This is a genomic window from Prevotella sp. Sow4_E9_plate, from assembly GCF_052116205.1.
In the GTDB taxonomy this organism is placed as follows: domain Bacteria; phylum Bacteroidota; class Bacteroidia; order Bacteroidales; family Bacteroidaceae; genus Prevotella.
On sequence record NZ_JBQKLN010000010.1, the window covers coordinates 1 to 57,671 of the forward strand.

Below are 57,671 nucleotides of genomic sequence, written 5' to 3' on the forward strand. Positions count from 1 at the left end.
ATAATTTTGCGTTTGTCGTGATTTGCAAAGTTACTGAAAATCAGCGACTTGACCAACTTTTTATAGTTAAGTTTTCATAAGCATTTCTTAATATAAGTTATTGATTTACAGCCGATTAAATATTAATTTAACGCAGTATTGAACAAAATCATCACTATTTAATAAAGTCTCTGCGTTTTGTCTACTATTCATACAAAATAATCTATATTGTTCATCATTCAAAGCCAAAGCTTTAGAGAGTGATATAGCAATAGACTCTGGATGATGGGGATCGAAAAGGAAGCCATTAATGCCATCCTTCACATATATAGAATTGTCACATACATCACTACAGATAATTGGAAGGCCAGTAGAAATTGCTTCACAAATTACATTAGGTGTACCTTCAAAAAAAGAAGGAAGACAGAAATAATCAGCTTCAGCATACTTTTTCTCTATTTCTTTGGTTTTGGGACATAATTCTATAAAATCCTGTAACCCATATTCAATAATTTTATTTCTACATTGCTCGAGGTAGTCTGAATATCTATCAGCTATACCATACCAGCAAACTCTAAAGTGATGACCTGCGTCTTTTAGCAATTTCACACCTTCTATGAAGCCTAAAGTATTCTTAGATTTCCAAATCGTAGCTGCAACCACGATTAAAGGACATTCCCTTCTTGGGTGCTTGACATAAGAGAACTTTTCTAAATCGACAAAATTGGTAATTGTTTTCATTTTCACCCTCATCCACGGATAATGCTTCATGAGAAATTTCTCTTGAGCATAACTATTTGGCACAACGGCATCTGCGGTATGATATAAGCAAAAACGTATTCGCTCATTTAGACCCATATTCTGAGTTGTATTCCTTTCGCTTACAATAAGGTGGAACTTACAACCCATTATCTTGGTCAAACACGCTACCAAGGAAGGGGTTTCCTGATATGCTATCACCCAATTAGGCTTCTCTATTTGAAAATACCTGCGGACAGCAAATATTCGTTTTTTTGTATTGCCCGCATTTGGGATTATTTCATTTTCCACTCTATTCTCATCGAGATATTGCTTATAAAAATCAATATCGTAATAGGTACAAACTTTTACTTCAAACCTTTTTTTTTTCAGAAGGACGGCAAGCCCTACTAGTTGGCGCTGGGCACCACCCGCCCCCAACGAATCAGTAAATAGTAATATTTTCATAACCAAAAGAGACCTGCTTTAATAATCCATATCATTTTCTGTAGCAAACATTGAATACGTCATTATCGCAGACATAGGAATTGTTATTGTTGACATAGAAAAAAAAGTTTGAACAAATGTTATAAACAAACAGACACCAATAATATTATAACAAACTTTGTAATTTTTAGCATAAACTAACTGTTTCAAAAAACAACACCAATAATTCACGAACAAAGAGAATCCCATCAACCCGCCACAAACAAGAATTTCGAGCCAATCATTATGTGCCTCTATACCATTTATCCTAACTGTATAATAAGCACCACCACCAAATATCTTATAATATATATCGGTATCATTAATAAGATAATTTAACATCTTAGAATATATTATATCTCTATCAGAGGAATCATTATTTTGTGTAGCTAATACCCTTCTTTGCATATAAGGATTTGACTCATATAAATCCAAGGTGTAATATATACCTAATATTATAACTATAAATGTAAAGCATAGTAAATACAGCCTTTCTTTTCGCTCTGCAGATTTCAAATTATGAAACATCAACCAAAATATAACTAAGATACCTATAATTATTGCTCCTCTTTTCATAGATAGCAATATAAAGATAAACAAAAATGCTAATAGGCTATACTGAACTATTTTATTTTTCCACAAAAAAAGATAAGGCAATAAACCTAGAAAATCGTAACCGGCATTATTTGTTATATCTCCAAAGCTTTTTGAGGACATACCATATTGTATATTATAATTCTTCTGATATCCTATAAATGAAAGTAAAGCCATACCAACAAATATAAAAGTATACTTTTTAAGTCTCTCCTCATTTAAACTACCATTTAACGAAAAACGATAAAATGTAAACAATGATAACCATTGCATTCCCCAATCTTTAAGATAAAACCAATTTGGTAGGATTACACCATTTTTGTACCCATCATGATACTTAATTACATCATCCTTAACTATTAAAATCACACCCAGAATAAAGAGATAAAAGACATATATTTTTAATCCTTTAAAATATCGATTTTGATAAACGGGAATCATTAACATAAAATCACAAAATGACCATAAGAAAATGCACCCTAATAATAATTGAGAAAACAGAGTTCCCGTAAAATTTAAGAGGCCTTGAGCATTATAGAGGAACCATAATATGACATATAAATCACATTTAGTTATTTTGAATCCAAAGACATCAAACATACTATAAATCAATAAATAGTTACATACAATTAAAAAATGGTCAATTCAGCTGACCATTTAATATCTTCCCTCTAAAAAGGGAATATATTTTGAGATAAAATAAGAAGAACATATCGAGAGACCTATTGTCAATAGAAATATCAGTATGTCCTTATCTATCTCATAAGAGACAATATATTTTTATGTAAGGATGAACCATAAGCAAAAGCAAACTATGCTTTCCACAGAATATCAATAAACTTGATATTGGCCATACCCTATATAAAATGATACTAACCATCAAAATTGAATGACATGACAATATAGCAAATCCTATAGTTATCAAATATGACTGTCTATATAATAAATTACTAGCATAAGCACACCAATGATATTCCATCAATTGCCCCCACAGACCTTGGGTACAAATCGTGTCTTATACTTATGCGCAGTACGTGTCCACCTCACGCCTTCAGGAAAATTAGAACACTTATCATCAAACATAAAATTATCCGGTACCGAAGCTTCGTTTCTCAGTACTTCTACCTTACGACATCCATCCATTTCGCCCCTTTTTTAGTTTGAAATTCACTTCATTATAATCAGAGTTAAAATATGGATGTGGCAGTTTATCTCCAACCAATTTTCCATCTTCATATTGAGCCCTTGCGCGTACCTCCCAAAAGATATCATAATTAGGTTGTGATTCTAGTTGTTTCCAATAGTAATCAAAAACCTCGAGCATATTATCTGTAATTGGATCATCATCACAAGTGACCACATAACTACCTTCAAAAACTTTTGTAGCCACACGCTATGCTGTGTGCTTGCCTCCATTCAGTTAATCAATAAACTTTATTGGAATTTTGCTTTTATCAATAATATTGTTCACTACCTCCACCGTGTTATCAGTAGAGCCATCATTTACTATGACCCATTCAAACGATCCCTTGAATGTTTGGTGATTAATCATTTCTGCAAGAGAATCAAGCATTAAAGCCCGATTATAAGTTGCAGTGAAAATAGAAAATCTGTATTTATACATAATCTATTTAGTTTTTATAACATCACTATATTTACGAGCCAATAAAAACGAACCTATACCAAGCATTCCCCTACATATTAGAACTGTGATTGCAGCACCTATATAAGAGTAATAAAAAATAAGTGGAAACGAAATACACATTCCAATAATAGAGGATGCGAAAGTTAGATTTCTTAATGGTTTTTCCTTGTGAATTATGATTAAATAACTTGTACCATAAGTAAAACTCATAGCTAAAAAAACAATTGACGCTGATAGAATCTGCATAACAATGATTGAATTATTAAACTCCTTTCCAAGAATTAGGCGTATAACCCATGGTGATACAAGAATTATCAAAACTGCTCCTATAATAGCAATGCTCATATTAAGTTTTGCATAAAAGCCATGTTTATCTAACCTTCTTGCTAAGAAAGGATAAAATGCTCGAGAAAGCACTGCTTGAAACTGATATAATATTGTTGGAAATTTATTGCCCCCGTCAAACAGACCATTCGCGGTGGAACCGCCGAAAAATCCTAGAAGCAGGACAGAAAAGCTATTATAGAAATTGGGCATAATGTTGTTAATGAAGACATCAGTACTACCTTTAATAGTTTTTGATATTTCTTTCCATTTAGGTCTATACAAAGTATATCCCCATTTATGCAAAATCAAATAGAGGGCTCCTATTCCACATATAAGATAACCGATTGTGGAAAGTAAAGGTTGAATTATATAATCTTCTTTTTTATGAATGAAAATGAATACAGCAACAGTAAATAAAAGTTTCATCAGAAGATTGAAAATAGTTGTATATTTCATTTTCTCTATAGCCTGAAACATCCAGTCAGGAAATAGAATATACCCCGGAATCATTAGGAATGTGATTAATATTACCACTGCATTCTCCCGAAAATATGGTACAATAGCTACAAGAAGCAATAAAATAAAACCAGAAATTAACATCAGAAGGCATCTTGACCAAAGCACATTGCTAAATATCTGTGACACTTTTTCCTTATCATCCCTATGTTGCGCAACATCACGTGTGGCTGTAAGGTTAAATCCCCAATCAGTCACAGTTTGAAACCAGACGACTACTGCCGAAGCAAAAGCTATTTTCCCGAAGCCCTCAGTTCCTATTACCCTAGCAAAATAAGGCATCGAAATCAAAGGAAACACATAGCCTGCTATTTGTAATAGGGTCAAATAGCCAAAATTCGCAAATACAGTTTTACCATCATTACTACTATTTAATTGCTTTTTAATTTCTATTATCTTAGTCATTTATTCTTTTGCTATCTGTAAGCAGTCACTTTAGGCACGTTAAGCCATAAAATGAATGCTTTTTTATTATCTTTTAAGAAAAATCATTTGAATTTATGCCCAAACAGTAACAGTAGCCAGCTGCCATCTATGAGCGAGTAAGTCTACCAATTTGTCCTTTGCCGTTTTCTTGATCCTGCGGAACACATCACAAAGATACTCAACAGAATCCAAATTGTGCTTTCGGATATTGCAAAGTGGGACATCAGGCAAACAAAGCGCACACCTGATTCCGGACTACCAACAAAATAACTATTATTGCGATATTTCGCTAATCTTCTAATCTGGCACTCCCATACATTGTTCGAGATATCAAATAAGTTTACCCCGACTCGACTGCAAGTATCTACTGTAGGCTTAACACAAATTTTAGTATATCCTTCCATCACCTGCGATATGGTCTCTTAACTCAGAGTAGCGCAATCATGTCTTTTGGGAAAATCATTTTGCTTTGCTTCTTCTCCTCATCGTAAGTAAGTATTGTGCCACCACATACACTACACATCAATGTCTTTGGCATGACATTAGGTATGGAGAAATACATCGAATATATACATGCGAGCTATAAATGTCATACAAAAAAGATTTTAGCTTATCTTTCATCTTTATAATTTCAAACTATTTTCTTATCATATACAATGCCGCCGCTATCGGCAACAAACATAATACGGCTAATCTATCTCTGAAACGATGGAGAGGAGACAAGACCATTTTTTTCAATCTGACATTTTGGTAGCCAATATTCAACCAATTCAGCAAAAGCGACTTTTTATTATATCGCATCATCAAGTCTTCTTGTTCATTGACCATATATATAGAACTAACAAGTGCTGTATAAAACTTCTTTCTATTTGGTTTTTGCTTGCTCAAAGAGAAAGGAGTATTTACATAAATTCTAACTATATCTGGAATATAACGGGTTTTATATTTTCTAGCAGCCTTTGACCACCTTAAACATTCACTATAGTTTGTTATTTCATGTCCAAACAGAATATCAGCAGGAACTGCTGCCTCGTTTTGTAATACGGAAACCTTTCTACAGCCATCACATTCAAGGGTACCATATCCCATTTTATAACAAAATTCATTGTAGTCAGAATCAAAGAAAGAATCGAACTTAGGACCTACCAATTTTCCTTTTTCATCCTGGACTCTTGCTCTTATCTCCCAAAAGGAATCATATAACTTTGCCCCCCCACTTTCCAACACTTTCCATTGCCGGTCAAATATCTCAAGCATATCATGCGTAAGACGATCATCATCATCTGCTCCAACCTCATATAGTCCTTGGAAGAGCGGAGTAGCAACACGCCAAGCAGAATGCTTACCTCCATTTTCCTTTTTAATATATAGTATCGGAAGTTTCTTCTCCTCAATAAACTCGCGTACCACTTCATCAGTATTATCTGACGAGCCATCATTAACGATTACCCATTCAAAATCCTGATAAGTTTGGTTCAGCAAGTCATCGTATACATTTTTCAGCACATTACCTCGATTATATGTAGCGGTAAATACAGAAAAACGATATTCTTTTCTGTCTCTTGTATCAGTTATTTCCATAAATATACTTTCTATATATTGATTAAACTTCCTAACTTAGAATCCCACACTTCTGGTGTAAATTTTGCAAAACCACTTGAATCAAAGAAGGTTAATTCTCCAAAATAAACTTTATCATTAATCTCATAAAAATCAGCACGGACATGAGGAATACCTTTTGAAACCTTTGCTGCCAATTCTTTCATTTCATCGAAATGCTGAGGAAGTTTCACTTCTCCCTTATAATTATCTCCACCCTGCTTTAAATCGAGATGATGCAGCTGCATATCATAGTAATCGAAACAAACCTTGTTCGCTCTATCACTCGCCACAAACAAGACCTTAGGTTCACCATTGAAACAGAAAATCTTATAATCGTTAAGTTCCTCAAGTTGCGCCTTGGATATGGATTGAGCTTGTCCCCCCATATCCTGCATAAACTTCTCTGCCAGAATCTTTCTTGGAACATTCTTATAAGGCCACTCACGCCAGCGCATATAGTAATTTTCCTTTAAACCTTTGCGCAGTTCTGCCTTCACCTTTTCTATGTCCAATTTGCTTTTATCACGACAAATGCACATACCTGTACCACTATTATGATTGCACTTCAGTACAAACTGATTAGGCAGTGCATCGAAGTCTATGTCATCAGGATCATCCCATACACCCAGGGTAGGGATGATATGTTCCTCACCTATCAACTTGGCAACATACTCCTTAGCCTTTACCTTATCCACCATCACGGTATATGCAGGGTTATGGTTATAGAGTTTCAGCCACTGCAACTTCTCATTGAAGGTTACAGGATGCTTTAAATTCAGTTTTTTGCCTAGATTCAGCCAATACATCATCTCTAGGTATGGCTTATCTGAGACTAGACAAGAGATCTTCTGCAATCCAATTATGCCCAACACACGTGGGTTATGAAAAATCAAATTAAAAATTTTTTTAACCGTTCCCATTAGTATTTATTTTTTTATATACATACCTTTCAAAATAACTTTTCATGATAGGAAACATTAAGGCAAAAACATTCATAGGCATCCAACCCTATGACAAAACACCTCCATTCCCTAGTGTCTACTGGGGAAACAGTGTAAATAAATAAAACGGACAATTCTGAATATAAAATAGGTTTTATCTACATCGCAAGGGAAAGTTTATATTATCCCTTGCAATGCTAGGTTGAATGCTTACTTTTTATTTAGTAAAAGCTCTATCTTCTTTTTGACTTTAGCAGGAACACGAAAATCATCCTGTTCCTCTTTGATGTGAAAACCGTGATAGACTTTTCCTCCCTCACACTTGAACTCGATAAACTTATCATTATTCTCGTCATAATAATAAAGAGACTTGCACTCCTCATCTTCACCAATAGCCTTCATCAGCAACTCTCTTGCTTCATCTTTAGAGCAAAGTAACAGAGAGACTTCGTCACCTTTATTTTCAGGATAGGCACCCTTTCCGTTCTCTCCATGCTTTGGATTTAAATGGAAAACACGTTCTGGCTTACGATTATGCGAAAACCATTTCGCCAAGTCCGTTTCTTTCATCTCACAAGTACTGACAATCAAAGTTTTCCCATTAAACTCGATTTCCCGCTTATCTGATTTATGAGAAAAAGCATTACAATCCATAAGCAAAAAGCTACTGTCTGTATCTTTAACTTGACGCTTTGCCATCTCACATAAAGTATCTCCCTTAATCGCCTCGTGGAAATATCTCACTTCGTCAGATTCTGTTATGATCTTCTTTTTATGCCAATCACTTCCCCAGTTCACCATAGCCATCCTTAGCAATACCGATATACGAGGATAACAATCCTGCAATGTATCTATTGGAATCATAAAGGCCTTAACATTCTGCGAGTCATAATAACCACAGAAGCTCTCATAACAGAAAAAAGACTTAATTCTATTGATTGCATCAATATACTCATGATACTCCTTATTACCCAAAAGCTCTATCCTATTCAAGTATCCGGGTTGGTCTTCTGCCTCCACATATACAGGAAGCAACAAGAATATTTCCACATGTTCCATATCAGAATCCTGCTAAAGTTCTCAAATCAATTTCTATCTGGTCAAAGAAGTTCATAGGGGGAGCTGGATGAATATGCCCGTCTTCCTCTACATGCAGCTGATGAGCTTTAGCTACATGCTTATGCTCATCACGGTCGAAGAAATAAAGAGATAATTCTTCTTTATTTATCAAGTCTTGATTCACGGCAACCAAACTTCCATTAACAATATGATCACTATGAGTCTCTATCACCACTTGAATACCCGCATGCACAGCCTTGGCTATAAGTTTCATCAATACAGCTTGTCCTTTGGGATGAATGTGAGCTTCAGGATTTTCTATCAATATCAAGGCATCTTTCTTTGCACTCAACACTGCCACCAAAATAGGTAAAACATAGGTAATTCCAAAGCCTGTATTCATTGCACTCATTGACTCTGTTATCAAGTTGTCCTGCCTATCAAACTTATAGTTCAACTTAAAATCTTCACCTTCTTGCTTTACATCTATTTTGATAAATGGAGAAATCTCCCTCAACCATCGTCCAACTTGCTCACCCAATCTTAAGTCTGGAGTGATGTCAGATTCGTCAAGGATAGCTAACTCTTTGGTTTGAATGGGTTGATTTTTATATTGCTCCAAGAAATGAATGGTATATTCACATTGCCCCATCATCTTGGATATTTGCTTTTTGGAAACAACCAAGGATGTATCTCGATTATAGCTTTTCTTCGGTCCAAAACGAAAAGCGCTGATATACTGAAAGTTCTCATTAAACAAAGAATAGCCTGCCAATTTTTCTCTGCAGGAAACATTCTTTTCACTTGCAGGGAGAAGCGTATCCATAATGTTATCTGGGTATAAAAAGCTATAACTCAAAGGTGCTTGATTAGAAAAATCCATATCAATTTTTAAATCATGCTTATCAGAACTTTGGCAAGCCAACTCACCCGAAATACCCAAATCGCAAAAATCTCCTCGAAGATTCAATCCATTTTCCAAATCATTTGAGAAATAGGACTGTCGCAACAAGAGCAATGCTTGTATGATGGAAGACTTACCCATACCATTCATGCCTGTGAGAACAGTTAGACCTCCCATATTTATTTCTGTATCATCATGCAATTTAAAATTGCTCAAGGAAATTTTCTTTATCATTGTTTATTAATTATATCAAACAACATTTCTTTCACTGTGGTAAAACGAGCCACCACACTGTATTTCTTACCTGTGCCTGTCGTAACAGCTTTCATAAACTTATCTTCATGACAAAGTTTTATAAACTCTGCTTTGACTTGAGAAGCTGACTTCAATAACTCATTTCGTTCATCATCAGTCAACCATGCTATATTCACACTCAACGAGTCGAAAACAGATTTGGAAATTGGCTTTCTACGATCATGTATATCCAAACGCTTACGGAAAGCATCTTCTTGGAAAATTTGATAGCAACATTTCATTGACTTGTCAAAAGCCATATAAATTTTGTTTCTCTCATCTGCCGTCATTTGGTTTAGCCTACCCATCTGAGTATTCATGAAATTATCAAGCTCGCCAGAATAGCATTTATATCCTATATAGAATGCCACAAAGCGATTGGCAAAATCACGATCTTCCATACGCAGACTTTGGATGCTATAATTGGTTGCCTTCCTGAAATATTCGTTTTCTGCCAACTTCTTGATAAACAATGCAGCTGGTCCTTGATTCAAGGCATGTCTCATTTCTTGGGGTTTAAGCGGTTCACCTGCTGTATTTACCCTTTGGAATATAATAAATTTGACTTCATTAGGTGTTGTCTTTCGAAGTGTATTCATCGTAATTTTAAGGGCATTGATCCTTCGTATCTCAGGACGTCCCAAATCATCATACCCCTTTCCCTCAAAAGTATGCAAGAACTGAAGGTTTTCCAACTTTAATGTCTTAAATATCACAAAGTCCTTGATAGCACACAATCTTTGCAAACCATCTATAACAGAAAGTTTCTGACTATATCTATCCTCGCTAAAATAAAAAGAAGGAAGGGGAAGCCCTAACAACACAGACTCGATCAAACGGCTTTTCTTTGTCGGGCTCCATATATCGCTAGCTCGTTGGAAATCAGGAGTTAAGTCTATTTCATCATTTTTCAACTGATCTATCAACAATCCTAAATTTACGGTAGCGATATCTACATCGATACTATTGGGATCAAAAGGCTTGGTGATAGTTTCTTCTATAGAACCATCACCCAACAAGTTCTCCTGTTCAACTACATCATTGTCAGAAGCAACATCCTTTGCCTCAATCGGCATTGCCTTATTTTGGTATTCCATAACCTTCACATTTTTGTGCAAAAATATGAAAATATCTTGAAAACACCAAATTTTGTCTACGTTTTAACATTTAGAAAGATTCCTTCAATCAAGGATAGAAACATATCCCTTATACCATTCTGCAAACTTTCTCAGCCCGACCCTCAGCGAGGTATCTGGCTTATACCCAAAGTCACGCTCCAATGGTGTAGTGTCAGCATAGGTAACTGGAACATCGCCTGGCTGCATTGGTACCAACTCCTTATGCGCCTCGAAGTCGTAGTCTTCGGGGAGGACACTGGAACGGATTAGCTCCTCTTGCAGGATAGTAACGAAATCTAAAAGATTTTCGGGATGACTGTTGCCAATATTATATACTTTATATGGTGGAATAGGCAAGCCGTCCTCGCCTACTCGCTTCTCCGGAGCATGCTGCATCACTCTTACGATACCCTCTACAATATCATCTATGTAAGTGAAATCACGCTTACAATTACCATAATTGAAAATCTTGATGGTTTCACCTTTTACCAGTTTATTGGTAAAACCGAAATATGCCATATCTGGACGACCAGCAGGACCATAAACGGTGAAGAAACGCAAACCTGTGCTAGGAATATTATAAAGCTTAGAGTATGCATGAGCCATCAGCTCATTGCTCTTCTTGGTAGCGGCATACAGACTTACAGGATTATCCACCTTATCATCAGTAGAATAAGGAACTTTTTTGTTACTACCATAAACAGATGAAGAAGAAGCATAAACCAAATGCTCTACCTCATGATGACGGCAAGCCTCCAAGATGTTATAGAATCCGATGAGATTGCTCTGGATATAAGCATCTGGATTGGTGATGCTATAGCGCACACCAGCCTGAGCTGCAAGATTCACCACTACTGAAATCTTATTTTCAGAGAAAATCTTTTCTACAGCTTCCTTGTTGGCAATGGAGTCATGAACGAATGTCCAATCCTTACCTAAAGCTTCTATCTCCTTCAATCGCTCATACTTGATATTCACATCATAATAATCCGTAATGCTATCAATACCGATTACCTTGATGTTCTTAGCATCATTAAAAAGGCGCTTTACAAGATTGCTGCCGATGAATCCGGCAGCACCTGTCACCAAGATGGTATTACCATCTAGACTAATATTATAATCTACCATAACTAGTCTCTTCTAAATATATCTCTTGTATATACCTTATCTTTTACATCATCCAAACAAGCATCATAACGGTTAGCAATGATGGCTTGGCTCTGTGCCTTGAAGACATCCATATCATTCACCACCTTGCTACCGAAGAAGGTGCTGCCATCTTCCAATGTTGGCTCGTAGATTATTACCTCAGCACCCTTTGCCTTGATTCGCTTCATAATGCCTTGGATGGCAGACTGGCGGAAGTTATCGCTGTTACTCTTCATCGTCAGGCGATAAACTCCTATCACACAGTTGTGCTCCTTGCTTGCATCATAGCAACTATTCTCATTATAATAACCAGCCTTTCTGAGCACGGCATCTGCAATATAGTCTTTTCTTGTACGGTTACTCTCAACAATTGCCTCTATCAGATTCTCCGGAACATCAGCATAGTTTGCCAGAAGCTGCTTGGTATCCTTTGGGAGACAGTAACCACCATAGCCGAAACTTGGATTGTTGTAATGGGTTCCGATACGTGGGTCAAGACCTATGCCATCAATGATTGCCTTGGTATCCAAGCCCTTGACTTCTGCGTATGTATCCAATTCATTGAAATAGCTTACTCTTAGGGCAAGATAGGTATTGGCGAAGAGCTTGACGGCTTCTGCTTCCTTCATGCCCATAAAGAGTGTATCGATATTTTCCTTAATGGCTCCTTCCTGGAGCAAAGCGGCAAAAGTCTTGGCTGCTTCTTTCAACTTTTCTACATCAGTAACCTTCAAGATTGCCTCGTTCTCATCTCTAAACTCAGGGCGTTCGATAATCTTTGGATAGCCTACGATGATGCGGCTTGGATAGAGATTATCATAGAGTGCCTTGCTCTCTCGGAGGAACTCCGGGGAGAAAAGAAGATTGAATTGCTTCACTCCTTTCTGGGCATACTTCTGATATAGGCTTCGAGTGTAACCTACTGGGATGGTACTCTTGATTACCATCACTGCATCAGGATTCACCTCCAGGACCAAGTCGATAACTTCTTCTACATGAGTGGTGTCGAAGAAGTTCTTCACTGGGTCGTAGTTCGTTGGTGCTGCAATGACTACGAAGTCGGCATCTTTGTAAGCTGACTTGCCGTCCAAGGTTGCTGTGAGATGCAGAGGTTTCTCTGCCAGATATTTTTCGATATACTCATCCTGTATCGGTGATATATGATGATTCAGTTTATCTACTTTCTCGGGAATTACATCTACTGCTGTTACCTCATGGTGTTGGGATAAAAGCGTAGCAATACTGAGTCCTACGTAACCGGTTCCGGCTACGGCAATTTTTAATTGATTAAAATCACGCATTGTTTTAAGTTCTTACATTAATGCATCCTGAGCCTCTGCCGAAACTAACTTCCCGGCAGAGAACTGCAGGATGCGATGTGGGTGATTATGTAGCGCCCACACTACTAAGCTACTTCTCGTTTTATATATTTTTTCGTTATTTCTAAATATATAATTGGTTCGTATCGGAAATTTAGGAAATAGAGTCCCTGCCAGATAAGAATCGCTTTGAGGGGATTCTTACCTGGATATTGATTGAGTAAAAATAGTATGAATTTGATATTATAAGAGATTTTTCGAATCCCTCCGTCTCCCTTTAGCCAAAGGGAGCTCCACCTTTCTCACCAAGCCTCTCTTTCCTCAGGAACGAGAGGATGTAGCTGGCGACGCTATAGCTCTGCCAGAGTTTTGGTCAGCCAGCGGAGCCTGTGCCCTAAAGGGCTGGCTGAGATTTTTTACGCAATAAAATTGCGATTGTTTGTCGCCTAGCGGAAGACTTTATAGCTATACTTTTTTATCGAAATTGCTGATTGCTACCGAAACTTATGGATTCCATCACAAAGCATTGATAATTCTTTCTGAAAATAATCTATATCAGGAGATATGTGCCTCCTCTAATAAATTCAAAACATCCTGTTCATTAAGATGGTCGTAATTGTATTTGGATAAATGACCATCACGCTTGATAAAAGCTGCAATTTGATGAGGAGCTATCGTAATACCAGCCAGGTTCTTTCCCTCTGTATAATCTAAATATAAATAGCCTCGGGCATCAGGGAACAATACCCAATTTACCAACTCCTTATCTGAGGATAGCATTATGACTCTGCGAATGAAATCTTGTATTCCTGAATCGATAGAAACACTGTTTTCTCCATCCCAGCCCTCTTTCAGCAAAGCTAATTCTTCCAAACGCTTGAGCATCTTACCCTTGATTGGGGTCGCTGATTGATTGGTGAGATTAGACAGAAATACCAAACAGTTATATAATGCACTCTGGTCATTCGTGGTATATACTGCATCCATTACATGATGGCGCAATGTCTGTATATCCGTATTTGGAGAAATACAGACTCCCACAGGATCCGCTACCAAACTTGGCGCTGCCTCTGGAACTTGATATGATTTTGATTTACTCATAGCTTTACCATCAAATTAAAACATGGTGCAAATATAAGGGAAATATATGATATAGCCAAGGGATTTCTGGTTTTTAACACATCGGGAAGTCCCACAGATTTGGCTTTCCCTTCGGCCGCCGATTTTCAATTCACTGATGAACACAGATTTCTTTGCGGCCTGGGCGGCCTGGAATTTGAAAGGGTCACGCAGATTTCGCAGATGACGCAGATTTTTTTTGACCTATTCGGTCAGATTCACACAGATTATTTGCGAACGTATGCGGTTCCCCTTGTAGAGGACAGAAATCTAAGGGACTGGCTGAGAGTGCTTACGCAACAGAGTTGCGATTGTCTGTCGCCTAGCGGAAGACTTTATTCTGGTTGTTCTTGCAGATATTTCTCTATCCAAGGCTTTAACTCTGGAATATCACATTCTATTGTATCCCAAAGACTTTCCGGATCTACAGTATAATAGCCATGAATAATACTTTAACACTTTCTCTCATAAATCAAGAACTTGTCGTTATTTACTGAGTCTAACGCAAAAGGTAAGAGGCGACTGGCTTCTACCATATCTACCTTACGATGAAGTAAATCTTCTAAATTGAGCATCATGGCAGCAATCTTCATCAATGAAACTCTGGAGTTCTGGCGATCATACTCTACAAGAATATCGACATCACTATCCATACTCTCTTCGCCTCTTGAGCATGAACCAAAGAGCCAAGCCTTCTTGATGGGTTGGCTTCCAAAGAATTGCTGAATCTTTGGAATCATATTTTCAACATTCTTACTAATCATAATCGAGTACCTTTTTATTGTTTACATGCTGCAAATATAAGGGAAATATCTGAAATAGCCAAGATATTTCCGGTTTTTAACAAATCGGAGGATTATCGAAGTCCCACAGATTTGGCTTTCCCTTCGGCCGCCGATTTTCAATTCACAGATGAACACAGATTTCTTTGCGGTCTGTGCGGTCTGGGAAAAGTCCCACAGATTTCAGAGATGAAGTAGCTGGCGACGCTATAACTCTGCCAGAGTTTTGGTCAGCCAACGGAGCCTGTGCCTTTGTTCTAAAATCATCCCGTCCTTCTTTACCATTAAAGAAGGCTCCACCTCTCATCTCGGTCTTCTCCCCTCAGGGAAGAAGAGGAAAACCGCCCTACTCGGTGCTCGAACCGCTACGCTTTATAGTTGGCGGGGCATCAAAGCCCTGCGCCATGTTGTGCGGGATGGGACCGCCATGGGTGGAAAGGCGATTTGCAAATATTTAAACTTCCTCATCTGGATTGAAGTGCTCAAAGAAACTGGTTCTTCGCTCTTGTAATGTACTTGTTTCCTGACACAAAAAACGACAGGCAAAATCATACATCGGCGTAGCTGCACTATGTTCACTGGCATCAATAAACTCTAAATTATCAACATAATAGTTTACAAGGTCGGCATCCTCAGATAAATCAGCTGCAAATAAAAACAGATACTCACAACCTACAATTTCCATTAAATCAAGAATCTTAGGAACTATGAATTGCCAAAACACAACTGTTCCTAACTTCTGATGTATCCCTGTTTGATACCAAAAATCACGATGAGCTTCATTTGCACAGAAATGCACAATCTCTACTCCTGCAAAAGTGGTACCTACGTTCTTATTATTCTCACCAAAGATTTTCAAAAGTTCCTCTGAATCCAAAGAAAGATGAAGAGCTCTTGCTACCTCCAGTTTTTTCAATCCCTTCTTGGTTCTTACTTTTTCTAGTATCGCATTGATCGCATCTTTATCTGTTCCTTGCAATGAAGGATCTTTGCTCAACTGAAAAATATGCTCATAAAAGGCTTTCATGTCTAAGAGTCGATCACCTTCCAGAAACTCATCATACAACAAGCCACACTTCAATGAGAAATAAAACAATATTTCACCAGAATTGTTCTTAACCACATAATAAGCAACTCGGTGATTTGCATCATCCTCATAGGCCTCATTTTGCAGCGTATTGACAATACTGGGATTCCTTCCATTATAAAAGTCATCCACCAATCTAAAATTATCAACATTAGAGGACAATCTTTCACAATGTAAGGATCCTAATATCCGTTCTTGTTCTTCAGTTATTCTCATGCTCTTGACATTTGAAAATCCTTGTATTGGGCTAATAAGAATCTACGGATATTGATTCTTTCTGCATCCTTGCGAATATCCGACAAATCTATATCAACATCACATGTATCGTAGGGTGAATAGCCCTCACGCGCCTTCTTCCAAGAATATTCGCCATGACTCAAAGTACTGAGACTCCATGACTGCTTGGGAGCATACTGCTCAAAGACCTTATCAAAGACACCTTGATATTTTTGGAGACTTTCTCGGGATAGAGAAAAACTTAATGAGTTATCTTTATAGTGCTGACGAATTTCAAGTATAACAGGACCATATTTCCATGCCTTGAATTTTGCTCCAAACATGGGTTCTCCTAACTGAACCAAGCATTCACGCTGAGTGAAATAAAGCAACTTATGTAGCTTCATCTCATCAATGCGAGTACCATATTGATGCTCGTAGCGCTGGCTGATATAGGATGCTATTTTCACGACATCTTCCATAATTTTGTTCCTTTCTTTATTGTTTACACGCTGCAAATATAAGGGAAATATCTGAAATAGGCAAGGAATTTCCGGTTTTTAACACATCGGGAAGTCCCACAGATTTGGCTTTACTTCCCGCTGGTCAGTGGGTCCGGAGGACAAATCTCCCTTCAGCCGCCGATTTTCAATTCACGGATTTACACAGATTTCTTTGCGGCCGAGGATAAGAGGACCACGCAGATCTCGCAGATTGCGCAGATTTTTACGCTTCCTCCGGTTCCCCTTATAGGGGTATATGTTTGGGTGGGTGTGAAGGGGGTGTATAAGAACTTTTGTATATACATCGTGCGCAAAAGATAAAGAGAAAGGGTATCAGATAGTTATGCCTTCTTTTTAACACTCTTTTCACGCTAAAGTTCATATACCCCCTTCACACTTCACACTTTGTTTGCTAACTGAACTTTCGCATATCAGGAAGTTAAAGGAGTTAAGGAAGTTAAGGAGTTAAGACGTATGTCTTGCTGCTTAAAAACAACGCCAAAAAGACTGTTGTCTTAACTCCTCTGCGACCGTAGGGAGCGATAACTCCTTTAACTCCTTTAACTTCTGAGCTTGCGAAACTTGAATTTGCTAATCTAAAAATCGATCATTTCGGCGACAATGGTTCCAGCAACCCGTCAATCAGACGAAGCAGCTCGTCTCTGTGAGCCTCGCCAACCAACGACTCCATCCAACGTATCGCGCCCCAGTAGTCGTCGATGGAAACATCACGGTCCATCGCCTCCAGACTCTTGGTATACGCATCAGACAGCTGGAACTCCTTGCGGATGGCTGACTTGGTGGAAGCCCAATGCTTCTCCTCCTCGGTAAGACCACCCTCAAAACGGTCTTCCTTCAGTTCTTCACGCATAGCCCAGAACACGTTGTGGACTAAAAGATTAAAACACTTGTGGACAGAAATCATGCCCGTCTGTAGTCGTAGGAATCCTTGATTCCCATGACTTCACTTTTGATTTTTTTGAAAAACATTTTAAATAATTTTATATTATGTTCCAAAATCGGAACTTTTTGATTTCAATGCCAAATTTTATGCTTAGCTTTGCAGCGGAATCAATATGATTCAATTTAAAAAAAACTTATAATTATTTGCTTAAAAATGGCAACAACAGAACAACAACAAAAACAAGAAATGGTATTACCATCTTTCTTCTATGCTATCGCCTGCAGCGAAAGCAGACAACTCGTCAGTCTTGATGAACTGCAGCGAATCATCACCCTCGACGCCATGACCCAGGCTCGTACCGAAGACTACCGCAAGAACATGCGCATCAGCAGCGAGCTCGCTCATCAAACCAAGGTGATGATGCCAGGCATCACTACCTCCGTGCTCATGGACGGACGGGGCAAGGAACTGCGCAACGTGGTGAAGACCACCCAGATGATTGCCGTGGACATCGACAAGATTCCTGCAGAAAAGATGAAGGAGGTCGTACAGAAGGCGGACGCCGACCCTCATACCATGATGAGGTTCATCACCGTGAGCCAACGGGGCCTGCGCATCATCTCCAGATACCTGCCCATAGATGACGACGAGGTGACCGCACTGGAACTTTTCGATGTGATCATACGCAAGGCGATGAGCTATTACAGTAAGTTGCTAGGCGTGCCTGCCGACGAGCAATGTGCAGACATCACCCGGATGTGCGGACTCGCACACGACCCTACCGCCTACTTCCATTGGGACGCAGAGCCTTTCGGCCTGGACACCCACGACCTGAAGGCGCTCTACACCAAGAAGGCCAACGAGGCGAAATATGCCAAACGTGCCAGCAAGCGCAAGCGAAACAGCCAGAAGATGGTGGCACTGGGCAAGGGGGTTCCCTCGATGGACGAGGCAGCACAGCACATACTGAACCTACTCGACACGTGGGGCTACAAGTTTGAGAGCGGTGCCCACAACGAGTATGTGCACCACTTCGGCAAGGTGTGCGTGCGCTATGGCATAGACAAGGAAGAGGCAATGGCCTACGCCAAGAGCAACTTCAGTTCCGACTATCCCGATGCTGACAGCGTGATGAAATCATGCTACAAGCACACCGACAAGCTAGGCACCTGGCACTTCTACCGCAAAGGCGAAGGCTTCTCGGGTAAGCCGACCGTCAAGGTAATCAAGCAGTGGCTCTCGATGAGATACGAGTTTCACCACAATGAGGTGACGGGATTTCACGAGGTGCTGAGCCGCGATATAATCAAAGGCAAATACCATAAGTGGACCCGGATCGACGACAACATAGAGAACACCTTCTGGACCCAGATGGACGAGATGGGACTCGAAGTGAGCGCCATCAAGCTGCACGCCATCATCAACAGCGACTTCAGCGAGCCTTGGGATCCCTTCGACGAATATCTCAGGAGTCTGCCCAAATGGGACGGAAAGACCGACTACATCGACGAGCTTGCCAACCGGGTAACCATCAACTATTGCCCTGGCTACCACCACTCGCAGGAAGAGTTCAGATACTTCTTCAAGAAATGGCTCGTATCGATGGTGGTGGCATGGGTATCGCCGAGAGTGGTGAGCCAGACCATCCTGATATTCATCGGGAGGGGTGGCATCAACAAAACCACATTCTTCTATTATATCCTGCCACCATGCCTGCGCCAGTACTTCATCAACGAGTCAACCGCCAACTATACCGACAAGGACTTCATGGAGGCTTTCTCAAGCAAGGCACTCATATGCCTCGACGAGCTGGAGTCTACCTTCGGCAAGGGGCTGAGCGCCCTCAAGAGCAACGTCACCAAGCTGGTGTTCTCCATCCGCCGACCCTACGACAAGTATCGTTCGGAACTGCTGCACCGTGGTGCCCTCTGTGGCACCAGCAACAGCATACAGATCATCACCGACGAGGAGAACCGCCGCTACTCACCATGGTTCGTAGACAATATCGAGAGCCCTAGGGAGACACCCATCGACTACCAGCACGTCTATGCCCAGGCTGTAGCTCTGGGACAAGAGGTAACCAATCGGGTGAAGAACCAGGAAGAGGGATGGGTATACTGGCTCACCACCGCCGACATAGACGTGATGAGGGAGCACAACAGCATGTTCATGGTTTCCAACTTCATGGAAGACCAGATACTGCGCTTCTACAAGGTGCCGAAATCAGACACCGACCCTCAATATGTAAAGTTCCGCTTTTCATCGGAAATCATGGAGCGCATAGGCGGAAGTCCCGCCCTGAGCCGCAACATGAGTCACCAGAACCTGAGCGCCGTGATGCAGCGACTGGGATTCAAGAAGGTACACCGCGCCAAAGGCAACGGATGGCTCGTGATAGAGAAGAATCCGGGAGAAATCAACACCGAGGCGATCTGCAGTCCAAACGAATGCGCAGAAACGTACCTGAAACCGTACAGAGCCGTAGCCACGGATAGCCAGAATGGTTCTGACCAACAGTAAACAGCGTTCTGGCAAGTGCTAACCAGCATTGCCAGCAACGCTAAGTATCATCAAGAGAAACGCTAAGTATCATTACCGCGGTTCTCATAAAAGTCAATTCTATATGAAGATCAAGATATACAAGAAATACGAGCTTGCCAAGCTCTACTTTCCGGAGCAGTCGAAACACGTGGCACTAAACCACCTGATGCGGATGGTGAACCACTGTCCGCCCCTGCTTGAGGCCCTGCAAAGAGAGGGCTACGAACGGTTGGCGAAGACCTTCACCATGCGCCAGACGCTACTCATCTATGAGTATCTGGGCGAGCCATAATACTGAGTTTTCCAGTTTTATGCCCCATCGTATCCCTATCTCACCCCTATCGTACAGAAGCCTCTTCTGAAAGTCGTATCTTTGCAACCGTAAACAAGAACCAAGCACTGCGCAGCGCTTTAATACATGAAACACGAACCATAAAACAATTTATTAGCCTTATGATTGAGTACGATTTGAAGAAGAACAACAACAAGAAGAACGTGAAGGCTTATGGCAAGTACTACGCCAAGCCCCACGTAAGTGAAACTGTAGATCTCGATGAGCTCGCCGACCACATGCATGGTCACAACTCTCCATTCTCAGCCGGGACCATCAAGGGCATCCTCATCGATGCCGTGACCCACATCAAGGAGCTCCTGCTCATGGGCAAGAATGTAAAGCTGGACAACCTCGCCATCTTCTACATCAGCATCAAGAACAAGATGGGTGCAGAGAACGCCGACGACTTCACCGTATCTAAGAACATCGAAGGAGTGAGAATGAAAGCCCGCGCCACGGGCGACTTCCGCTACGTGAATCTCAACCTCGACGCCAACTTGAAGAAGTATGGTGCTAAGAAAAAGAAGTCTTCCACCACCGACTCCGGAACGACTACGCCACCGGAAAGTACAGACAAGAGCGACTCAGGCTCTGGCTCCACCACTAACCCAGGCAGCGATTCGGGAGAAGTAGGACTGTAGTAACTGGGATTGCATATCCCCGTTATCTCTTAACTGGGATTGCAAATCCCCTTAACTAGTTTTTAAAATCAATTGACCGAAAATGACACAAGATCGATTTCCGATGACGATTGGCGGCGAGGAGGTGCTCAATGAGCATCTCCTGCTCGCCTACACTGAGAACGGCGAGATGATGGACTCACCTCTGAGCGTCCGTTTTCTCGTAATTCATTGCTCGGCAACACGTGCCGACCGTAACTACACCGACAAGCAACTGATGCGCGACCACAAGAAGCGTGGATTCCGCACCGTGGGCTACCACTTCTATGTACACAAGGACGGAAGCATCACGCAGTTCAGAAAGCTGTTGGAGGTGGGCTCACATGCCCGCCCCTACAACCGCTGCTCCATCGGCATCTGCTACGAGGGCGGGCTGGATGACGAGGGCCGTCCTGCCGACACCCTGACCCGCGCCCAGTATGACGCGATGTGGAATCTGCTGCGCAAGCTCAAAATCACGTTTCCACAGGCGCAGATTGTAGGGCACCGCGACTTGCCGGGAACGACTCCTAAGGAGTGTCCTTGCTTCGATGCAGCGAAAAAATTTCCACTTTAATGTGGAATGCTTAATGTTGAATGTTAAATGTTAAATTTGAACTATGAAGAAAGAAACCATCAAGAAGGTGATCAATTTCATCATCACCGTACTTACCGCCGTAGCTAGCGCATTCTGCGTACAGAGCTGCCAGTAAATTCCCAGTAATCAAACCTAAACCTTAAGTTCTAATTCTACCAGTATCGCCAGTAGATGCTGAGGCGATGCATGTCGCTGCCCACGAAGTCGTACATATCGTGCTTCATGAGCCACTTGCATCGCTTCTGCACCTTCTTGCCATACTGCCCATCTATCGAGAACGCATTTCGCTGGAACTTGATGCCCATCAACTTGAGCTTCTCGTAGTCGCGCTTCTCCATATAGAGGTAGCGCTCAGGATGGGCAAGCACGGGCGTGTAGCCCTTGTTCTTGATGCGCTCCAGGAGGGCATGAAAATTCATCGGGGCAGAGAAGATGCTCGTCTCCACCAACAGGAGCTTGCCATCCTCGCCCAGCGGCAACAGGTCGTTTGCCTTCAGGCGCTTTTCGAAGAGCGCATCTAGCATATTTTCGGCTGCGAGATGCAGCCGGAGCATTTTTCTGTCAGCAGGGTTTCGCTCGGCGAAGTCCTGCTGATATTGTTTCTGGAAGTCGGCAAATACTTGGCGCAAATGGGTGGTCCCGTTGGGTACGTCTTCCATAATATGAGGCGTAAGCCAGACATCCCTCATGCCTGCGCCTTCGTAAAGGCACAACATTTCCAACGACTTCTTTACCTCTTGAAATCCGTCGTCCACGCCGGGCAGGATGTGGCAGTGCCAGTCGATGCCGCCGGGGAGTCTCTCTGATGGTGCTTTCCTGCTTGCCGTCGGATTGCAAATCCAACGGAACGCCTCACGGAATATATTCATATTTTTCTATTCTTTTATCCAATTTCCTACTTTCCTATTTTGCACCTCCCCATTCTTGTCGGAGCCGTAGTGGTAGCCGTAGCCATAGCCATAGTGGTAGCCATAGCGATAATAGTGGCCGTAGCGGCCGCCCTGAGCCTTGGTTCCGTTCAGAATGAGCGACATATTCTTGAATTTCTTGTCCTTGTAGAGCTGCTCGAGGTCGCCCAGCAAACTGCGCTGCATCAAGCCCGAGCGTACCACGAAGATGGTGCGGTCGGCAAGTTTCTCTATAATCTGGGTATCTGCCACGATTTCCACTGGTGGACAGTCGATGAACACATAATCGTACTCAGCCCTCACCTGCCTGATCATCTCGCCCAGACGGTCGGTGAAGAGGAGCTCCGTAGGGTTAGGCGGCATGGTACCGATAGGCAGCACGTCGAAGCCCTCCACCAGTCCATACTCCTCGCCATGACAGATGATACCCTTCAGGTCATCGGTCCTGCCGTTGAGATAGTCGCTGAGTCCCTCGCCAGGGCTGCCCACGAGCATGGATGTGGAACCATGGCGGAGGTCACCATCGATGACGAGCACCTTCTTCTCCTTGATGGCGAGCGACATGGCGATGTTGCCTGCCAGATGAGTCTTGCCCGAGCCTATGTTGAAAGACGTAAGGATGATGACGTTCTGCTCGGGATGGGTGCCTATCATGAACTCCAGGTTAGTGCGCAGCACGCGGAACGCCTCGTTCACGATGTCGCGCTTGCCTGCCTTCACCACAATCTGTCGCGTCTCCTTCGGCTTCTTCCAGAACTGGATGCGCTGCAGAAGAGTTGGTCTGTTCTTGCGACTGATGCTGTATGGTATCTCACCGAGGAATGGTATGGTGATGTTCTTGAGGTCGTTTCTGCCCCTCACCGTCGTATTCATGTTCTCACGGATAAATATGACTACCACAGGTATCAGGACTCCGAGAACGAAAGCCACGAGGATGATGTTGCGGCGCACAGGCTGCACGGGCTTGGTGTCGCCCGTAGGAGGGGTGATGATGCGGGTGTTGTAGGCGGTGAAAGCCTTGGAAAGCTCGTTTTCCTCTCTCTTCTGCAAGAGGAAGAGGTAGAGCGCCTCCTTCACCTTCTGCTGGCGACCCACTGTTTGCAGGTACTTTGCCTGGCTAGGGTTGCTGGCTATCTGGCTGGTGGTCTGCGCCTCGTTTGCCTGCAGGTTGCCAAGCTGCGAGTTGAGTGTCACCACGAAGTTGTCGATACTGGTCACGATGCTATGGCGCATGGAGGCGAGGTTCTGGTCATAGTCAGCCACCAATGGGTTCTGCTCGCTGGAGTTAGCCACCAGGTTGTTGCGCTCCAGCTGCTGCTTGTTGTATTCGGTAATCTGCTGCTCGATGCCCGGGCTGTCGATGCCGATATTGGCTGGCAGGAGCTGGTTCTTGCCCACCTTGCCCGTCAGGAAGTCGCGCAGGTAGCGTGCCATGGAGAGGCGTGAGTTCAGCTCGAGTATCTGCTTGTCTACGTCGCCGCTCTTCTGCATGTATTGCTGTGCGGCGGTCTCTACGTCGGGCAGCAGATTGCGGCTCTTGAACGAGGAGATGTCCTTGTCTACGTCGCCCAGTTCCCGCTCGATGACGCCCAGGCGATCGGTGATGAAATGGGAGGTAGAGACGGTCATCTGGTTCTTGTCCTCCATCCAGTTCTTGCGGTATACGGAGATGATGGTGTTCAGCACGTCCTCGGCGCGCTGGGTGATCTGGTCCTTATAGGTCAGGTCGATGACTGTTGCCTTCTCCTCGCTGATGCTTGCCGAGAGCGACGCCTTGATATGGTCGGTCATGGCATAGAGGTTGGTGCGGGTTACATGCAGTTTCCTGCTCTCATGTCCATTGATGAAGGCTGAATAGCCCGGTGCCAGGTCTACGCATACATGGCCCATCGCCGTGCGGACGGTCTGGCCCAGCTTGCCCTGTACCTCCTCGTCCGATTCCACTTGGTTTCCAGCCTTGTCGGTGCCACTCACATGTACGATGGAAAACAGGTTGCCATGCTTTACTTCTACATCCAAATTGGCGCTCTGCATATCGTTCAAGCTATAGAAATGAACGGTTACAGGCAGCGTTCTGCCATAGAGAGCCACAGGATGGAAGGTACCGTCTTCACTGTAGTTTACGTCGAGTTTGAGCTGCTTGCCTGCCTCCAGCAAGACGGCTGGCGACTGGATGGCAATCAACTCGTTGTTGACGTTCGACTTGCCTCCCGAGAGTCCCATGTCGGAGAACATACTGGCCACATCGCTGTTGATGCTCTGGCTCTTGCCGTCTTCCTTGATGAGGATGGATGCCGTGCGCTGATAGACACCCGGCGTGGAGAGGAGGTAATAAGTGGCTATGCCCAGGGTGACGACGAGCGAGATGACAAACCATCGCCAGCGCACAAGGCACAGATACATTAAGTCTTGCAGACGAATGAAGTCATCTGCCTGCTGGGGGCGACGAACCAGAGCATTCTGCATCGTCGCTTGATTATTCTGAATCATTGAATTTGAAAGTTGTTTTTTTGCATGTAGGGAAGTTAAGGGAAGTTAGAGGGAAGTTAAGGGACAAATGTCCTAAGTTTAAGCTAGGAGACTATTGTCTCTTAACTTCCCGAACGACCGTAGGGAGTGATAACTCCTTTAACTTCCTGATATGCGAAAGTTCAGTTACATTATTTCTTGATAAGTACCGCCACGCTGGTGGCAAGTGAGGCAAGGCTAATCCAGAAGCCCGTGCTCCTGACATTGTTGCCATTGACCGTACTCTGGCGAGCCTTGGTCTCGTTGGGGCTGATGTAAACCACGTCGTTCTGTTGCAGGTAATATACCGGACTGTTGAACACGCTGTTTCCCGAGCAGAGATTGATCTTGTATATCTTCTGGTGACCGTTTTCCTGGCGCAGCACCATCACGTCTTCGCGGGTACCATAGATGGTCAGGTCGCCTGCCTTGCTGAGGGCATCGAGAATGGTTACTTTCTCGTCCTCGATTTCATACTGTCCAGGGCGTGCCACCTCACCAATCACCGAATAGTGGAGATTTGTCAGGCTGACAGTCACAACGGGATCCTTCACCAAGTTGCGATCCACAAGAAGTTTCTTGATTCCCTCGGCAATCTGCTCTCGGGTACGGCCTGCCACATGCAGGGTGCCCAGCACAGGGAAGTCGATGTTGCCCTTGCTGTCTACCGTATAATAATAGGCATCCTTGGCGATGGTCGACGTAGAGTAGCTGGTGGCGGTTCCCGTAAGGCTGAAGAGCTGTGTGATCTGTGGATCCTTGCTCTTCACTCCGATGTAGAGTTTATCTGTTGGCTTGGCGGTGATCACCGCACTTTTCAGATTGATTAGCGTGTCAGGATTTTGGTTAAAATCCTGGAAATAAGCTATTTGTTGTGGGGTTCCACAAGCAGACAGGACAAGAAGTCCCGTACAAAAAGCTCCAGAAAGCAATGAATTACGATATTTCATATAATTTTATATTTTTTCTAGAAAACATCTTGGTATATAGGTGGTGGCGACGGCACAGACCCCGTCTATCGACACGATGAGGCGATGGTCGCCATTGATGCGCTTGATTTCGCCCTCCAGACCTTTGAACCTGCCGTCGATGACCCTGACACGTTCTCCTTTCTTCCAGTTGAAGGCTCCGTCCTCGAAATATTCCAGCCCCTTCTGGTCGCCCGACGATACCATCATGAACATCTGCATCTGTCGCTTGGGAATGGCGATGGGCTGTGGGTCGAAGTCCACCAGCTGGCGATATAGCCTTGCCTTGCCACGCAGTTCCCGCTCCAGGCATAGTGCCTGTAGCTTGTTGCTGCGCATGAAGAAAAGCGAGGGTATGAGTGGGCGCTCCACCACAATCTTCTTGCCTTGGCTGTTTACTAGTCTCTCTTTTACGAAGGGGGCGTAATATTCCATCACATCGCCCATCATATCTTCGGGGAATGTGTTTATCATCTGGTCAGGATCCTTAAGCACGTTGTTGAAAAGGTTGAACTGGTCTCGGCAAAGCGCCACTTTGTTCATGTACACGCGCATGGCATACCATGATGCCTCTGTCTTGGCTGGTTCGCCAAGAGTCCCGGCTTGTATGCTTAGAGAATGATAGATATCTTTTATTGAATTGTCCATTCTTTCATTTTAAGTATTCTTATACAGACACATTTTCTCTTCCCCCTTATGTCGAAACAAGTCGTCACAAGCAGCAAGGAGATTGAGACAGTATACTTCCCGTAAAGCTTCTGTCGTTCGGAGCAACCCTGATCCAGGCGATGCTGTACCCGCAATCCCATTTGGGTAACTAAGCCTCATATTTTCTGGTTTAGTTCTCAAACGCGCCGCAAAGTTAACAAAAAAAAAAAAACGAAAGAATGTTAGCGCTACTTTAGATAAAATTAGTTTTTTTTAGTATTTTCCTAATATTTGTTAATTTTACTGTTTTGTTTGCATACAAAACATAAAATCGGGGTAAATCTCTTTCAATAAGTGATTTACCCCGATTAAACATTATACAGATGGAAGGAAACTTAGTTGTTTACGCTACCTCCCACAATATCAAGCAATTCATTGGTAATGGCCTGTTGACGACTCTTGTTGTACTGCAAGTTGAGTTCGCGCAAGAGTTCATCGGCATTATCCGTAGCGGTCTGCATGGCCACCATGCGGGCAGCATGCTCACTCGCCTGACTGTCCAGCAAGGCTGTGAAGAGCATGAGATGCAGCTGCTTAGGAATCAATACACCGAGAACGGTCTCCAAGTCTGGCTCCACGATGAAGTCATCGTTCAGAGGTTTAGCCTCTGAAGTCTTTCTTTCATTCTCCTCAGCCTGTTTCTTGCGTAGATACTCCTGCGCCTTAGCTGTAACCACATTAGAGGTGAGATCTCTGTCGTTATCCCCTCCTATTGCCTCTGTGCTGAGGTCGATAGGCAGGAAGGTCTTGCGGGTCAGAATCTGCGAGCCGGCACTCTTGAAGTGGTGATAGATCATCTCCACCTTGTCGAGTTCGCCAGCCGCATACTGCTTGGCAAGATTACTGGCGATGTCGGCACATGCGCTTGAATTAGGATGATCGGCAAGATCCATGAAGTTGCCGCCAATCTTGAGTCCCAGCTTCTGTGTTTTCTCAGCCACCTTTCTTCCGATAGGATAAACCGTGATGTCGTCAATGCCCTGAGCCTTATACTCGTCCACCGCATGCATCATCATCTTGATGACGTTGGAATTGAATCCACCGCACAAGCTGCTGTTGGAACTGTAAACCACGAGAGCCACTCGCTTGGTTTCCTTGTGCTCCACCTGCAACTCATGGTCCACATTCGGAGTACTCACCAGGAAGCTCTTGAGGATATGTTCCAGCATATTCTCGTAAGGCAGCATGTTCTGTATAGCCACCTGTGCATGATGCAGTTTGCTCGAAGCCACCATCTTCATGGCACTCGTAATCTTACGTGTACTGTTGACGCTGGCGATGCGAGTCTTAATCTCTTTTAACGACGGCATAGGCTATTACGCTTTATATTGTCCTGCAACATTAGCCATGGTCTCCTCGACTGCCTTAATGGCCTCGTCGGTGAGCTTACCATCGCCTAAAGTCTGAATCACATCGGCGTGCTGGCTGCGCATAGCGTCGAGGAACAGATCCTGGCACTCGCGAACCTTGTCCATTGGCACGTCGTGCATCAATCCGTGCACACCGCAATAGAGGATAGCTACCTGCTCGCCTACCGGCATTGGGCGGTACTGAGGCTGAACCAGCAACTGGTCGTTCTTACGGCCACGGTCCAGTGTCATTGCTGTTACGGCATCCATATCGCTAGAGAACTTGGAGAAGGCCTCCAGCTCACGATACTGAGCCATATCAATCTTCAGTGTACCAGCCACCTTCTTCATACTCTTGATCTGGGCAGAACCACCTACACGGGATACGGAGATACCTACGTTGATAGCTGGACGGAAGCCCTGGTTGAAGAGGTTGGTCTCAAGGAAAATCTGACCGTCGGTGATGGAAATCACGTTGGTTGGGATGTATGCTGATACGTCACCAGCCTGTGTCTCGATGATAGGGAGGGCTGTCAAGGAACCGCCACCCTTAACGTGACCCTTCATGCACTCTGGAAGGTCGTTCATCTGCTCGGCTACCTCCTGCTGGTCGTTGATACGAGCTGCACGCTCCAACAGACGAGAATGGAGATAGAAGACATCACCAGGGTAAGCCTCACGTCCGGATGGACGGCGGAGGATCAGGGATACCTCACGGTAAGCCACAGCCTGCTTACTCAAGTCATCGTATACTACGAGAGCTGAGTAACCGCGGTCGCGGAAATACTCACCGATGGCTGCACCGGCAAATGGTGCATAGTACTGCATCGCAGCTGGATCGGCAGCGGTAGCACTTACGATGATGGTATATGGCAGGGCGCCATGCTCCTTAAGGTTCTGTACCAATGCAGCAACGGTAGAAGCTTTCTGACCGATGGCTACATAGATACAATATACTGGCTTGCCAGCCTCATAGAAACTCTTCTGGTTGATGATGGTATCCACTGCGATGGCAGTCTTACCGGTCTGGCGGTCGCCGATGATCAACTCACGCTGTCCACGACCGATAGGAATCATAGAGTCTACAGCCTTCAAACCTGTCTGAAGTGGTTCCTTCACTGGCTGGCGATAGATAACACCAGGAGCCTTGCGGTCCAATGGCATTTCGAAGGCATCAGTAAGGTCGATGTCACCCAGACCATCAATAGCCTGACCCAGAGGGTTTACGACACGTCCGAGGAAGTTGTCGTTTACGCGGATAGAAGCGATACGGTGTGTACGCTTCACGCTCTGTCCCTCCTTGATGCCAGCAGTAGGACCTAAGAGGACACAACCTACATTGTCTTCCTCCAAGTTCATGACAATCGCCATAGTGCCGTTCTCGAACTCAAGAAGTTCGTTAGCCTCTGCGTTGCGGAGTCCGTAGATACGTGCCACACCATCGCTGACGGTGAGAACAGTACCGACCTCATCAAACTTTTCAGAGCTATTCACCTCCTGCAGTTGCTGCTGAAGAACTTCAGACACTTCACTTGGTTTAATTTTATCTGACATTGTTTATTTATTTTAATTGTTAAATGAGGAGTTAAGGAGTTGAAAGAAGTTAAAGGAGTTAAGACAATAGCTTATCTTATATCCAGTTTCTCTCATTATTAAGAAGTCCTCCTGTTTTATCAGGATAAAGGTGTTGTCTTAACTCCTTTAACTTCTTAAATTCTTAACTACTCAAAAAAATTACTTTTTGAGCTGTGTCAGAATGTTGTTGAGCTTAGTCTTTACGCTCGCATCCATTCTGTAAGTATCATACTCAAGGATGAAACCACCGATGATATCCGGGTTCACCTCAGTCTTGAACTCCACAGTACCTTGCGTTCTCTGCTCCACCATCTTGCGCATCTTATCCTCAGTAGAGGCGTCAACGGCAGTGGCGGTGATCAGCTTACCGCGGATGATGTTCTTCTGTTTCCTGTAAAGAGTGATATACGAAGCAGCCATGAATTGCAGGGTGCTCTCCCTATCCTCCTTCAGAACGAGTGCGATGAACTTCTTGCTCAGCTCGGATGGGTTGTTGCCCAGGGCTGTGGTGAGAAGCGCCTGCTTCTTGTCTTTAGAGAGCATAGGGTTGTCTATCGTAAATCTCAGTTCAGGCACGTCGATGTAGCTCTTGTAGAGCGTCTGCATCTCCTGGTAGACCTGATCTTCGAGCTTCATGCTGAGTGCGCTCTTGATGAGGGCACGGGCATAACGCACCGATATTACACCTATATCCATAAGCTTTACTATTTGTTGTCAGAAGAAACCTCGTCCAGCAGTCGATTTATCATATCCATCTGTGCCTTGTCGTCAGAGAGCTTAGCCTTGAGCACCTTCTCAGCAATCTGAACAGAGAGTTCAGCCACCTGACCGCGGATTTCGCGAATGGCGTTCTGCTTCTCCGAATCAATCTGTGCCTTGGCGTCAGAGAGGAGTCTTGCTCCCTCTTCGCGAGCCTTATTCTGTGCTTTCTCTACGATGGCGTCGCGTGTTTCGGCAGCCTCTCTGAGGATGGCAGCCTGCTTCTCGCGCGCTTCCTGCAAGATGGATTCACCTTCTTTTTGGATATTGGCAAGCTTCTCGTTGGCCTCGTGAGCTTTCTTCAGGCTCTCGTCGATGAAGGCCTTGCGCTCGGTCACCATCTTGACGATGGCTCCGAAACCAGCCTTTCTCAAGATGACGAAGACAATCAGAAAAACGACTGTCATCCAAAAGAGCAAACCGCTATCAGGAATCAATAAATCCATATATACTGGTTAAAGTTTTACTTAAACGTTTTTATTTTAACTAACTCTAGAATAGTCTCTATCCTACCCCGGCTTCAGAATCCGGCAGAAACTCTGGAGGATATCCTTGATCCGGGGCTGATGATAGTGACATATGAGATGATTACATAACGATTGCCAAGATGGCGATGATGACAGCGAAGAACGCAACACCCTCAACCAACGCAGCTGCAATAATCATAGAAGAACGGAGGTCACCCATCTTCTCTGGCTGGCGTGCCATAGCATCCATAGCCTGGCCACCAATGCGACCGATACCAATACCTGCGCCAATAGCGGCCAAACCTGCACCTACTGCGGCACCCAACTTTGCAATCTCTGCTGCTAATAAAAGTGATAACATAATCTTATAATTTAAGTTGTTAATATTTTCTTTATTTATTGTTTAATTGAAATTTTGCCTCTACATCAAATCATGAAGTCCAATGTTCAAACTTCTCATAAAGTTCAAACTTCAAAGTTCAATGTATTAAGCAACCTCTGGCTCAGCCTCATGAGACTTTACATGAGCCAGCGAGATGAATACTGCACTCAGCATGGTGAATACCAATGCCTGAATGTAGCTTACCAATACTTCGAGGAGCATCATGAAGACACTCATCGCAATACTTACTGCTGTCATACCCGTACCTGCCACATAGTTGGCGATAGCATTCTCACTGATGTTGAACATGATGAAAATGATAGCCGCAAACGAAAGTGCGATGGCGTGACCCGCCATCATGTTGGCGAAGAGTCGGATAATCAAAGCCAACGGTTTCGTGAAGATACCGAAAAGCTCGATGAATGGCATCAATGGCACTGGAACCTTCAGCCAGGTTGGTACTTCTGGCCAGAAGATGTCCTTCCAGTATTCCTTCGTACCGGTGAAGTTGGTGATCAGGAAGGTCGTCACACCGAAGAATGCGGTGCAGGCGATATTACCTGTCAGGTTACCACCACCTGGAGGGAATGGTACGATACCCATGATGTTGGCCACGAAGATGAAGAAGAAGCAAGTAAGCAGCCATGGTGCATACTTAGGGGCTTCCTTACCCAGTGTAGCCTGGATCACATCGTCATATACCGACATGACGAACATGTGCATCAGTCCTGTAAATCCCTTTGGTGCAGGGTCATCCACCTTGTGCTTCCTGCACCAGCTGGCTGGTATCAGGATGCAGAGCAACAGGATGATAGCGTCGATGAAGAGCACGCAAACGGTCTTCGTGATGGAGATGTCGAGAGGACGAACCTCCTGACCTCCCACCTTCTCTACTATCTTGTTGGGATTCGTCTGTGCATCACCGTTCTTGATGACGAGGTTGAATGGTCCCGGACGGTCTCCGTTGGCATCCTTCTCTTCCGAGAATTGGCTGCTGCAGAAGACGTGCCAGCCCGTTGAGCTCTTCACGATGATAGGCAGATGAATCACTACGGGATGATCTCCCACCTTAGTGATATGCCATTCATAAGAATCCTTGATATGACCCCACAATATCTCTTTCACGTCGATGTCTTCCTTGGCCGATACCTGCACAGGTGCCAGCGTGAAGAGCAGCATCGCCATCAAGAGGAATTGCTTGAGATGTTTCATATTCTTTAATTCTTACTTTTGTTTATTAATTATTCGCAAGTGAGGGAATTGATTGAAGTTAAAGAAGTTATCACTCCCTACGGTCGTTCTGGACGTTAAGGGACAATAGTCTTCTAGCGTAAAACGTAGGACATGTGTCCCTTAACTTCCTGCTAACTTCCCTAACTTCACTTAACTTCCCTATATGCGAAAGTTCAGTTAATTATTTGTTTCAGAACCGCTTATGAAAGACGGTTCTTTTTCTCTACCCGAGCGAAGTAGATGCAGTCGAACACGAGAAGCACTACATAGAACAGGGCGAAGATGGCAGTGAATCCCAGGATGTTCTGCCTGTCGCATACCAGCACGTAGATGAGGAACACCAGTGTACCGGCCATCAGCTTCAAGACCAATGCCGCCAGGTAGAACTTGGCGAGATTGGCGGGAGATGATTTAGCCACAGCCTTCCAGGCTTCACCATAAGCAGTACTTGCAACGAGCGAGAATATCGCACTCACTACCAGCGGGTTAACAACCCGTGGCAGAATATCATCGCATAAGGCAGAAACCCTACAGGCAAAGAGCACGGCAAGAGCCACTGCTGCTGTAAGCCACAAAGAAATCTGCTTATACCTGATACTCGCCTGTCTGATAGTCTGCAAGCGCAACTTTTCTTCTTTTTCCATTGTTCTAAGTATAATGTATAATTGACAATGTACAATATATAATTATTAATTGTTAATTATCAATTATTAATTAATCTAAACTTCTACGCAAAGGCTTACTTCGTTTTTCTTACATTCCACGAATCCGCCCTTGATGTTCATTGCCTGCTTGCCTTCCTTGGTGGTATACTCTACCTTGCCCACTTCGAGCGAAGAGATGATAGGTGCGTGGTCTTTGAGAATCTCGAACGAGCCGAGGGTTCCCGGAACCAGTACGCTCTCCACCTCACCCTGGAAGACTACTTTCTCAGGAGATACTATCTTTAGCTGTAACATAAGCCGTGGATTTAAAGATTACGCCTGTGCTGCTGCGAGCAACTGCTTAGCCTTCTCCTTCGCATCCTCGATAGTACCTACGTTGAGGAATGCCTGCTCTGGCAGGTCGTCTACCTCGCCGTCAAGGATGGCGTTGAAGCCCTTGATAGTCTCTTCGATAGGAACCATCACACCCTTCAGACCGGTAAACTGCTCGGCTACGGTGAATGGCTGACTCAGGAAACGCTGTACACGACGTGCACGGTTCACGGTCAACTTATCCTCATCCGAAAGTTCATCCATACCGAGGATGGCGATGATATCCTGCAACTCGTTGTAACGCTGCAGCAACTGCTTTACTCGCTGTGCACAATCGTAGTGAGCCTTGCCCACAATCAGTGGGTCGAGGATACGAGAGGTTGAACCCAGTGGGTCTACAGCAGGATAGATACCGAGAGAGGCAATCTTACGGGAAAGCTCTGTGGTAGCATCCAGGTGGGTAAAGGTGGTAGCTGGAGCAGGGTCGGTCAAGTCGTCGGCAGGAACGTATACAGCCTGCACGGAAGTGATGGAACCGTTCTTGGTAGAAGTGATTCGCTCCTGCATGGCACCCATCTCAGAAGCCAGTGTTGGCTGATAACCTACGGCTGATGGCATACGACCGAGCAACGCAGAAACCTCAGAACCAGCCTGGGTGAAACGGAAGATGTTGTCGATGAAGAACATGATATCTGCTGCCTCACCGTCCTTGCCTCCGTGGTCACGGAACTCCTCGGCAACGGTCAGTCCTGAAAGCGCTACTGAAGCACGTGCCCCAGGTGGCTCGTTCATCTGTCCGTATACCAGGGTAGCCTGACTCTTTGCCAGCTCCTCTGGGTCTACGAGAGAAAGATCCCACTTACCTTCGTCCATTGCCTTTCTGAACTTCTCACCATACTTGATAACGCCAGACTCGAGCATGTCTCGAATCAAGTCGTTACCCTCACGGGTACGCTCACCTACACCTGCGAATACAGAGTATCCGTTGTGTCCCTTGGCAATGTTGTTGATCAACTCCATGATGAGCACGGTCTTACCTACACCGGCACCACCGAAAAGACCAATCTTACCACCCTTCATGTAAGGCTCGAGCAGGTCGATGACCTTGATACCGGTAGCAAGCATCTCCTTGTGGGTTGACAGTTCGTCAAACTTAGGAGCTTCGCGGTGGATAGGATAAGCGCCCTTCATGTCCAATTCTTTCATACCATCAATAGGCTGTCCGATGACATTCATCATACGGCCCTTGATCTGCTCACCTGCCGGCATGACGATAGGATTGCCTGTAGAGACAACCTCCAAGCCACGCTGCAAGCCGTCGGTGTTGTCCATAGCAACGCAGCGCACTGTGTCCTCACCGATGTGCTGCTGCACCTCTATGACCAGTTCGCGTCCGTCTGGGCGTTTCACCTTCAGAGCTTCGTAGATCTTAGGAAGCACCTTCTCAGGATTCTCGCCCTTGGTATCGAAGTAAACGTCGATAACCGGACCGATGATCTGCGAGATGCGTCCGTTAATTTGTGACATAAGCTTATTAATTTAAAGATTATTTTTTATATTATTTTTCTATTGTTCTATTCGCTCGAAATCAGGAATAGGAGTTGTATCAGCTTCTTTCTTGACCAAGTAGATAGTGGGGAGATTCGCCTAGTGGCTTCGCCCCTGTTTTGCCCGGGAACTGACGAACCTCGCCCATGGCTCCGCTCTCTCAATTCCCGGCGGCAAAAGTAACAATAATTTATGAAAACCGCAAATCTTTTTATGGTTTTATACGGTTTTTATACCTTATTAAACCACATTTGTACCGTTTAAGACAATTTTCAAATTAGGAATCCTTCTTTCGGATACCCAACCGCCTTTTCGCGATACTCAACCCGTCTCTTTTAGATACTCAACTCGTCGAGAACCTTGATGAGCTTGCGGTCGAACGGCTTGTCTGAACGGATGGCCTCTGAAAGCGGTACGTATACCACCTCGTTGTTGCGCACGCCTATCATCACGTTGCGCTGACCCTGCATGATTGCCTCGATGGCACCGCAACCGGTACGGCTGGCAAGGATGCGGTCACGGGCTGATGGACGGCCGCCACGCTGCAGGTGACCCAGGATAGATACACGTACGTCGAACTCAGGGAACTCCTTGCGTACACGGTCTGCATAATAGAGCGCACCACACTTAGGACTCTCTGACACGATGACGATACAGCTCTTCTTTGACTTGCGGATACCACGCTCCATGAACTGTGCCAACTGGTCTACGTCGGTAGAGTCCTCTGGGATGATGGCAGCCTCTGCACCGCTGGCGATGGCTGAGTTCTGAGCCAGGAAGCCGGCATCTCGTCCCATCACTTCGATGAAGAAGATACGCTCGTGGCTCTGTGCCGTATCACGGATACGGTCCACGCACTCTACGATGGTGTTCATGGTTGTATCATATCCGATGGTATTGTCAGTGCCGTAGAGGTCGTTGTCGATGGTACCAGGCAATCCGATACAGCAGATATCAAACTCACTTGCGAAATTCATCGCTCCGGTAAGCGAACCGTTACCTCCGATGACAACGAGCGCATCTATTTCCTCTTTCTGGATATTCTCAAAAGCCTTCTGGCGTCCTTCCTCGGTCATGAACTCCTTGGAACGGGCTGTCTTCAGTATCGTACCTCCGGTACCGATGATACCGCTCACGTTCTCTGTAGTGAATGGTACGATTTCATCATTGATGAGACCGTCATAGCCACGGTAAATACCCTTCACGTTGAATCCGTTGTAGATGGCCGCACGGGTCACAGCACGGATTGCTGCGTTCATACCTGGAGCATCACCTCCAGAAGTCAAAATTCCTATAGTCTTAATCTTTGCCATAACTATATTACCTTATTATATATATATGATAAATTTATTAATAGTTTATTTTTTCTGTTTTTCTCTTAGATCCAATTGTCCTTTTCATCTTCGGGATGCGTGTTTCCATCCCCTTTTTCTTCTTCAGATATGGTTTAAATCATCAGGTACATGGTTCCGCCCATCAGGGTATGGGAGAGCCAGAGGATAGCGAGTCCTGCCACGCCACCCACGAGAGCCTTCCAGCCGATGTTGCGGAAGAACCAGCCCATGTGCATGTGTTCCATCTTCATCAGGGCAAGGCCGCTGATGGTTCCGATGCCCAATACGTTGCCGCCTGCCATCACGCAGTAGGCTACTACCTGCCAGTAGAGTCCGTTGGTGCTGTAGTTTGAATCCAGGACCATGGATGGGTCGCCCAGTCCCACAACGTCGTGCAGTGAGAAGAAGTTCATGGCGGTGGCAAAGTTGTCGAGCACGGTACTCAGTACGCCTGCAGCAATGCCGTGCAGCCATACGTTAGGGCGCTCCTCTCCCCAGCCCAGCAGGTTCATCAGGTCGTCGAAGGCGCCTGATTCCTTCACTACGCCAACAGCCATTATTATTCCCATCACGAAGAGAATCATCTGTATCACGCCATATTGCAGCACTCTAGGGGTGCGACGTTCCACCATCGCATCCATGTTCATGAGCTTGCGGTTGAAGATTTCGTTCACAATCCACAGGATGCTGAGCACGCACAATGCGCCCAGGAACGGACTGAGCTTGGTGATGTTATGGAATGTAGGGATAAACCAGAGTCCGCCGATACCCACGAAGAGCATCAGCTGTCTCTGCCATGCGTTGAGTCTTGTATCATCGCCTCTATAAGGCATCACGATCCATTCGCTGTCTACCCTCTCCGGCAGCATGCGCATCATCATCGCCGTCGGGATGAGCCAGGCAGCGAGACAAGGGAGAAGCAGGGAGAAAGAGAAGACGGTGGCTGTGACGGCTCCGGAATTCCAGAGCACCAGTCCTTCAGGATTACCTATCACGGTGAGTGCTCCGCCACAGTTGGCAGCCAGGAGGATGGCACTGCCATAGATCATTCTCTGACGGCGGCTAGGTATGATGGCGTGCATCATAGTAAGCATCATCACGGTAGTGGTCAGGTTATCGAGGTTGATTGAAATCAGGAAAGTAACGATGGCGAGCGTCCATAGCATCTTCTTGCTGCTGCGGGTGCGCAACAGCTGTCTTACGAAGTCGAAGCAGCCATTGTTGCTGAGAATCTCCACGATGGTCATCGTAGCCAGCAGGAACAGCACGATTTCAGCTGCCCTGCCCACCCAAGGGAGGAAGATGTTGCGGGAGATGTAGTACTTGACAGTAGTGCTGGTGGAATCGGCATCTCCGAGATGGAGGAACCGGGAATAGTCAGCCAGATGCTCGCTGGTAACGAAGTCCATACCAAAGCACACAAATAGCACCCATCCCACCGTTCCGGCAAAGATAGCCACGGCAGCACGGTTCACCTTGGTCACGTTCTCAGTTGCAATGAGCACGTAGGCAAGCACTAATATGGTAAGGATGACCAGCGTCATATTCTCTACTGTTAAATCATTATTTTCATAATTACTAATTCAATGGCAAAGGTAACAAATTATTTGATATCACAAGCATTTCGAGTTTTTTTTTTAATGTATTTAACGCAAATTTCATGCAAATGAAACAAAAAGCCGACTGTGTGCGCACAAAATGAAAGTAATCATTAATAGATGTATACATTATTTATTGTTAACGGTTCCATAAGGAAAAAAGCTGGCGAAAGGCATCCGGCAGAGAGGGAAAGAGAGCCTTTTTAGTTAAATATCATTAACAGAAGAAAGAAAAGTGGAGATAAACGCTTGTAAATCAAAGAAAATGAGTAATTTTGCAGCCGTTTTTATATAATTCACATAAAGTCAAACTTTATTAAATTTAAATTTTTAATTAATTTTTATGTCAAATTTCAAGAACGTACAGCCACTCGACGACTTCAATTGGGAAGAGTTTGAGCAGGGTACAAACGCAGGCGTCAGCAAAGAGGACCTCGAGAAGGCCTATGACGAAACATTGAACAAGGTAACTGAGCACCAGGTAGTAGAGGGTACAGTAATCTCTGTTGATAAGAAAGAGGTTATCGTAAACATCGGCTACAAGAGCGACGGTATCATCCCAGCTTCTGAGTTCCGTTACAACCCAGACCTCAAGGTAGGCGACAAGGTAGAGGTTTACGTAGAGAACCAGGAGGACGTAAAGGGTCAGTTGGTACTCTCTCACAAGAAGGCTCGCCTCAGCAAGTCTTGGGAGCGTGTTAACGCTGCTCTCGAGAACGAGGAGATCATCCAGGGTTACATCAAGTGCCGCACTAAGGGCGGTATGATCGTTGACGTCTTCGGTATCGAGGCTTTCTTGCCAGGAAGCCAGATCGACGTTCATCCTATACGCGACTACGACGTATTCGTAGGCAAGACAATGGAGTTCAAGGTTGTAAAGATCAACCAGGAGTTCCGCAACGTTGTTGTTTCTCACAAGGCGCTCATCGAGCAGGAGTTGGAGCAGCAGCGTAAAGAGATCATCGGCAAGCTCGAAAAGGGTCAGATCCTCGAAGGTACCGTTAAGAACATCACTACTTACGGTGTATTCGTTGACCTTGGTGGCGTAGACGGTTTGATCCACATCACAGACCTCTCTTGGGGCCGCGTAAGCGATCCACACGAGGTTGTTTCTCTCGACCAGAAGATCAATGTTGTTATCCTCGACTTCGATGAGGAGAAGAAGCGTATCGCTCTCGGTTTGAAGCAGCTCACTCCACATCCATGGGATGCTCTTGATCCAAACCTCAAGGTTGGTGATCACGTGAAGGGTAAGGTAGTGGTTATGGCTGACTACGGTGCATTCGTTGAGATTGCTCCAGGTGTAGAGGGCTTGATCCACGTTTCTGAGATGTCTTGGAGCCAGCACCTCCGTTCTGCTAACGACTTCATGAAGGTTGGCGACGATGTAGAGGCTGTTATCCTGACTCTCGACCGTGCTGAGCGCAAGATGAGCCTTGGTATCAAGCAGCTCAAGGAAGACCCATGGGAAACTATCGATACTAAGTTCCCTGTAGGCAGCAAGCACGTTGCTAAGGTTCGCAACTTCACTAACTTCGGTATCTTCGTAGAGCTCGAGGAAGGTGTTGATGGTTTGATCCACATCTCTGACCTCTCTTGGACAAAGAAGATCAAGCACCCATCAGAGTTCACAGCAGTTGGTGCAACTCTCGATGTAGTAGTTCTCGAAATCGATAAGGAGAACCGTCGCTTGAGCCTTGGTCACAAGCAGTTGGAGAAGAACCCATGGGATGAGTATGAGACAATCTACACTCCAGGTTCTGTTCACACTGGTAAGATTATCGATATGATGGATAAGGGTGCTGTAGTTGCTCTCAACGAGGGTGGCGAAGGCTTCGCTACTCCAAAGCACCTCACAAAGGCTGACGGCTCAATGGCTAAGAAGGGCGAGGAGCTCGACTTCAAGGTAATCGAGTTCGTTAAGGAGACAAAGCGCATCATCCTCTCTCACTCTCGTACATTCGAGGAGGGTAAGGACGAGCCTGTATCTAAGCCAGCACGCAAGCACAGCAACGGTGGCCGCAAGAGCGATGCTCCTACAATCAACAACGTAGCAGCTAGCACATCACTCGGTGACATCGATGCACTTGCTAAGCTCAAGGCTCAGATGGAAGGCAAGGCATAATTAAGTCTGAGACATAATAAAGGAAAAAATAAGGGTTTGTTTATTGTTAGCATTCCCTGTAGTTTAAAAAGTCATCTTATCCCGGCTCTTCGTGAGAAGTGCCGGGATTTTTTTGTCAAAGGCGATTACGCACGGAAAAATCATCGGAACATCCTTGCTGTTTTTTAAAGTCACGCAAATTTCGCAGATAACGCAGATTTTACCCGTCCCGGCGGATTTGAAATCCGCCGTAAAAAAAAATTCGACCTATGAAAACGGGGGATTTGTAATCCCCCAATAACAAATGAGCCAGAACCGATTACCGGGGATTGCAAATCCCCTGAACACAAAAGGCACAAAGAGGTTAGGACAATTTTAACGACGGATTGCAAATCCGTCGAAACGCCTAACGGGAAAAAGCCCCCGATGCGTCACGCACGGAGGGCTCATAGTTCTTTCACTTTAAATTTTTAATCTATGAAGTACAACCGGTGTTAGAACACGGCTGCTTGTAAATCATTCTTGATATTGCTCAAACAAGCATTGAGCTTATTGTAAGTTTTCTCTCCTGCTTTTTTAACTCCACTGGTGTATTGCCGCATAAGCGATGGGTTGATACCTGCACGGCGAGCTACGTCAGTAGCATTGAGGAAGGAGAACTCCTTGAAGAAGGCTTGTATATCATACTTGTAGGTAAACTCCATATCCTGGTTAATATCCTTGTCTTCGGGAGAAGCCTGTCGGCATTCCTCCAAGGCTCGCATGAAGTCTGCCTTTGCCTCCTCTGCAGTTGCCCCATCTCCGTCTATCACTGCATACTTGCCTATCGGATCGTCATTGTAGCAAGAGTAACCGCCATTGCCATATTCCAAAATTAGTACAACTTTCTTAGTCATATTTTTATGTCATAATATAATTAATAATAAAAGAGTTCCTCACACATTAAAAAAACATGAGACAATACAATTGTAAGGTTAAGGGCAGGTGCCCGGACTTATCGTCCGAGCAAAGCCTTTTTAATGCGTCTTAGCAACCCTGGTCTAACCTCATGGCTACCGTGTCTCGGCACTCTGATTTTCGCCCCAGTCTTGGGACTAAACCATTCGTCATGCTCGGCACCATGTAGAGTGATAAAGCATCCCGCCTTAGTCAACTCATTGTACAATTGATTATACTTCATTGTATTTAATTAAGTGAAAGAACTCTTTGTCATTTCGACACTGCAAAGGTAGCAAAAAAGCTACAAACCACGAAATGTTTAGGTAGCTTTTTCGCTATATTAACTAAACTTTAACATTTGGCTACGAAAAAGCCCCCGATGCGTCACGCACCAGGGGCTCAGAAATCTTTTAATTATGTTTCCTATCATTATATGAAAACTGTCGTATTTCAAATTACGGCAGTCTGTAATTCTTTAGCTATTTTATGAAGGCATTCCAAAATCTGCTACTTGCGCTTCTGGCTAGGAGCTTTTGCCCTTACATGGCGTATGGGGACAACGCAGTGAACTTTCACTGAATACCCCTTACCTCCAACAAGCTGTTTTAGCAGCAAACGCCAGCATACAGCTTATCTATCGGGAATATCAAATCCCAATTCTTTCCCCAAACGATATTGCCGAACTCTATCTTGAACTTCTTGAATTTATTTTCATTCAAGTATGAGTTATACTGCGGATGAGGATGCTTCCGGATAAAAGCACCCACATCTATTGTCTTAACGGTACCATCACTAAAGTGCAATTCAACCTTTAATGGCGCCACATATTTTGCAGAAACAATACTTAAGTTCATATTTTCTTTGTTATTTTTGTTGAACGTATTCTTTTTAAATAAAGAAGTTGACCCATTTGTCCACAATATTCTTATAATACTTCTTCACAAAGGCCTCTGCGGTAGCAGCATCCTCTTCAATCAATGGTGGTATTTTATTAGAATTTCTTCTATGTATTTCAACAAGTTCACCATTTTCTAATATGATTTCGAATATAGCTTCATGTCCGTCCTTCATCACATGAACGTGTATAGGTTCATGCTCATTCGAATAGAACAGGAAGATAAATCCGAAGTATTCAAATATCTTTGGCATAGCAACCTCCTTATTTTAACCTATCTCGCCAGCAAAGATAGGCTTTTATTTTGAAAGTGCAAAGAAAATGGGTGAAAAATTTTCTAGAAATTCCAACCAAATATCCCCTTTTCGGGATAACCAGCCATCCTTCAAAATTATTTTTTCCACTTACGGCCCTAGGGGAGGAAGTGGAAAGAATCATTGCCGGTTCAGCTATTTTTTGTTACTTTGCAGTAGATTAAAAGAATAAAAAAAAGAACAACTGACAACAGAATATGACTAAAAAGATATTCTATAATTTTGATGCTCAAAAAGCAGAAAAATCACCAGCTTATATGATAGACTGGAAGGCTGAAAGAGCTCAGACGGATAGAATCATACAGTTTCTACTGAGGATTCTGAAACTGAACAATATCTGTAAAGGGGCTATCACAAAGAGGGCAGGAATGGGAAATGGGCAGATAGGAAGAATCCTGAAATGCAATACTGATAAAGTGCTTCATCAGAACATGGCTAAACGTTTGGCTATCACCATTATCACTCTCATACCAGACTTGAACAAGCATGAAGCATTACTGCATATGACCAAGAAGAAAACCTGTCCTTATGCAGTATGCAGAATAGATGATACCGACCAGCAGGAACAGCTGAGAGCGGAGTTTATCGCAGCATTCGGGAGCTTCGGACTGTATCTGGTGGAAGAACTGAAGGATATAGACGAAGCGACGAAAGTCTGTAATGATTTTTATCAATCTTATACAAATTTATAAACAAATTGAATTATGATGACAACAGAAACAAATGACAATTCCGGAGGCACGGGATACAGTGCCGGGAACGACTTCACCATCAAGCCGCTCACTACTACAGTTGACATCAAACTAGTTCGCAGATTGATGGCAACATGGCATACGAATGGACTTACGGATTCCAATATCCGCAAGATCCTGCTGCTCTACTTCGGGGAACCGGCGTGGATGAATCTCGACAAAGTATACGACCGAAACATGTTCGGTCAGATAGCTAAGGGAATGAACTTCCATAGCCGTCACAGCTTTATCGAGGCTATACTGAAAAGTACGGGATTCGGCTTCATCTGGAAGAACAAAAGGTGCTATCATACCGAGCAGAATCTTATGGCTTTCTACTCTCCTATCTGGCATGTGGCGAAGGAAAATGAGGTGGAAAACGAGCAGATTTCGGACGAAAATTCGAACGAAAACATGCAAAACGGCGTCGGCTATTATAATTATAATAATATATATATTAAGAAAAATATTAAAAAGAATAATAGCAATAATGTTAGCCGAAGCCGTTTTGCACAAAATGGAAATCCGGGTAATCAATTTTCACCCGAACAGAAGGCCCGCATCGAAGCCGCAGCCAAGTCGCTCATCAAATACATCGCTACCGACCAGGATGCCTACACCAACATCGTGGAAACCATCAACGAAACTACGTTGAAGCTGATGCCGGAGCTATACATCGACAAGAAGGCGGCATGCCCCGCAACCATGGCTACCCGTCAGTTCTTCAACGCCTACCTCTACCCTTACCTCCTGGAGCACAGCGAAAGAATGATGAAGATTCCTACGCTGCTGGGACAGAGCTGCTGGATCAAGAATCTCATCCAAAAAGATTTCATGCAGAAGAAGATTTCTGCTGCCGTCAGCGACATCCGGCTCTACCTGATGCAGCACGCTGCCGAGATGATTCGACAGAACCGACCTATCTCCGCCTACGAATACCAGGACAAGGCTACGGAACAGAGATTCTACGACGTCAGGAACAAAGACGGAACCATCAAGCAGATCCGAATACCGAATGAGGCACCGCCAAGACCTTCGGATTCCGCAGCATGGAACAAGTTTGCCAAGAAGTGGAACCAGTAGCCTAGGACATAGATAAGGCACGGATTGCACGGATTTATGACGCTAATGTAAGTAAAGCGACCATAATCACAGCAAAAAAATCCGTATAATCCGTGCCTAAAAACAACAATCATTAAACGCAAATTCAATATCAACCTATGAAACAAGAAGATTTTCACAATGAGAAGCCACGATATTACGCTACCGACTTCCCCGAAATCAAGGAAAAGATTCCTGATGAAAAAAGAAAGCTCTATCTCGAGTACGAACAGCAGCACAACGGAATCGCCCAAAATGCTTCCGATGACATCGACGCCACAAACGAGAACTCCGGCTATCCCGAAGAGCAACCCGTAACCCTGAAAAACCTGCAGGCCATCACCACCGACGCCATCAAAGAAATCACCAAGGGCGGACTCGACGTCCAGGTTACCTGCCCCAAATGCAGCAGCCGCAGATGCTTCGTGAAGAGAAGCAACGGATACTTCCACTGCTGGAGATGCAACTGCAGCGGCATGCTCGAGGAGATGAAAGCCCTCAACCACCAGGAATCCTCACGCATCGACGGAGCCTACTACGCCAGAGCCATCAAGCAGAAAGCCAACCAGCAGAAGGACAAGAACTACGTGCCCATGGTATCCAGCGACTACAAGGAAATCAACGAGGAGGTGCGCTCCTGGCTCTACCCCATCTACCCCCTGGAAAGCGACGAGGAACGCCAGCAGTTCCTGGAGCATTTCCACTCGCCCCAGCTCGCCATCACCTGTCCCAAGGCACGCCCACTGCTCCAGCCCAAGGAAATTGAAGTCCTGCAGAACCAGGTGAAGAGCTACATCCTGGCGATGAAACTGGACCCCGAAACGGTGAAGAAAGCGGGAGTGATGTGCGCCTACATGCACAAGAAAGCCGACGACGAGAAGAGCGAAGACCCTCACGGCATCACCCTCGTCCCCGCCATCGCCTACTGCAACTATCTGGACGGCAAGATCATCAACGTGAAATTTCGCTCCGTCGTCCTCAACCCCATCACCGGAGAATGGTCCAAGGACTTCGCACAGGAGTCGCCCACCAAGCCCTGCGCCCCCTACGGCATCGACAGCATCAACCCCATCCGTCCCGATGCCGAACCCGTCAGCCAGCTCATCATCACCGAGGGCGAGAAGGACCGACTAACGCTGATGAGCTGCGGATTCCCCTACGTGCTGAGCATCGCCAACGGCGCCCAGACCAACATCGACGAGAGCCACGAGGCCTTCGAGGAATGGATAGCCCAGGTGGAGGAAATCATCATCTGCGGAGATACCGACCGACCCGGCAGAGGCATGGTGAAGGCGCTGCTCAACGCCTATACCGCACGCGCCAAGGTGGTGCATCTCTCCGGCAACCGCAAGGACATCAGCGACGTTTATGCCGCCTTCGGAGCCAACGAGGTGAGGCGAATCATACAGGAGGCGGAAGACGTGGCGGCACAGGACATCTACGACCTGCACCAGCACGAACCCGATATCCTGGAGGTGATGATGGGCAACTACGACAAGGGATATGACGTGGGCATGGGCATGCTCACCGACCGCATCTTCCACCCTACCTCCGACGGCGGACTCATCATCCTGACGGGCATCCCGAACTCCGGAAAGACTGATTTTCTGAACTGCATGATGGCACATCTGATGTTCCAGCGCCAGAAGCGCGTGGCGTTCTTCTCCTTCGAAAAACCTGTCAAGGCGAAGCACGTCAGGGAGATAGCGAGGGTGGCACTGGGAGTGGAAGACACCGCCAGCATGGACCAGACTATGGAGGAGAGAGATGCCAGGGAGGTGAACAGCAAGGTTATCAGCTACCTGACGCAGCACATGGTGGATTTCGACACGAAGACGCGCCTGCCCGACAGCGACTACATCATAGCGATGGCTGAGCGCGACATGCGCAAGCACGGCCTCGACTTCCTGGTGATAGACCCCTACGTATTCATCGACATGACGGAGGGCGGCAGCCGAGCCACGGAGACGGAGAAGGTGAGGCTGATGCTGACGAAGCTGCAGGCATGGAGCCGTGCCCGACGGGTATGGACGATAGTGGTGGCTCACCCGAGAATCCAGTACAAGGACGGTCATGAGTCGTTTCCTCCGCTCGACATCTATTCCATTGCGGGCAGTGCCCAGTGGGCTAACCTCGCCGATTTCCTGTTCACGGTAAGGCGCATGAACAAGCCGGAAGAGGGCAAGTCGTATACCATCGTAGAAATGCTGAAGGTGAGAGATCAGGAGTTCTGCCAGCCGGGCAAGGTATTGTATGTTCGCCAGCCGTGCGGCAGGTATGACGAGCGCGATTCGGAGGAAGACTGCATCGCCGAGCGCCTTCAGCGCAAGATACTGCCGAAGGATGTGGAGCCGTGGGCGGTATAGGAATATCATCAAATTTCTTGGAATTATGACGAACGAAGAATATCGCAATCTGAAACTGCAGGCCCACCAGCAGCTGGTGGAAGATTATCACTGGCTGATGAGTCAGAGTCCTGCTCAATATACCTGGCGCTGTCCTCAGCGCTGGCTGATAGAACTGGTGTATAATGCCAATCAGGACCGTCCGGTGGATGAATGGCAGCGAGACATCCCGCTCACCCGCCTGTACCGTGACTTCTTCACCCATATCGGCACGAAGCCCCCGAACCATCCCTCCACTCAGCTGAGCAAGCTTCGCAACATGGAGCGCCGCCGCGACATCCAGCCCGACTGCATCACGCACTACTACATGCAGTTCATCGGCAAGCAGCTCAACTGCCACATCATCGAGAAGCTCCTTCATCGGAAGTAGGGTTCTTTTGCCCCTCAAAAGCATCTCCCTACCAATTGAAACAAGCCTCTTTTGGAGTTGGTTTAAGCCTGAAATAAACGTTACGTAAGGCTTAAACCAACCTCAAAAGAGGCTTGTTTCAGATTCGATAACACAGGCTAATTTCTTGAATATTAAAAGTTCTCACCTGCGAAAGAAATCCTTTAAGCAATAACCCCATTATCATAGAGATATTCCGGAGCAATATCAGCTCCATTATACCAGAAGATAGTTTGGTCGAGTCCAAATTGAACAAACTTTTTCTTGTCCTTCAATTCAGCAAATGCCGGATATTTCAAAAGAGGCTGCAAATCAACCTTCTTCGTCACCCCGTCATTAAAGGTACAAAGAAGAGTATAATCTCCTAAATAATCTACATCTTTAACTGTTAGTATCATAATCTTCAATTTATTAATGGTCAAAAGCATAAATATAAATCAATATACCTTGTATTACATATACTGCACCCATATATTTCCCTTTAAAAAACGTATATACGCTTGCAAAGTTACGCTTTTATTTGGAAATCGCAAAGAAAAATGAGATTATTTTTTTGTCAATCCAAGATTTTGTTGTACCTTTGTGCCCAAGTATGGTGAGGCGAATGCCAAACCTGCTCTATTTTCGTGGGTTAACGATTAGATTCGTATCGATTCGACTGGAAGTTCAATTCAGAATAGCTCCTACCAAAGCAAAATTCAAACTACGAACGTACAGTATGAGACGGTGCGCCATGATATGGCGTACCCTCATCTCTTGTATTTCGTAGTTGGGCCATCTGTGGTAGGAGCAGCCTTGAATTGGAATACAACGAGATGACGGGTACGCTCTTTTTATTTCCCCTAGAAAAAGACATTTTGAGAATTTACAGATTTCAGTAACAAGATTTAAAGCTCCTACCAATTATGCAAACAAATCTAAAGATTGAAACTGCTAGAGATTGTTGTACCCTATAAACAGCAATCACATGGCTCGTATCTATGACAACCTGGAAACCAAGTTCACCGATGGGCTCCAGGGCATTATTTCCAACGTGGGTGTAAAGCGCGTTGATTTCTGCGTGGGTTACTTCAACCTGCGTGGCTGGAACCTTATTGTCAATGAAGTTGACCAGCTATCCGGTGATTTCGTATATGAACAGAACGACCGCATATTCCGCACCTGCCGACTCCTCATCGGTATGCACCGACCAGATGAAGACCTCGTGCGAAGTCTCTATTCCGGCAAGAAACAACTGCCCGATGCTGAGTATGTGCAGAAATGCAGAATAGCCATAGCCCGGGACTTCAAGAAGCAGCTCCTGCTGGGACTCCCATCGAAAAACGATGAATGGACGCTCCGCCGCCTCTCGGCACAGATGAAAGAAGAGAAAGTATGCGTCAAACTCTATCTCCGAGAACCACTCCATGCCAAGCTATATCTAGCACATCGACCAGACGATAACTTCAACCCCATCCAGGCCATCATGGGAAGCAGCAACCTCACTTATTCTGGATTAACCCGACAGGGAGAGCTGAATGCAGAATTTGCTGATAGCGACAGCGCTGAAAAACTGTCAGAATGGTTTGATGCAAGATGGAACGACAAGTTCTGCATCGACATCACCAAAGAACTGATTGATGCCATCGACAACAGTTGGGCAGGCGAAGAAGATATCCCACCTTATTTTATTTATCTCAAGACGGTGTATCATCTCAGTCAGGAGGCACGTTCGGGCATCAAGGAGTTTACGCTTCCTCCCGAATTCCGCAACACCCTTTTCGATTTCCAGCAGAATGCGGTGAAGATTGCAGCCAAGCATCTTAACAACGACAAGCGAAACGGAGCCATGATAGGCGATGTGGTGGGTTTGGGAAAGACCATCACCGCCTGCGCCATCGCCAAAATCTATGAGATGACCTACGCCAGCAGCACCCTCATCATCTGTCCAGCCAACCTGCAGGACATGTGGGCGAAATACAAGCAGAAATACGATCTCAAGGCAGACATCGTCTCGATGCAGAAACCCATTGATGTGGAGAATACCTGGAACTACCGACTGATTATCGTAGATGAAAGCCACAACCTGCGCAACAGCAGCGGAAAGCGATATCACAACATCCAGGAATTGATTCATAAACTGGATTGTAAAACCCTGCTACTTACCGCTACTCCATATAACAAGGATTTCTCCGACCTGGCCAACCAGCTAAAGCTATTCCTGAGCGATGACCAGGACCTTGGCATCCGCCCGGAAGCTTACATCCAAAGTCTGGGAGGCGAGCGAGAGTTTCAGCGCAAGCATAGCGACATCCACATCCGCAGCATCAAATCGTTTGAACAAAGCGACAAGACTGATGACTGGAGCGAACTGATGAAGCTCTTCCTGGTTCGCCGCACCCGCACCTTCATTAAGGATAACTTTGCCTTAACGGACGAAAGCAATGGCCGGAAATACCTGCAGTTCCCGGATGGAAGCAAGTCGTACTTCCCCGACCGCATACCGAAAGCCCTGAAGTTCAAGACACAACAGGGCGACCAGTATAGCCGCCTCTATTCAGAAAAAATGGTAGCGATGATGGAAGAACTGCTGCTGCCACGCTATGGGCTTACCAAATATCTGAATGAGGCCAAGGCAGAAGAAGCATCCCGAGCCGAGAAACAACTCATCGAAAATCTCTCGAAAGCAGGTCAGCGCATTATGGGATTTTGCAAGAGCACCTTCTTCAAGCGAATGGACAGCAGCGGTTTCGCCTTCCTGCTCACCCTGAAACGCCACATCCTGCGCAACGCCATCTTCCTCTATGCCATCGACAACAAACTCAATCTGCCCATCGGCGACGAGAACTCCCTACCCGATGATTTCGTGGAAGATGAAGATGCCAACGGAATGTTTGATACGGATGATGATAACCAGGACAGCGATGACCTCATCATCCCTACCGACATGAAATACTACGAGCAGAAAGCCAAAAAGCACTATGAACTGCTGATGCAGAAGAATAATGTAAACTGGCTTAACAGCAAGTACTTCAAGCGAACACTCAAGCAGAATCTCAAGAAAGATTGCCAATGCATCATCAAGATGATTCTGCTCTGCGGACAATGGAAAACGAAGGAAGACCAGAAACTCAACGAACTGTACAAGCTCGTAACAGAGACCTATCCGAAAGACAAGATAGTGATCTTCACCCAGTACTCCGACACCGCGAAGTATCTCTGCCACCAACTCCGCAAGAAGAATGTAGAACGGATAGACATCGCTACGGGCGACAGCAAGAACACCACCAGCATCGTGGAGCATTTCTCACCAGTGAGCAACGAGAAGAGCTATCCTGCCGACCAGCAGAGCCGAATCCTCATCGCCACCGATGTACTGAGCGAAGGTCAGAACCTGCAGGATGCGCACATCATCATCAACTACGACCTGCCATGGGCGATTATCCGACTCATTCAGAGAGCTGGACGTGTGGACCGTATCGGACAGCAGAGCGACCACATAGACTGCTATTCCTTCTTCCCTGCCGATGGTGTGGAACAGGTTATCAACCTGCGTAAGCGCCTGAACGACCGCATCAACGAGGCTGCTAACGTAGTGGGAAGCGACGAGGTGTTCTTCGAGGGCAACGAGCAGAACCTGCGAGATATGTATAATGAAAAGAGTGGCTCGCTCGACGATGTGGACGACAACGATGTGGACCTGGCTTCACAGGCATACCAGATATGGAAGAATGCCACCGATGCCAAACCCGAACTGAAACGCATCATCCCACACCTGAGCAACATGATCAATGCCACCAAGGCTACTACCGACAGGCTGAACGATGGCGTTATCACCTACGCCCAGACCCGAAGCGGATTCGATGTGCTTTCCTGGTACAACAGCAAGGGCGAAATCGTGAGCCAGTCGCAGAAACGCATTCTCCAGGCCATGGAATGCGATGCCGCCGAGCCTAATGTGGAACCAGCCGACCAGCATTACGACCTGGTGAAGAAAGCCATAGACAACATCGGCGACGAGAACACGCATGTAGGCGGCATTCTGGGCAGCAGATTCAGTACCCGCTACAAGATCATCCAGCGACTAGAGCGATATTACGAAAAGCCTGTAGATCTCTTCTTCTCCGACGAGAACAAGGAAGAGCTGAAATATGCCATCAACGACATCTACAACTATCCACTCCAGGAAACCGCCAAGTTTAATCTGGGAAGAATGATGCGACAGAACAACGTGAGCAACGACGACCTGGTGGAGTATGTGCTCGACATGCGCAAAAATAACCAACTCTGCATCATCGACGAAGATACCAACTCCAACAAAGAGCCGAAAATCATCTGTTCGATGGGTTTGAGATGGAGTGAATCACATTCATAATAATGCAAGACATGACAAGAAAAGAATTCAATCAATATATACAGGAAGCCAGTTTCCAGGAACTGTTCGTCACAGAAATGGGATGGAACAACCCCAAGGGCATGACCGATATCCTAGTGTCCCACATAGACGATACAGACTACGAGATGGAGGCCATTGCCGAGCGCAATGGTTTCCAGATACTTACCTGCCTGGTAGAGAAGATACCGACAGCTTCAACCTGCAAGAAGATAGACATCAAACTGCGCCAGCAAGCCCACGACTACATCTGCATCTACATAGAGCAGCAGGGCTTCCACCACCAGTGGGTTGCCCCGGTAAACAAAGTGGAAAAGCGCGACATCGTAACCATCGAGTATGCCAGCGTTGCCCAGGCAGAGTTTCTCTACACCAAGATTCCCGACCTGAGCTTCGATCTTAACGAAGACACCACCATCATGGATGTGAAGCAGCGCATCCAGGGAGCCTTCATGGTGAATTCAGAGAAGATAACCAAGGATTTCTACGCAGGATTCAAGAAAGAGCATACCCAGTTTGTGAAATATATCACAGGCATCAACGACGAGATAGCCGACGACAAGAAGAACAAGGAGAAGCAATGGTATGCATCCGTGATGCTCAACCGCCTTATGTTCTGTTATTTTATCCAGAAGAAAGGTTTCCTGGATATGAACGAGAACTATCTGCGCGACAAGCTCAGCATGGTGCAGCGAGAGCGTGGCGAGAACGAATTCTTCCAGTCATTCTACAAGGGTTTCCTGATACACCTCTTCCATGAAGGACTGAATGGGCACCAGCGCAACGAGGCATTTCTCAGCAAATATGGCCGCATACCGTATTTGAACGGAGGCATGTTTGATTTTCATGACATCGAAAAGATGTTCAAGGATATTGACATCGACGATGAGGCGTTCCTTCACCTCTTCGATTTCTTCGATAAATGGCGCTGGCATCTGGATACCCGCATCACGGCATCGGGAAAAGACATCAACCCCGACGTGCTGGGCTACATTTTTGAGCAATACATCAACGACCGTGCCCAGATGGGAGCCTACTACACCAAGGAAGACATTACGGAATACATAGGCAAGAACTGCATCCTGCCCTTCCTTTTCGACAACGTTAAGAAGACCAGCTCTGAAAAGGATTTCAAGGAAAAGGGATACATCTGGCAAACCCTGCAGCAGAGCGGCGACAAATACATCTATGATGCCGTTAAACACGGATATACAGCAGATTGGCTCTCGTTCATCCCGAGTGAGATAGCTGAAGGTGTGGATACCACCCGCCCTCAACTTCTGGAGCGCAGAAGCCATTGGAACGAGCGCACTCCGGAGCCATTCAATCTGCCTACGGAGATATGGCGAGAAACCATCGAGCGATTCCAGCGCTGCGATGATCTGCTGCAGAAGATTACTGCTGGCGAGATTCACGAAATCAACGATTTCATCACCTACAATCTCGATATCCGTCAGTTTACATACGATTTATTGTTACATACGGAAGACCATCTCTTGGTAGAGCATTTCTATCATGCAATGCAGCACGTCTCTATCCTAGACCCTACCTGCGGCAGTGGCGCCTTCCTGTTTGCAGCTATGAATATCCTGGAACCGTTGTATGAGATCTGCATCACCCGCATGGAGGAGTTCCACCAGAAGAACGAGAAGTTATTCGTTGCTGAACTTGAAGAGATTAGCAAGAAATATCGCAGTAACATTCAGTACTTTATCTATAAGAGTATCATTCTCCGTAACCTCTATGGCGTAGATATCATGGAAGAGGCTGTAGAGATTGCCAAGCTCCGCCTGTTCCTGAAAATGGTGGCGGTAGTGGAAGTAAATCCAAGACTCGATAATCTTGGTCTGGATCCGTTGCCGGATATCGACTTCAACATTCGTTGCGGCAACACTTTGGTGGGATATGCTACGGAAAAAGAATTGGATAATGACTTGAATTATGGCGACATATTTGCCAAGCAGGAATTCAAGGACAAGGTAGAATTGGAGATGGAGGTTGTGGCTCGTGCCTACGAACAGTTCAAGGACCTTCAGCTTACTTCGCAGGAGGAGGCAAGCGAGTTTAAGGAGTCCAAGATGCTGCTCAAGGCAAAGCTTTCAGAACTTAATGACTTGCTGAATCATAAGCTTTTTTCTTCAATGGTATCAGATGCCAGCATTTCGTATGAAGAATGGCTCTCCAGCCACCAGCCTTTCCATTGGCTGGCGGAATATTATCATATCATGCATAGCAATGGTGGCTTTGATGTTATCATTGGCAATCCGCCGTATGTAAAATATAAAAGAGAAAAATGTGCATATAGCATTAAAAACTATATAACGGAATCTTGTGGCAATCTATACGCTTTCTGCATGGAACGCTCTTATACTTTAAGTAAGACTGCTATAGTTGGAATGATTATTCCGTTATCTTCCATCTGTGCTAAGAATATGGATAAGTTAAGGAATATTGTATGCAAGTATGATTCATGGGTTAGCAGCTTTGAAATTCGCCCTTCCAAACTCTTTGAAGGAGTAGACCAAAGGGTTTCAATTTTAATAACAAATAATTTATGCAACAATCAAACGTTGTCTACTGCAATTATGAGATGGGACACAGAATGTCGCAAAATACTTTTCAAACAATTATACTACAGTTTGACAGTTACAGAGGAACGTATATGGAGATTTTCTAATATTAAAGAATTGTCTATCTATAAAAAATTCTGTACACATCACCCTATTGCAAAAGAAATATCAAATGAGGGGAATAACTATATTCATTATAGATCTGCAGGGCTTAGATATTGGATTATTTTTTTATTGAGTGAATTTGGTACAGATTCTCTCAGCAATAAGAAAATAAAGTTCGAAAATAAAGAGGTAAGTCAAGCTATTATGGCAGGATTAAATTCAAATCTATTTTGGTGGTACTATTCAACGAATTATGATATGTTTAATTTAACAGAAAGCAATATCACGGAATTTAGATTAAATTATATGAATGACCATAAAATTGAGGAATTGGCAGAAAAACTTGACATAGATTTATACAATAAAAGATCTAGACTTGTCACGAATAAGACCAATGGTGGTACCAATCTATCTTTTGCGTACAAAAAGAAGCTTTCCAAGCCAATCATCGACGAAATTGATAAGCTTCTGGCGAAGCATTACGGCTTTACAGAAGAAGAGCTCGACTTCATCATCAACTACGACATTAAGTATCGTATGGGCGATGAGCTGAACAAGGACGAGGAATAAGACGAAGACTCCCTGTTGCTGATGCTTGTCAAGTAGTATCTGCAACAGGGAGTCTTCGTTGTATCATTTTAAAACTCGATATGCTCACTAGAAGGATAACGAAAAGCAAACCAAGTTTGATCATCTTTGTTTGTAATAACAAAATCACCTAAAGTTATAATGTCCATACCTATGATAACATCATAATCCCCGATGTCACCAGACAATGCTTCAATACCTGTGAATTCCAAACATCCATCTACATAAATGTTTATTTTGTAAACAGATGAGTCCATGCATCCTCCGACACCCTCGATTTGTGTTTGTCGAACAGGTTTTAATCCCAAAGCATCAATTACGGCTGACGAAATAATCGTATTGGTAGCTCCAGTATCCCAAACAGTAGCTTCTACCTCACATCCTGACACCATAACACCTTTCTTCCTTTCAAAAAATGAAGTAATAACGCAATCTGTTTGGATTGCATTTACTCTACATGGATGCTTCTTACTAATCTTTTGCATATCTACAGAGATTATAAAAGTCTAGCAAGGGCGTACAGAAACTACCTTTGCTACATGTCCCTCAGGAATTCCCGGTACTACTATCGAATAGCTAACAGGATATTTCTTTTCAAACTCCTCAATAGGAAGAGTGAATATTTTTAATTTCTTTTCCTTCATAATTAACTCCTTTCTTGTTTACTTATATCTTATTTTAATATTTATTTTTGTGCAAAAATACACAGAAGTTTTCAAAAAAACAAATATTTTATAGAGAATCTACAAAAAAAATGTAGTTTCCTTTGATTTTCAGCGGATTATTCGTATTTTTGCATCGTTATAAATATAAATTCTTTATATGCCAGAGATACTATCACATATAGGAAACCTGGACTTGCTGGAACGCCCCAAGACAGCGTTTCTCTGTTCCAGCAAGACTACAAGCCGAGACATCCTAAAAAGTTTCGACTGGGCAACAAGTGTGCCTAAAGATTCCTGCATCATCAGCGGATTCCAGACAAAACTGGAAAAGGATGTTCTGCAACTTCTCCTGAAGCGCCACATCCCCGTCATCATCGTGCTGGCTAGAAGAATGTATAAAGAACTGCCTGTCGAAATTCTATCTGCTATCGATGGCAATGAAGCCCTCATTCTCTCCCTCTCCCATCTACCCCGCAACTCCAAGCAAAGCGCTTTGACCAGGAACAAATACATTATCAGCATCGCCGACAACGTAGTATTTGGAGCTTTAGATCCTTCCAGTTCGCTCGCCAGCCTAGCAACAGAATAGCTTCTTAAAACAATTCCTCTAAGGTATGTTATTGAGAGATTTATGAATGTCTATCAGGCAGTTTTCCCACTTTTTATTTGGTCGTTTCAGGAAAAAAGCGTAATTTTGCAGTGAAACTAAATGAATATCGTATGAAACAGGTAGAAGAACGATACATCAGCTTGCTAGAAGCCGAAATTGCCAAGTTTACTCCTCAGGAGATTCGGGAGTATGAAGCTAGTAAGAAGGCATATAGGGATATCAAGAATTCCATAGATACGGCGAAGCAAGAAGGTAAGCAAGAAGGACTTGCGGAGGGTATGGAATTAGGCATGGAAAAAGGCAAGAATGAAAGAAGCCTGGAAATAGCCAAGACTATGCTGGCAGATGGTGTTGACATCAATCTAATCATGAAGTATTCCGGTCTAACCCAGGAACAAATCGATAAATTGAAATAGAATATAAATTGAATATCGTATGAAACAGGTAGAAGAACGATACATCAGCTTGCTGACCGATTTCGGCTTCAAGCGCATTTTGACAAGGAGCGCCAGCTGGAACTTGCCTACCAGGCAGAGCGCAGCTATGACGTGTTCCGCAACGGTCACTCGCTGACACGCGACTACCCAGGTCCTCACAACCAGCACGAGGAGGTGAAGGCATCTGACTATCGCGTAACATACTATATCCCTCAGAATGCCATCAACGCATATCCAGGCACTCTTACCCAGAACCCTACCGACAACAGCGGTGTGATTCTGAAGTAACCCACTGAAGGGATAACAGAAAACATCTGTTTCAAATAAAACGAAATGAATAACATCTATAGAAAAATGTACGTTGGCAATGCATTGGCAGTGGCTGTAAGCCTGCCTATGGTTGCCAACGCTACTAACGAAACTCCGTCTGCTTCGACAGCCATCACAGCACAGGCTGCGCAGGCAGACGGCGTGCAGATTCTAAGAATCAACCCAACAACCGTAGAACTCTGCTTCGCCAACCACCGCAGAGTGGCAGTTGACTTCTACGGCGAGAACATCTTCAGAATCTTTGAAGACCACAACGGTGGCGTGATGAGAGACCCGGAGGCAAAGCCTGAGGCTCACATCCTGGTGGACAACCCACGCACCAAGGTGGGCAGCCTGCAGATTACTGAGCAGGGCGATGAAATCACCCTCGCCAGCAGCAAGGCAAAGGTTATATTCAACAAGACCACCGGACTGTTCAGGATTGTAAACGCCGAGAACGGCAAGACCGTGGCTACCCAGAGCGCACCATCCACCTTCACTCCAGAGAAGGTGACGCTCACCCTCCAGGAACAGCCAGACGAATACTACTTCGGCGGTGGCGTGCAGAACGGACGCTTCTCTCACAAGGGAGAAAAGATTGAAATCGTGAACACCAACAACTGGGTGGATGGCGGCGTGGCTTCACCTGCCCCATTCTACTGGTCTACAGCCGGCTATGGCTTCATGTGGTACACCTTCAAGCCGGGACTCTACGACTTCGGTTCCACCCAGAAGGGCAGCGTGAAGCTATCCCACGAATCGAAGAACCTCGACGTATTCTTCATGGTGGGCGAAAAGCCTACCGACCTGCTGGGCGAATACTATCAGCTGACGGGCAACCCGGTGCTGCTGCCTAAGTTCGGTTTCTACGAGGGACACCTCAATGCCTACAACCGTGACTACTGGAAAGAGGCAGACAAGGGTCGCACCATGACCTTCGAGGACGGCAAGAGCTACAAGGAGAGTGCCAGCGACAAGACGGGC

Annotated in this window: 55 protein-coding genes and 1 pseudogene (1 of these 56 running past the window's edge); 16 read left to right on the forward strand and 40 right to left on the reverse strand. The window is 45.0% G+C overall.

The genetic code is table 11. The annotated features are described in order from the left end of the window. Positions 1-105: 105 nt before the first annotated feature. The 18 genes from ACTQ53_RS05605 to ACTQ53_RS05690 form a co-directional block, all read right to left on the reverse strand. Positions 106-1,185, reverse strand: coding sequence for a glycosyltransferase family 4 protein (locus ACTQ53_RS05605; RefSeq protein ID WP_441932378.1), 1,080 nt, complete (start codon positions 1,183-1,185; stop codon positions 106-108). An 18-nt stretch (positions 1,186-1,203) separates the two neighbouring features. Then, a complete protein-coding gene (locus tag ACTQ53_RS05610) occupies positions 1,204-2,244 on the reverse strand; it encodes an O-antigen ligase family protein (protein WP_441932379.1) in 1,041 nt (346 codons plus the stop codon). A gap of 679 nt (positions 2,245-2,923) precedes the next feature. After that, positions 2,924-3,187, reverse strand: a complete 264-nt coding sequence (locus ACTQ53_RS05615) for a hypothetical protein (RefSeq protein WP_441932380.1) — start codon at positions 3,185-3,187, stop codon at positions 2,924-2,926. A 30-nt stretch (positions 3,188-3,217) separates the two neighbouring features. Next, positions 3,218-3,421 carry a glycosyltransferase gene (locus ACTQ53_RS05620; RefSeq protein WP_441932381.1) on the reverse strand — a complete coding sequence of 68 codons (204 nt, stop codon included), beginning with the start codon at positions 3,419-3,421 and terminating at the stop codon, positions 3,218-3,220. Positions 3,422-3,424: 3 nt separating this feature from the next. Beyond that, positions 3,425-4,690 carry a flippase gene (locus ACTQ53_RS05625; RefSeq protein WP_441932382.1) on the reverse strand — a complete coding sequence of 422 codons (1,266 nt, stop codon included), beginning with the start codon at positions 4,688-4,690 and terminating at the stop codon, positions 3,425-3,427. Between the two features lie 657 nt (positions 4,691-5,347). Further along, positions 5,348-6,292, reverse strand: coding sequence for a glycosyltransferase family A protein (locus ACTQ53_RS05630; RefSeq protein ID WP_441932383.1), 945 nt, complete (start codon positions 6,290-6,292; stop codon positions 5,348-5,350). An 11-nt stretch (positions 6,293-6,303) separates the two neighbouring features. Next, positions 6,304-7,119: an ATP-grasp fold amidoligase family protein gene (locus tag ACTQ53_RS05635; protein WP_441932384.1), complete on the reverse strand. Its 816-nt coding sequence runs from the start codon at positions 7,117-7,119 to the stop codon at positions 6,304-6,306. A 345-nt stretch (positions 7,120-7,464) separates the two neighbouring features. Beyond that, positions 7,465-8,313: a hypothetical protein gene (locus ACTQ53_RS05640; protein WP_441932385.1), complete on the reverse strand. Its 849-nt coding sequence runs from the start codon at positions 8,311-8,313 to the stop codon at positions 7,465-7,467. A gap of 1 nt (position 8,314) precedes the next feature. Then, entirely contained in the window at positions 8,315-9,451 is a 1,137-nt protein-coding gene (locus ACTQ53_RS05645; RefSeq protein WP_441932386.1) for an AAA family ATPase, read from the reverse strand. After that, entirely contained in the window at positions 9,448-10,608 is a 1,161-nt protein-coding gene (locus tag ACTQ53_RS05650) for a DUF262 domain-containing protein (RefSeq protein WP_441932387.1), read from the reverse strand. Before ACTQ53_RS05650 ends, ACTQ53_RS05645 begins: the two co-directional genes overlap by 4 nt. A gap of 84 nt (positions 10,609-10,692) precedes the next feature. Beyond that, entirely contained in the window at positions 10,693-11,757 is a 1,065-nt protein-coding gene (locus tag ACTQ53_RS05655; protein ID WP_441932388.1) for an NAD-dependent epimerase/dehydratase family protein, read from the reverse strand. A 2-nt stretch (positions 11,758-11,759) separates the two neighbouring features. Beyond that, complete coding sequence (locus tag ACTQ53_RS05660; RefSeq protein WP_441932389.1) at positions 11,760-13,079, reverse strand: nucleotide sugar dehydrogenase; 1,320 nt, start codon at positions 13,077-13,079, stop codon at positions 11,760-11,762. 573 nt (positions 13,080-13,652) lie between these two features. Next, positions 13,653-14,198, reverse strand: a complete 546-nt coding sequence (locus ACTQ53_RS05665) for a hypothetical protein (RefSeq protein WP_441932390.1) — start codon at positions 14,196-14,198, stop codon at positions 13,653-13,655. A 353-nt stretch (positions 14,199-14,551) separates the two neighbouring features. Next, positions 14,552-14,665, reverse strand: coding sequence for a HepT-like ribonuclease domain-containing protein (locus ACTQ53_RS05670; RefSeq protein WP_118255933.1), 114 nt, complete (start codon positions 14,663-14,665; stop codon positions 14,552-14,554). A 3-nt stretch (positions 14,666-14,668) separates the two neighbouring features. After that, the gene (locus ACTQ53_RS05675; protein WP_118416155.1) at positions 14,669-14,980 is read right to left on the reverse strand and encodes a nucleotidyltransferase family protein; all 312 of its coding nucleotides are present in this window, start codon (positions 14,978-14,980) and stop codon (positions 14,669-14,671) included. Positions 14,981-15,452: 472 nt separating this feature from the next. Further along, entirely contained in the window at positions 15,453-16,301 is an 849-nt protein-coding gene (locus ACTQ53_RS05680; protein ID WP_441932391.1) for a hypothetical protein, read from the reverse strand. After that, on the reverse strand, positions 16,298-16,783 hold the full coding sequence (locus ACTQ53_RS05685; protein ID WP_119230289.1) for a Panacea domain-containing protein: 486 nt from the start codon (positions 16,781-16,783) through the stop codon (positions 16,298-16,300). The genes ACTQ53_RS05680 and ACTQ53_RS05685 overlap by 4 nt, the downstream gene beginning before the upstream one ends. Before the next feature lie 628 nt (positions 16,784-17,411). After that, positions 17,412-17,675 (reverse strand): hypothetical protein, encoded by a 264-nt coding sequence (locus ACTQ53_RS05690; protein ID WP_441932392.1) that lies wholly within the window; start codon positions 17,673-17,675, stop codon positions 17,412-17,414. A gap of 246 nt (positions 17,676-17,921) precedes the next feature. Between ACTQ53_RS05690 and ACTQ53_RS05695 the strand changes: the two genes are divergently transcribed. From ACTQ53_RS05695 to ACTQ53_RS05715, 5 genes are all read left to right on the forward strand, one after another. Then, on the forward strand, positions 17,922-20,228 hold the full coding sequence (locus tag ACTQ53_RS05695; RefSeq protein ID WP_441932393.1) for a BT4734/BF3469 family protein: 2,307 nt from the start codon (positions 17,922-17,924) through the stop codon (positions 20,226-20,228). A 28-nt stretch (positions 20,229-20,256) separates the two neighbouring features. Further along, positions 20,257-20,541: a DUF4248 domain-containing protein gene (locus ACTQ53_RS05700; RefSeq protein WP_295348556.1), complete on the forward strand. Its 285-nt coding sequence runs from the start codon at positions 20,257-20,259 to the stop codon at positions 20,539-20,541. A 161-nt stretch (positions 20,542-20,702) separates the two neighbouring features. Continuing rightward, entirely contained in the window at positions 20,703-21,224 is a 522-nt protein-coding gene (locus ACTQ53_RS05705) for an HU family DNA-binding protein (RefSeq protein ID WP_295348555.1), read from the forward strand. A gap of 82 nt (positions 21,225-21,306) precedes the next feature. Then, a complete protein-coding gene (locus ACTQ53_RS05710; protein ID WP_295348553.1) occupies positions 21,307-21,819 on the forward strand; it encodes an N-acetylmuramoyl-L-alanine amidase in 513 nt (170 codons plus the stop codon). A gap of 43 nt (positions 21,820-21,862) precedes the next feature. After that, on the forward strand, positions 21,863-21,955 hold the full coding sequence (locus ACTQ53_RS05715; RefSeq protein ID WP_153073356.1) for a smalltalk protein: 93 nt from the start codon (positions 21,863-21,865) through the stop codon (positions 21,953-21,955). A gap of 37 nt (positions 21,956-21,992) precedes the next feature. On the opposite strand, the gene ACTQ53_RS05720 is transcribed toward ACTQ53_RS05715, so the two are convergent. From ACTQ53_RS05720 to ACTQ53_RS05790, 15 genes are all read right to left on the reverse strand, one after another. Beyond that, a complete protein-coding gene (locus ACTQ53_RS05720; RefSeq protein ID WP_295348551.1) occupies positions 21,993-22,709 on the reverse strand; it encodes a CpsB/CapC family capsule biosynthesis tyrosine phosphatase in 717 nt (238 codons plus the stop codon). Positions 22,710-22,715: 6 nt separating this feature from the next. Then, the gene (locus ACTQ53_RS05725; protein ID WP_441932394.1) at positions 22,716-25,238 is read right to left on the reverse strand and encodes a GumC family protein; all 2,523 of its coding nucleotides are present in this window, start codon (positions 25,236-25,238) and stop codon (positions 22,716-22,718) included. A 170-nt stretch (positions 25,239-25,408) separates the two neighbouring features. After that, positions 25,409-26,206, reverse strand: a complete 798-nt coding sequence (locus ACTQ53_RS05730; RefSeq protein ID WP_441932395.1) for a polysaccharide biosynthesis/export family protein — start codon at positions 26,204-26,206, stop codon at positions 25,409-25,411. A gap of 6 nt (positions 26,207-26,212) precedes the next feature. Continuing rightward, positions 26,213-26,872, reverse strand: a complete 660-nt coding sequence (locus tag ACTQ53_RS05735) for a UpxY family transcription antiterminator (RefSeq protein WP_441932396.1) — start codon at positions 26,870-26,872, stop codon at positions 26,213-26,215. A gap of 395 nt (positions 26,873-27,267) precedes the next feature. Further along, positions 27,268-28,242, reverse strand: a complete 975-nt coding sequence (locus ACTQ53_RS05740; protein WP_441932397.1) for a F0F1 ATP synthase subunit gamma — start codon at positions 28,240-28,242, stop codon at positions 27,268-27,270. A gap of 6 nt (positions 28,243-28,248) precedes the next feature. Further along, positions 28,249-29,835: a F0F1 ATP synthase subunit alpha gene (gene atpA / locus ACTQ53_RS05745; protein ID WP_294971670.1), complete on the reverse strand. Its 1,587-nt coding sequence runs from the start codon at positions 29,833-29,835 to the stop codon at positions 28,249-28,251. Positions 29,836-30,015: 180 nt separating this feature from the next. After that, entirely contained in the window at positions 30,016-30,552 is a 537-nt protein-coding gene (locus tag ACTQ53_RS05750; protein ID WP_441932398.1) for a F0F1 ATP synthase subunit delta, read from the reverse strand. 8 nt (positions 30,553-30,560) lie between these two features. Then, entirely contained in the window at positions 30,561-31,061 is a 501-nt protein-coding gene (atpF, locus tag ACTQ53_RS05755) for a F0F1 ATP synthase subunit B (protein WP_441932399.1), read from the reverse strand. Between the two features lie 142 nt (positions 31,062-31,203). Further along, entirely contained in the window at positions 31,204-31,443 is a 240-nt protein-coding gene (atpE, locus tag ACTQ53_RS05760; RefSeq protein WP_006846851.1) for an ATP synthase F0 subunit C, read from the reverse strand. Positions 31,444-31,569: 126 nt separating this feature from the next. After that, positions 31,570-32,676, reverse strand: coding sequence for a F0F1 ATP synthase subunit A (atpB, locus tag ACTQ53_RS05765; protein WP_441932400.1), 1,107 nt, complete (start codon positions 32,674-32,676; stop codon positions 31,570-31,572). A gap of 221 nt (positions 32,677-32,897) precedes the next feature. Beyond that, positions 32,898-33,341 carry a hypothetical protein gene (locus ACTQ53_RS05770; protein ID WP_441932401.1) on the reverse strand — a complete coding sequence of 148 codons (444 nt, stop codon included), beginning with the start codon at positions 33,339-33,341 and terminating at the stop codon, positions 32,898-32,900. Positions 33,342-33,416: 75 nt separating this feature from the next. Further along, on the reverse strand, positions 33,417-33,656 hold the full coding sequence (atpC, locus tag ACTQ53_RS05775) for an ATP synthase F1 subunit epsilon (protein ID WP_203038663.1): 240 nt from the start codon (positions 33,654-33,656) through the stop codon (positions 33,417-33,419). A gap of 18 nt (positions 33,657-33,674) precedes the next feature. Next, the gene (atpD, locus tag ACTQ53_RS05780) at positions 33,675-35,201 is read right to left on the reverse strand and encodes a F0F1 ATP synthase subunit beta (RefSeq protein ID WP_153123500.1); all 1,527 of its coding nucleotides are present in this window, start codon (positions 35,199-35,201) and stop codon (positions 33,675-33,677) included. Positions 35,202-35,557: 356 nt separating this feature from the next. Further along, entirely contained in the window at positions 35,558-36,535 is a 978-nt protein-coding gene (gene pfkA / locus ACTQ53_RS05785; protein ID WP_294971656.1) for a 6-phosphofructokinase, read from the reverse strand. A gap of 134 nt (positions 36,536-36,669) precedes the next feature. Beyond that, entirely contained in the window at positions 36,670-38,100 is a 1,431-nt protein-coding gene (locus ACTQ53_RS05790; protein ID WP_441932402.1) for an SLC13 family permease, read from the reverse strand. A 397-nt stretch (positions 38,101-38,497) separates the two neighbouring features. On the opposite strand from ACTQ53_RS05790, the gene rpsA reads away from it, so the two are divergent. Further along, positions 38,498-40,279, forward strand: coding sequence for a 30S ribosomal protein S1 (gene rpsA / locus ACTQ53_RS05795; RefSeq protein ID WP_294971651.1), 1,782 nt, complete (start codon positions 38,498-38,500; stop codon positions 40,277-40,279). A gap of 473 nt (positions 40,280-40,752) precedes the next feature. On the opposite strand, the gene ACTQ53_RS05800 is transcribed toward rpsA, so the two are convergent. From ACTQ53_RS05800 to ACTQ53_RS05815, 4 genes are all read right to left on the reverse strand, one after another. After that, positions 40,753-41,154, reverse strand: coding sequence for a pilus assembly protein HicB (locus ACTQ53_RS05800; protein ID WP_295348531.1), 402 nt, complete (start codon positions 41,152-41,154; stop codon positions 40,753-40,755). A gap of 98 nt (positions 41,155-41,252) precedes the next feature. Beyond that, positions 41,253-41,438, reverse strand: a complete 186-nt coding sequence (locus ACTQ53_RS05805; RefSeq protein ID WP_295287901.1) for a type II toxin-antitoxin system HicA family toxin — start codon at positions 41,436-41,438, stop codon at positions 41,253-41,255. Positions 41,439-41,802: 364 nt separating this feature from the next. Further along, entirely contained in the window at positions 41,803-42,051 is a 249-nt protein-coding gene (locus tag ACTQ53_RS05810) for a DUF2442 domain-containing protein (RefSeq protein WP_217760964.1), read from the reverse strand. 34 nt (positions 42,052-42,085) lie between these two features. After that, positions 42,086-42,346: a DUF4160 domain-containing protein gene (locus ACTQ53_RS05815; protein WP_441932403.1), complete on the reverse strand. Its 261-nt coding sequence runs from the start codon at positions 42,344-42,346 to the stop codon at positions 42,086-42,088. 257 nt (positions 42,347-42,603) lie between these two features. On the opposite strand from ACTQ53_RS05815, the gene ACTQ53_RS05820 reads away from it, so the two are divergent. The 4 genes from ACTQ53_RS05820 (at position 42,604) to ACTQ53_RS05835 (ending at position 47,013) form a co-directional block, all read left to right on the forward strand. Beyond that, the gene (locus ACTQ53_RS05820) at positions 42,604-43,098 is read left to right on the forward strand and encodes a hypothetical protein (protein WP_295348526.1); all 495 of its coding nucleotides are present in this window, start codon (positions 42,604-42,606) and stop codon (positions 43,096-43,098) included. A gap of 12 nt (positions 43,099-43,110) precedes the next feature. Then, the gene (locus tag ACTQ53_RS05825) at positions 43,111-44,220 is read left to right on the forward strand and encodes a hypothetical protein (protein ID WP_295348524.1); all 1,110 of its coding nucleotides are present in this window, start codon (positions 43,111-43,113) and stop codon (positions 44,218-44,220) included. Between the two features lie 137 nt (positions 44,221-44,357). Further along, positions 44,358-46,604, forward strand: coding sequence for a bifunctional DNA primase/helicase (locus ACTQ53_RS05830; protein WP_441932404.1), 2,247 nt, complete (start codon positions 44,358-44,360; stop codon positions 46,602-46,604). After that, positions 46,582-47,013, forward strand: coding sequence for a hypothetical protein (locus ACTQ53_RS05835; RefSeq protein WP_441932405.1), 432 nt, complete (start codon positions 46,582-46,584; stop codon positions 47,011-47,013). Before ACTQ53_RS05830 ends, ACTQ53_RS05835 begins: the two co-directional genes overlap by 23 nt. A 182-nt stretch (positions 47,014-47,195) precedes the next feature. Here ACTQ53_RS05835 and ACTQ53_RS05840 read toward each other — a convergent pair whose 3' ends face one another. Beyond that, positions 47,196-47,429, reverse strand: coding sequence for a DUF2442 domain-containing protein (locus ACTQ53_RS05840; protein WP_293631943.1), 234 nt, complete (start codon positions 47,427-47,429; stop codon positions 47,196-47,198). A 542-nt stretch (positions 47,430-47,971) separates the two neighbouring features. Between ACTQ53_RS05840 and ACTQ53_RS05845 the strand changes: the two genes are divergently transcribed. Continuing rightward, positions 47,972-51,385 carry a helicase-related protein gene (locus ACTQ53_RS05845; RefSeq protein ID WP_441932406.1) on the forward strand — a complete coding sequence of 1,138 codons (3,414 nt, stop codon included), beginning with the start codon at positions 47,972-47,974 and terminating at the stop codon, positions 51,383-51,385. Between the two features lie 11 nt (positions 51,386-51,396). Then, positions 51,397-54,648, forward strand: a complete 3,252-nt coding sequence (locus ACTQ53_RS05850; protein ID WP_441932407.1) for an Eco57I restriction-modification methylase domain-containing protein — start codon at positions 51,397-51,399, stop codon at positions 54,646-54,648. Between the two features lie 68 nt (positions 54,649-54,716). On the opposite strand, the gene ACTQ53_RS05855 is transcribed toward ACTQ53_RS05850, so the two are convergent. Further along, positions 54,717-55,151, reverse strand: coding sequence for a retroviral-like aspartic protease family protein (locus ACTQ53_RS05855; protein WP_441932408.1), 435 nt, complete (start codon positions 55,149-55,151; stop codon positions 54,717-54,719). Positions 55,152-55,172: 21 nt separating this feature from the next. Beyond that, positions 55,173-55,310: a hypothetical protein gene (locus tag ACTQ53_RS05860; protein WP_006846789.1), complete on the reverse strand. Its 138-nt coding sequence runs from the start codon at positions 55,308-55,310 to the stop codon at positions 55,173-55,175. Positions 55,311-55,488: 178 nt separating this feature from the next. Between ACTQ53_RS05860 and ACTQ53_RS05865 the strand changes: the two genes are divergently transcribed. From ACTQ53_RS05865 to ACTQ53_RS05880, 4 genes and pseudogenes are all read left to right on the forward strand, one after another. Further along, on the forward strand, positions 55,489-55,920 hold the full coding sequence (locus ACTQ53_RS05865) for a hypothetical protein (protein ID WP_441932409.1): 432 nt from the start codon (positions 55,489-55,491) through the stop codon (positions 55,918-55,920). Positions 55,921-56,051: 131 nt separating this feature from the next. Then, positions 56,052-56,357 carry a hypothetical protein gene (locus ACTQ53_RS05870; RefSeq protein ID WP_295348502.1) on the forward strand — a complete coding sequence of 102 codons (306 nt, stop codon included), beginning with the start codon at positions 56,052-56,054 and terminating at the stop codon, positions 56,355-56,357. A gap of 81 nt (positions 56,358-56,438) precedes the next feature. Beyond that, positions 56,439-56,666 (forward strand): annotated as a pseudogene (locus ACTQ53_RS05875) (RagB/SusD family nutrient uptake outer membrane protein); the annotation flags it as partial. Between the two features lie 45 nt (positions 56,667-56,711). Further along, positions 56,712-57,671, forward strand: the start of a protein-coding gene (locus ACTQ53_RS05880; RefSeq protein ID WP_441932410.1) for a TIM-barrel domain-containing protein. Its footprint extends 2,919 nt past the window's final position; the window shows 960 of its 3,879 coding nt (coding positions 1-960); the start codon lies at positions 56,712-56,714; the stop codon falls past the right edge of the window.

Excerpts from the sequence above, each read along its gene's own strand:
- ACTQ53_RS05605 (WP_441932378.1), bottom strand. The coding sequence starts at position 1,185 with ATGAAAATATTACTATTTACTGATTCGTTGGGGGCGGGTGGTGCCCAG.
- ACTQ53_RS05610 (WP_441932379.1), bottom strand. The coding sequence starts at position 2,244 with ATGTTAATGATTCCCGTTTATCAAAATCGATATTTTAAAGGATTAAAA.
- ACTQ53_RS05620 (WP_441932381.1), bottom strand. The coding sequence starts at position 3,421 with ATGTATAAATACAGATTTTCTATTTTCACTGCAACTTATAATCGGGCT.
- ACTQ53_RS05625 (WP_441932382.1), bottom strand. The coding sequence starts at position 4,690 with ATGACTAAGATAATAGAAATTAAAAAGCAATTAAATAGTAGTAATGAT.
- ACTQ53_RS05630 (WP_441932383.1), bottom strand. The coding sequence starts at position 6,292 with ATGGAAATAACTGATACAAGAGACAGAAAAGAATATCGTTTTTCTGTA.
- ACTQ53_RS05635 (WP_441932384.1), bottom strand. The coding sequence starts at position 7,119 with ATGTATTGGCTGAATCTAGGCAAAAAACTGAATTTAAAGCATCCTGTA.
- ACTQ53_RS05640 (WP_441932385.1), bottom strand. The coding sequence starts at position 8,313 with ATGGAACATGTGGAAATATTCTTGTTGCTTCCTGTATATGTGGAGGCA.
- ACTQ53_RS05645 (WP_441932386.1), bottom strand. The coding sequence starts at position 9,451 with ATGATAAAGAAAATTTCCTTGAGCAATTTTAAATTGCATGATGATACA.
- ACTQ53_RS05650 (WP_441932387.1), bottom strand. The coding sequence starts at position 10,608 with ATGGAATACCAAAATAAGGCAATGCCGATTGAGGCAAAGGATGTTGCT.
- ACTQ53_RS05655 (WP_441932388.1), bottom strand. The coding sequence starts at position 11,757 with ATGGTAGATTATAATATTAGTCTAGATGGTAATACCATCTTGGTGACA.
- ACTQ53_RS05660 (WP_441932389.1), bottom strand. The coding sequence starts at position 13,079 with ATGCGTGATTTTAATCAATTAAAAATTGCCGTAGCCGGAACCGGTTAC.
- ACTQ53_RS05665 (WP_441932390.1), bottom strand. The coding sequence starts at position 14,198 with ATGAGTAAATCAAAATCATATCAAGTTCCAGAGGCAGCGCCAAGTTTG.
- ACTQ53_RS05675 (WP_118416155.1), bottom strand. The coding sequence starts at position 14,980 with ATGATTAGTAAGAATGTTGAAAATATGATTCCAAAGATTCAGCAATTC.
- ACTQ53_RS05680 (WP_441932391.1), bottom strand. The coding sequence starts at position 16,301 with ATGAGAATAACTGAAGAACAAGAACGGATATTAGGATCCTTACATTGT.
- ACTQ53_RS05685 (WP_119230289.1), bottom strand. The coding sequence starts at position 16,783 with ATGGAAGATGTCGTGAAAATAGCATCCTATATCAGCCAGCGCTACGAG.
- ACTQ53_RS05690 (WP_441932392.1), bottom strand. The coding sequence starts at position 17,675 with ATGCGTGAAGAACTGAAGGAAGACCGTTTTGAGGGTGGTCTTACCGAG.
- ACTQ53_RS05695 (WP_441932393.1), top strand. The coding sequence starts at position 17,922 with ATGGCAACAACAGAACAACAACAAAAACAAGAAATGGTATTACCATCT.
- ACTQ53_RS05705 (WP_295348555.1), top strand. The coding sequence starts at position 20,703 with ATGATTGAGTACGATTTGAAGAAGAACAACAACAAGAAGAACGTGAAG.
- ACTQ53_RS05710 (WP_295348553.1), top strand. The coding sequence starts at position 21,307 with ATGACACAAGATCGATTTCCGATGACGATTGGCGGCGAGGAGGTGCTC.
- ACTQ53_RS05715 (WP_153073356.1), top strand. The coding sequence starts at position 21,863 with ATGAAGAAAGAAACCATCAAGAAGGTGATCAATTTCATCATCACCGTA.
- ACTQ53_RS05720 (WP_295348551.1), bottom strand. The coding sequence starts at position 22,709 with ATGAATATATTCCGTGAGGCGTTCCGTTGGATTTGCAATCCGACGGCA.
- ACTQ53_RS05725 (WP_441932394.1), bottom strand. The coding sequence starts at position 25,238 with ATGATTCAGAATAATCAAGCGACGATGCAGAATGCTCTGGTTCGTCGC.
- ACTQ53_RS05730 (WP_441932395.1), bottom strand. The coding sequence starts at position 26,206 with ATGAAATATCGTAATTCATTGCTTTCTGGAGCTTTTTGTACGGGACTT.
- ACTQ53_RS05735 (WP_441932396.1), bottom strand. The coding sequence starts at position 26,872 with ATGGACAATTCAATAAAAGATATCTATCATTCTCTAAGCATACAAGCC.
- ACTQ53_RS05740 (WP_441932397.1), bottom strand. The coding sequence starts at position 28,242 with ATGCCGTCGTTAAAAGAGATTAAGACTCGCATCGCCAGCGTCAACAGT.
- atpA (WP_294971670.1), bottom strand. The coding sequence starts at position 29,835 with ATGTCAGATAAAATTAAACCAAGTGAAGTGTCTGAAGTTCTTCAGCAG.
- ACTQ53_RS05750 (WP_441932398.1), bottom strand. The coding sequence starts at position 30,552 with ATGGATATAGGTGTAATATCGGTGCGTTATGCCCGTGCCCTCATCAAG.
- atpF (WP_441932399.1), bottom strand. The coding sequence starts at position 31,061 with ATGGATTTATTGATTCCTGATAGCGGTTTGCTCTTTTGGATGACAGTC.
- atpE (WP_006846851.1), bottom strand. The coding sequence starts at position 31,443 with ATGTTATCACTTTTATTAGCAGCAGAGATTGCAAAGTTGGGTGCCGCA.
- atpB (WP_441932400.1), bottom strand. The coding sequence starts at position 32,676 with ATGAAACATCTCAAGCAATTCCTCTTGATGGCGATGCTGCTCTTCACG.
- ACTQ53_RS05770 (WP_441932401.1), bottom strand. The coding sequence starts at position 33,341 with ATGGAAAAAGAAGAAAAGTTGCGCTTGCAGACTATCAGACAGGCGAGT.
- atpC (WP_203038663.1), bottom strand. The coding sequence starts at position 33,656 with ATGTTACAGCTAAAGATAGTATCTCCTGAGAAAGTAGTCTTCCAGGGT.
- atpD (WP_153123500.1), bottom strand. The coding sequence starts at position 35,201 with ATGTCACAAATTAACGGACGCATCTCGCAGATCATCGGTCCGGTTATC.
- pfkA (WP_294971656.1), bottom strand. The coding sequence starts at position 36,535 with ATGGCAAAGATTAAGACTATAGGAATTTTGACTTCTGGAGGTGATGCT.
- ACTQ53_RS05790 (WP_441932402.1), bottom strand. The coding sequence starts at position 38,100 with ATGACGCTGGTCATCCTTACCATATTAGTGCTTGCCTACGTGCTCATT.
- rpsA (WP_294971651.1), top strand. The coding sequence starts at position 38,498 with ATGTCAAATTTCAAGAACGTACAGCCACTCGACGACTTCAATTGGGAA.
- ACTQ53_RS05800 (WP_295348531.1), bottom strand. The coding sequence starts at position 41,154 with ATGACTAAGAAAGTTGTACTAATTTTGGAATATGGCAATGGCGGTTAC.
- ACTQ53_RS05805 (WP_295287901.1), bottom strand. The coding sequence starts at position 41,438 with ATGAAGTATAATCAATTGTACAATGAGTTGACTAAGGCGGGATGCTTT.
- ACTQ53_RS05810 (WP_217760964.1), bottom strand. The coding sequence starts at position 42,051 with ATGAACTTAAGTATTGTTTCTGCAAAATATGTGGCGCCATTAAAGGTT.
- ACTQ53_RS05815 (WP_441932403.1), bottom strand. The coding sequence starts at position 42,346 with ATGCCAAAGATATTTGAATACTTCGGATTTATCTTCCTGTTCTATTCG.
- ACTQ53_RS05820 (WP_295348526.1), top strand. The coding sequence starts at position 42,604 with ATGACTAAAAAGATATTCTATAATTTTGATGCTCAAAAAGCAGAAAAA.
- ACTQ53_RS05825 (WP_295348524.1), top strand. The coding sequence starts at position 43,111 with ATGATGACAACAGAAACAAATGACAATTCCGGAGGCACGGGATACAGT.
- ACTQ53_RS05830 (WP_441932404.1), top strand. The coding sequence starts at position 44,358 with ATGAAACAAGAAGATTTTCACAATGAGAAGCCACGATATTACGCTACC.
- ACTQ53_RS05835 (WP_441932405.1), top strand. The coding sequence starts at position 46,582 with ATGTGGAGCCGTGGGCGGTATAGGAATATCATCAAATTTCTTGGAATT.
- ACTQ53_RS05840 (WP_293631943.1), bottom strand. The coding sequence starts at position 47,429 with ATGATACTAACAGTTAAAGATGTAGATTATTTAGGAGATTATACTCTT.
- ACTQ53_RS05850 (WP_441932407.1), top strand. The coding sequence starts at position 51,397 with ATGACAAGAAAAGAATTCAATCAATATATACAGGAAGCCAGTTTCCAG.
- ACTQ53_RS05855 (WP_441932408.1), bottom strand. The coding sequence starts at position 55,151 with ATGCAAAAGATTAGTAAGAAGCATCCATGTAGAGTAAATGCAATCCAA.
- ACTQ53_RS05860 (WP_006846789.1), bottom strand. The coding sequence starts at position 55,310 with ATGAAGGAAAAGAAATTAAAAATATTCACTCTTCCTATTGAGGAGTTT.
- ACTQ53_RS05865 (WP_441932409.1), top strand. The coding sequence starts at position 55,489 with ATGCCAGAGATACTATCACATATAGGAAACCTGGACTTGCTGGAACGC.
- ACTQ53_RS05870 (WP_295348502.1), top strand. The coding sequence starts at position 56,052 with ATGAAACAGGTAGAAGAACGATACATCAGCTTGCTAGAAGCCGAAATT.